The organism is Caulobacter sp. CCUG 60055 (assembly GCF_022750545.1).
Lineage (GTDB): Bacteria > Pseudomonadota > Alphaproteobacteria > Caulobacterales > Caulobacteraceae > PUIC01.
Window position 1 is genome coordinate 273,581 of sequence record NZ_PUIC01000005.1, and the last position, 56,379, is coordinate 329,959.

At 71.3% G+C, this 56,379-nt stretch carries 51 protein-coding genes (1 of these 51 running past the window's edge); 32 read left to right on the forward strand and 19 right to left on the reverse strand.

The window, feature by feature from the left end; all coding sequences use genetic code 11:
- The coding region (locus C5708_RS10190) for a hypothetical protein (RefSeq protein ID WP_242920628.1) at positions 1-267 on the reverse strand (267 nt) is incomplete at its 3' end.
- A gap of 151 nt (positions 268-418) precedes the next feature.
- Here C5708_RS10190 and C5708_RS10195 point away from each other — a divergent pair.
- The 7 genes from C5708_RS10195 to C5708_RS10225 all read left to right on the forward strand — a co-directional run bounded on the left by C5708_RS10195 (position 419) and on the right by C5708_RS10225 (position 8,283).
- The gene (locus tag C5708_RS10195; protein WP_242920630.1) at positions 419-1,420 is read left to right on the forward strand and encodes a D-cysteine desulfhydrase; all 1,002 of its coding nucleotides are present in this window, start codon (positions 419-421) and stop codon (positions 1,418-1,420) included.
- Positions 1,417-2,127 (forward strand): amino acid racemase, encoded by a 711-nt coding sequence (locus C5708_RS10200; RefSeq protein WP_242920632.1) that lies wholly within the window; start codon positions 1,417-1,419, stop codon positions 2,125-2,127. The genes C5708_RS10195 and C5708_RS10200 overlap by 4 nt, the downstream gene beginning before the upstream one ends.
- A gap of 36 nt (positions 2,128-2,163) precedes the next feature.
- Complete coding sequence (locus C5708_RS10205) at positions 2,164-3,837, forward strand: amidohydrolase (RefSeq protein ID WP_242920634.1); 1,674 nt, start codon at positions 2,164-2,166, stop codon at positions 3,835-3,837.
- Between the two features lie 299 nt (positions 3,838-4,136).
- Positions 4,137-6,683 (forward strand): helicase-related protein, encoded by a 2,547-nt coding sequence (locus tag C5708_RS10210; protein WP_242920636.1) that lies wholly within the window; start codon positions 4,137-4,139, stop codon positions 6,681-6,683.
- Positions 6,680-6,973, forward strand: coding sequence for an RNA-binding S4 domain-containing protein (locus C5708_RS10215; RefSeq protein ID WP_242920638.1), 294 nt, complete (start codon positions 6,680-6,682; stop codon positions 6,971-6,973). Before C5708_RS10210 ends, C5708_RS10215 begins: the two co-directional genes overlap by 4 nt.
- 148 nt (positions 6,974-7,121) lie before the next feature.
- Positions 7,122-7,463: a ferredoxin FdxA gene (fdxA, locus tag C5708_RS10220; protein ID WP_242920640.1), complete on the forward strand. Its 342-nt coding sequence runs from the start codon at positions 7,122-7,124 to the stop codon at positions 7,461-7,463.
- Between the two features lie 316 nt (positions 7,464-7,779).
- Positions 7,780-8,283 carry a CarD family transcriptional regulator gene (locus C5708_RS10225; RefSeq protein ID WP_242920642.1) on the forward strand — a complete coding sequence of 168 codons (504 nt, stop codon included), beginning with the start codon at positions 7,780-7,782 and terminating at the stop codon, positions 8,281-8,283.
- Positions 8,284-8,361: 78 nt separating this feature from the next.
- Here the strand turns inward: C5708_RS10225 and C5708_RS10230 are convergent, their stop codons facing one another.
- The 4 genes from C5708_RS10230 to C5708_RS10245 form a co-directional block, all read right to left on the reverse strand.
- A complete protein-coding gene (locus C5708_RS10230) occupies positions 8,362-10,515 on the reverse strand; it encodes a discoidin domain-containing protein (protein ID WP_242920644.1) in 2,154 nt (717 codons plus the stop codon).
- Positions 10,516-10,571: 56 nt separating this feature from the next.
- Positions 10,572-11,297 (reverse strand): thermonuclease family protein, encoded by a 726-nt coding sequence (locus C5708_RS10235; protein WP_242920646.1) that lies wholly within the window; start codon positions 11,295-11,297, stop codon positions 10,572-10,574.
- Positions 11,298-11,341: 44 nt separating this feature from the next.
- Positions 11,342-12,625 carry a C4-dicarboxylate transporter DctA gene (gene dctA / locus C5708_RS10240; RefSeq protein WP_242920654.1) on the reverse strand — a complete coding sequence of 428 codons (1,284 nt, stop codon included), beginning with the start codon at positions 12,623-12,625 and terminating at the stop codon, positions 11,342-11,344.
- Positions 12,626-12,708: 83 nt separating this feature from the next.
- Complete coding sequence (locus C5708_RS10245; RefSeq protein ID WP_242920656.1) at positions 12,709-13,344, reverse strand: Ku protein; 636 nt, start codon at positions 13,342-13,344, stop codon at positions 12,709-12,711.
- Between the two features lie 141 nt (positions 13,345-13,485).
- Between C5708_RS10245 and C5708_RS10250 the strand changes: the two genes are divergently transcribed.
- The 3 genes from C5708_RS10250 to C5708_RS10260 all read left to right on the forward strand — a co-directional run bounded on the left by C5708_RS10250 (position 13,486) and on the right by C5708_RS10260 (position 17,844).
- Complete coding sequence (locus tag C5708_RS10250; RefSeq protein ID WP_242920658.1) at positions 13,486-14,544, forward strand: glycosyltransferase family 4 protein; 1,059 nt, start codon at positions 13,486-13,488, stop codon at positions 14,542-14,544.
- Between the two features lie 48 nt (positions 14,545-14,592).
- Entirely contained in the window at positions 14,593-16,752 is a 2,160-nt protein-coding gene (locus C5708_RS10255; RefSeq protein WP_242920660.1) for an amylo-alpha-1,6-glucosidase, read from the forward strand.
- Between the two features lie 69 nt (positions 16,753-16,821).
- Positions 16,822-17,844, forward strand: a complete 1,023-nt coding sequence (locus C5708_RS10260; protein ID WP_242920662.1) for an adenosine deaminase — start codon at positions 16,822-16,824, stop codon at positions 17,842-17,844.
- A 14-nt stretch (positions 17,845-17,858) separates the two neighbouring features.
- Here C5708_RS10260 and C5708_RS10265 read toward each other — a convergent pair whose 3' ends face one another.
- Both C5708_RS10265 and C5708_RS10270 read right to left on the reverse strand, forming a co-directional pair.
- Positions 17,859-20,354 carry an ATP-binding protein gene (locus tag C5708_RS10265; protein ID WP_242920664.1) on the reverse strand — a complete coding sequence of 832 codons (2,496 nt, stop codon included), beginning with the start codon at positions 20,352-20,354 and terminating at the stop codon, positions 17,859-17,861.
- Between the two features lie 90 nt (positions 20,355-20,444).
- Positions 20,445-20,597 carry a hypothetical protein gene (locus C5708_RS10270; protein WP_242920665.1) on the reverse strand — a complete coding sequence of 51 codons (153 nt, stop codon included), beginning with the start codon at positions 20,595-20,597 and terminating at the stop codon, positions 20,445-20,447.
- Between C5708_RS10270 and C5708_RS10275 the strand changes: the two genes are divergently transcribed.
- Both C5708_RS10275 and C5708_RS10280 read left to right on the forward strand, forming a co-directional pair.
- A complete protein-coding gene (locus tag C5708_RS10275) occupies positions 20,596-22,683 on the forward strand; it encodes a S9 family peptidase (RefSeq protein WP_242920667.1) in 2,088 nt (695 codons plus the stop codon). The genes C5708_RS10270 and C5708_RS10275 overlap by 2 nt on opposite strands.
- Positions 22,684-22,754: 71 nt before the next feature.
- Positions 22,755-22,958, forward strand: a complete 204-nt coding sequence (locus tag C5708_RS10280; RefSeq protein WP_242920669.1) for a hypothetical protein — start codon at positions 22,755-22,757, stop codon at positions 22,956-22,958.
- 16 nt (positions 22,959-22,974) lie between these two features.
- Here C5708_RS10280 and C5708_RS10285 read toward each other — a convergent pair whose 3' ends face one another.
- Positions 22,975-24,657, reverse strand: coding sequence for a bifunctional lysylphosphatidylglycerol flippase/synthetase MprF (locus tag C5708_RS10285; protein ID WP_242920671.1), 1,683 nt, complete (start codon positions 24,655-24,657; stop codon positions 22,975-22,977).
- Between the two features lie 177 nt (positions 24,658-24,834).
- Here C5708_RS10285 and C5708_RS10290 point away from each other — a divergent pair, with 177 nt between their 5' ends.
- From C5708_RS10290 to C5708_RS10315, 6 genes are all read left to right on the forward strand, one after another.
- On the forward strand, positions 24,835-26,028 hold the full coding sequence (locus C5708_RS10290; protein ID WP_242920673.1) for an acyl-CoA dehydrogenase family protein: 1,194 nt from the start codon (positions 24,835-24,837) through the stop codon (positions 26,026-26,028).
- A gap of 8 nt (positions 26,029-26,036) precedes the next feature.
- Entirely contained in the window at positions 26,037-26,654 is a 618-nt protein-coding gene (locus C5708_RS10295) for a 2-hydroxychromene-2-carboxylate isomerase (RefSeq protein ID WP_242920675.1), read from the forward strand.
- Positions 26,654-27,790, forward strand: a complete 1,137-nt coding sequence (locus tag C5708_RS10300; protein ID WP_242920677.1) for an acyl-CoA dehydrogenase family protein — start codon at positions 26,654-26,656, stop codon at positions 27,788-27,790. Before C5708_RS10295 ends, C5708_RS10300 begins: the two co-directional genes overlap by 1 nt.
- Before the next feature lie 107 nt (positions 27,791-27,897).
- On the forward strand, positions 27,898-28,857 hold the full coding sequence (locus tag C5708_RS10305) for an SH3 domain-containing protein (protein WP_242920679.1): 960 nt from the start codon (positions 27,898-27,900) through the stop codon (positions 28,855-28,857).
- 141 nt (positions 28,858-28,998) lie between these two features.
- Positions 28,999-29,721: an autoinducer binding domain-containing protein gene (locus tag C5708_RS10310; protein ID WP_242920681.1), complete on the forward strand. Its 723-nt coding sequence runs from the start codon at positions 28,999-29,001 to the stop codon at positions 29,719-29,721.
- Positions 29,722-29,797: 76 nt separating this feature from the next.
- Complete coding sequence (locus C5708_RS10315) at positions 29,798-30,886, forward strand: SDR family oxidoreductase (RefSeq protein ID WP_242920688.1); 1,089 nt, start codon at positions 29,798-29,800, stop codon at positions 30,884-30,886.
- 6 nt (positions 30,887-30,892) lie between these two features.
- Here the strand turns inward: C5708_RS10315 and C5708_RS10320 are convergent, their stop codons facing one another.
- On the reverse strand, positions 30,893-31,483 hold the full coding sequence (locus C5708_RS10320) for an ATP-binding protein (protein ID WP_242920690.1): 591 nt from the start codon (positions 31,481-31,483) through the stop codon (positions 30,893-30,895).
- A 220-nt stretch (positions 31,484-31,703) separates the two neighbouring features.
- On the opposite strand from C5708_RS10320, the gene C5708_RS10325 reads away from it, so the two are divergent.
- The 8 genes from C5708_RS10325 to C5708_RS10360 all read left to right on the forward strand — a co-directional run bounded on the left by C5708_RS10325 (position 31,704) and on the right by C5708_RS10360 (position 42,462).
- The gene (locus tag C5708_RS10325) at positions 31,704-32,474 is read left to right on the forward strand and encodes an enoyl-CoA hydratase (protein ID WP_242920692.1); all 771 of its coding nucleotides are present in this window, start codon (positions 31,704-31,706) and stop codon (positions 32,472-32,474) included.
- A 112-nt stretch (positions 32,475-32,586) separates the two neighbouring features.
- Positions 32,587-33,336: a trehalose-phosphatase gene (gene otsB, locus C5708_RS10330; RefSeq protein ID WP_242920701.1), complete on the forward strand. Its 750-nt coding sequence runs from the start codon at positions 32,587-32,589 to the stop codon at positions 33,334-33,336.
- On the forward strand, positions 33,333-35,138 hold the full coding sequence (locus C5708_RS10335) for a glycoside hydrolase family 15 protein (protein ID WP_242920703.1): 1,806 nt from the start codon (positions 33,333-33,335) through the stop codon (positions 35,136-35,138). Before otsB ends, C5708_RS10335 begins: the two co-directional genes overlap by 4 nt.
- Positions 35,135-36,544: an alpha,alpha-trehalose-phosphate synthase (UDP-forming) gene (gene otsA, locus C5708_RS10340; RefSeq protein ID WP_242920705.1), complete on the forward strand. Its 1,410-nt coding sequence runs from the start codon at positions 35,135-35,137 to the stop codon at positions 36,542-36,544. Before C5708_RS10335 ends, otsA begins: the two co-directional genes overlap by 4 nt.
- Before the next feature lie 60 nt (positions 36,545-36,604).
- Complete coding sequence (nhaA, locus tag C5708_RS10345) at positions 36,605-37,789, forward strand: Na+/H+ antiporter NhaA (protein ID WP_242920707.1); 1,185 nt, start codon at positions 36,605-36,607, stop codon at positions 37,787-37,789.
- A gap of 171 nt (positions 37,790-37,960) precedes the next feature.
- Complete coding sequence (locus C5708_RS10350) at positions 37,961-40,462, forward strand: TonB-dependent receptor (protein WP_242920709.1); 2,502 nt, start codon at positions 37,961-37,963, stop codon at positions 40,460-40,462.
- 123 nt (positions 40,463-40,585) lie between these two features.
- Positions 40,586-41,287 (forward strand): AraC family transcriptional regulator, encoded by a 702-nt coding sequence (locus C5708_RS10355; protein WP_242920710.1) that lies wholly within the window; start codon positions 40,586-40,588, stop codon positions 41,285-41,287.
- A 20-nt stretch (positions 41,288-41,307) separates the two neighbouring features.
- Positions 41,308-42,462 (forward strand): hypothetical protein, encoded by a 1,155-nt coding sequence (locus C5708_RS10360; RefSeq protein ID WP_242920711.1) that lies wholly within the window; start codon positions 41,308-41,310, stop codon positions 42,460-42,462.
- Here C5708_RS10360 and C5708_RS10365 read toward each other — a convergent pair.
- The 5 genes from C5708_RS10365 to C5708_RS10385 all read right to left on the reverse strand — a co-directional run bounded on the left by C5708_RS10365 (position 42,443) and on the right by C5708_RS10385 (position 48,903).
- A complete protein-coding gene (locus C5708_RS10365; protein WP_242920712.1) occupies positions 42,443-43,372 on the reverse strand; it encodes an alpha/beta hydrolase in 930 nt (309 codons plus the stop codon). The two genes, C5708_RS10360 and C5708_RS10365, sit on opposite strands and share 20 nt — an antisense overlap.
- Positions 43,373-43,385: 13 nt before the next feature.
- A complete protein-coding gene (locus tag C5708_RS10370; protein WP_242920713.1) occupies positions 43,386-45,254 on the reverse strand; it encodes an AMP-binding protein in 1,869 nt (622 codons plus the stop codon).
- Between the two features lie 117 nt (positions 45,255-45,371).
- Positions 45,372-46,940, reverse strand: coding sequence for a long-chain-fatty-acid--CoA ligase (locus C5708_RS10375; protein ID WP_242920714.1), 1,569 nt, complete (start codon positions 46,938-46,940; stop codon positions 45,372-45,374).
- 103 nt (positions 46,941-47,043) lie between these two features.
- Entirely contained in the window at positions 47,044-48,483 is a 1,440-nt protein-coding gene (locus C5708_RS10380; protein WP_242920715.1) for an aldehyde dehydrogenase family protein, read from the reverse strand.
- Positions 48,484-48,597: 114 nt separating this feature from the next.
- Positions 48,598-48,903: a helix-turn-helix domain-containing protein gene (locus C5708_RS10385; RefSeq protein WP_242920716.1), complete on the reverse strand. Its 306-nt coding sequence runs from the start codon at positions 48,901-48,903 to the stop codon at positions 48,598-48,600.
- 156 nt (positions 48,904-49,059) lie between these two features.
- Between C5708_RS10385 and C5708_RS10390 the strand changes: the two genes are divergently transcribed.
- The gene (locus C5708_RS10390) at positions 49,060-49,761 is read left to right on the forward strand and encodes a glutathione S-transferase family protein (RefSeq protein ID WP_242920717.1); all 702 of its coding nucleotides are present in this window, start codon (positions 49,060-49,062) and stop codon (positions 49,759-49,761) included.
- Between the two features lie 12 nt (positions 49,762-49,773).
- Here the strand turns inward: C5708_RS10390 and C5708_RS10395 are convergent, their stop codons facing one another.
- Complete coding sequence (locus C5708_RS10395) at positions 49,774-51,024, reverse strand: TIGR03862 family flavoprotein (protein WP_242920718.1); 1,251 nt, start codon at positions 51,022-51,024, stop codon at positions 49,774-49,776.
- A gap of 171 nt (positions 51,025-51,195) precedes the next feature.
- On the opposite strand from C5708_RS10395, the gene C5708_RS10400 reads away from it, so the two are divergent.
- Positions 51,196-51,645 carry a DUF3617 family protein gene (locus tag C5708_RS10400; RefSeq protein WP_242920719.1) on the forward strand — a complete coding sequence of 150 codons (450 nt, stop codon included), beginning with the start codon at positions 51,196-51,198 and terminating at the stop codon, positions 51,643-51,645.
- A gap of 12 nt (positions 51,646-51,657) precedes the next feature.
- Here C5708_RS10400 and C5708_RS10405 read toward each other — a convergent pair whose 3' ends face one another.
- The 3 genes from C5708_RS10405 to C5708_RS10415 are packed head-to-tail and all read right to left on the reverse strand — an operon-like array spanning position 51,658 to position 53,424.
- Positions 51,658-52,128, reverse strand: a complete 471-nt coding sequence (locus tag C5708_RS10405; RefSeq protein WP_242920720.1) for an NUDIX domain-containing protein — start codon at positions 52,126-52,128, stop codon at positions 51,658-51,660.
- Between the two features lie 46 nt (positions 52,129-52,174).
- Entirely contained in the window at positions 52,175-52,918 is a 744-nt protein-coding gene (locus tag C5708_RS10410) for a class I SAM-dependent methyltransferase (protein WP_242921091.1), read from the reverse strand.
- A 41-nt stretch (positions 52,919-52,959) separates the two neighbouring features.
- A complete protein-coding gene (locus C5708_RS10415) occupies positions 52,960-53,424 on the reverse strand; it encodes a hypothetical protein (protein WP_242920721.1) in 465 nt (154 codons plus the stop codon).
- 283 nt (positions 53,425-53,707) lie between these two features.
- Here C5708_RS10415 and C5708_RS10420 point away from each other — a divergent pair, with 283 nt between their 5' ends.
- The 4 genes from C5708_RS10420 to C5708_RS10435 all read left to right on the forward strand — a co-directional run bounded on the left by C5708_RS10420 (position 53,708) and on the right by C5708_RS10435 (position 55,793).
- The gene (locus C5708_RS10420) at positions 53,708-54,469 is read left to right on the forward strand and encodes an SDR family oxidoreductase (protein WP_242920722.1); all 762 of its coding nucleotides are present in this window, start codon (positions 53,708-53,710) and stop codon (positions 54,467-54,469) included.
- Positions 54,470-54,540: 71 nt separating this feature from the next.
- Positions 54,541-54,888 carry a dihydroneopterin aldolase gene (gene folB, locus C5708_RS10425; RefSeq protein ID WP_242921093.1) on the forward strand — a complete coding sequence of 116 codons (348 nt, stop codon included), beginning with the start codon at positions 54,541-54,543 and terminating at the stop codon, positions 54,886-54,888.
- 108 nt (positions 54,889-54,996) lie between these two features.
- Positions 54,997-55,374: a DUF4870 domain-containing protein gene (locus C5708_RS10430; protein ID WP_242920723.1), complete on the forward strand. Its 378-nt coding sequence runs from the start codon at positions 54,997-54,999 to the stop codon at positions 55,372-55,374.
- Between the two features lie 11 nt (positions 55,375-55,385).
- Positions 55,386-55,793, forward strand: a complete 408-nt coding sequence (locus C5708_RS10435; protein ID WP_242920724.1) for a hypothetical protein — start codon at positions 55,386-55,388, stop codon at positions 55,791-55,793.
- Positions 55,794-55,871: 78 nt separating this feature from the next.
- Here C5708_RS10435 and C5708_RS10440 read toward each other — a convergent pair whose 3' ends face one another.
- Positions 55,872-56,379, reverse strand: partial view of a branched-chain amino acid aminotransferase gene (locus C5708_RS10440; RefSeq protein WP_242920725.1) — the 3' portion only. It continues 383 nt past the right edge of the window; the window shows 508 of its 891 coding nt (coding positions 384-891); its start codon lies beyond the right edge, outside the window; its stop codon occupies positions 55,872-55,874.

The window sequence follows — 56,379 nt, forward strand, 5'->3', positions numbered from 1 at the left end:
CGCCGCCAGGCCGACGCCGCCCGGCGCGCCCAGGCCGACCAGCAGCGCGCCCAGCAGATGCAGGCCCAGCATCAAGCCGACCAGCAGCGCTTCCAACAGGCCCAGGCGCAACGGCAGGCCGAGCAGCAGCAGCGCGCCCAGCAAGCCCAGGCCCAGCGGCAGGCCGAACAGCAGCAACGCGCCCAGCAGGCCCAGGCTCAGGCTCAGGCCGAACAGGCCCGGCAGCAGGCCGAGGCCGCCAAGCGCGCCCAGGCCAAGGCCGCGCACGACCCGGCGCAGGATCGCAAGGACGCCAAGGACCAATCGTCGAAGAACTGAGACTGGACGGTTCCCGGCGGCCGCGGCGCCGTTATAACTCGCTCCTGGCCGCTCGCTGTCCGGCCGCGTCTTGGGCCGGCTGCGGCCGGCAGGAGCTTCGATGAACCTCGCCCGCTTTCCGCGCCGCCGCTACACGCCCGCGCCCACGCCGATCGAACGCCTCGAACGCCTGAGCCGCCATCTCGGCGGCCCGGACATCTACATCAAGCGGGACGACCAGACCGGCCTGACCGGCGGCGGCAACAAGACCCGCAAGCTGGAGTTCCTGGTCGCCGACGCCCTGGCCAAGGGCTGCGACACCCTGATCACCGTCGGCGCGGTGCAATCGAACCACTGCCGCCTGACCCTGGCCGCCGCCGTGCGCGAGGGGCTGAAGTGCCGGCTGGTCCTGGAACAGCGCGTGCCGGGCAGTTATCGGCGCGACGCCAGCGGCAACAACTTCCTGTTCGACCTGCTCGGCGTCGAGGCGGTGACGGTGGTCGAGGCGGGGACAGATCTCGACGCGGCCATGCGCGCGCTCGCCGCCGACCTGGAGCGCGAGGGTCGGCGCGGCTACGTCATCCCCGGCGGCGGCTCCAACCCCCTGGGCGCGCTCGGCTACGTCGCCTGCGCCGAGGAGCTGCTGGCCCAGACCTTCGACCTGGGGCTCGATCTCGACCACGTGGTCTGCGCCAGCGGCAGCGGCGGCACCCATGCGGGCCTGCTGGCCGGCCTCGTCGGCGCCAACGCCGGCCTGCCCTTGACCGGGATCAACGTCCGCCGCCCGCGCGCCGAGCAGGAAGCCAACATCCGCGCCCTGACCGAGAGCACCCTGGCCCTGCTCGGCGTCCGCGCGCCCCTGGCCGACGACGCCGTGATCGCCCTCGACGAGTGGGTGGGCCCCGGCTACTCGCTGCCCACCGACGAGATGGTCGAGGCCGTGCGCCTGCTGGCCCGGCTGGAGGGCGTGCTGCTCGACCCGGTCTATACCGGCAAGGCGTTCGCCGGCCTGATCGGCCTGATCCGGCGCGGCGCCTTCAAGGCCGGCGAGACGGTGCTGTTCGTGCACACCGGCGGCTCGCCCGCGCTCTACGCCTACCAGCCCGTGCTGCAGACGCCGTGAGCCGCGTCGTCGGCGTCATAGGCGGCATGGGCCCGGCGGCGACGCTGGACTTCTACGCCAAGCTGATCGCCGCCACCCCGGCGACGCGCGAGCAGGACCACCTGCGCGTGCTGATCGACAGCAACCCCGGCGTGCCCGACCGCAACCTGGCCCTGGCCGGCGGCGCGCCTTCGCCAGAAGCGGCGCCGGGGCCGGTGCTGGCCGACATGGCCCGGGGCCTGGAGCGCGCCGGCGCCGACCTGCTGGTGATGGCGTGCAACACCGCCCACGCCTTCGAGGCCGACATCCGCCGGGCGGTGGCCATCCCCTTCGTCAGCATCATCACCGAAACCGCCGACGCCGTGCGGCGCGAGCATCCGACAGCCCGGCGCGTCGGCCTGCTGGCGGCGGCGGGCTGCCTTGAGGCGGGACTGTACCAGCGGGCCCTGGCCGAGCGCGGCGCCGAGCCGGTGGTCGCCGAGGGGGCGCTGCGCGAGCGGTTCATGACCCTGCTCTACCGCGTCAAGCTCGGCGAGGTCGGCCAGGGCGCCCGCGACGAGATGCGCGCCATCGCGGAGGCCTTGATCGACCAGGGCGCCGAGGTGATGGTGGCCGCCTGCACCGAGGTTCCCCTGGTCATCGGCCAGGAAGACCTGCCCGTCCCGCTGATCGATTCGAGCGCCGTCCTCGCCCGGCGCGCGGTCGCCCTGGCCCTCGCCGCCGACTGACGGCGGGATCGGCCGCCCCCGCAAGGAGTCTCGCCCATGGCCGACGCCGCCCTTCATCGCCGTCGCTTCCTGCTCGCGGCGGCGGCCGTCGGCGCGGCGCCGGCCGTCGCCAGAGCCGCCGAGCCGGGCCTGCTGCTGCATGGCGGCCCGATCTACACCGGCCGCGACGACGCCCCGCGCGCCGAGGCGGTGCTGACGCGCGGCAAGCGCATCGTCTTCGTCGGCGCGCTGTCGGAGGCCCGGGCGCTGGCCGCCGGCGCCCGCGAGATCGACCTGAAGGGCGCGGCCGCCTATCCCGGCTTCGTCGACGCCCACGCCCACATGACCGAGATCGGGCTGCAGTCCTTCGTCCTCGACCTGACCGGGACGACCTCGGTCGCCGACCTGCAGGCGCGCCTGCGCGCCTACGCCCAGGCCAATCCGGGCCCAGGGTCGATCTTCGGGCGCGGCTGGATCGAGACCCACTGGCCCGACAAGCGCTTCCCCAATCGCGACGACCTCGACGCCGTCGTTCCCGACCGGCCGGTGCTGCTCGGCCGCTCGGACGGCCATGCCGGCGTGGCCAACAGCCAGGGCCTGGTCCTGGCGGGGATCGCGCCGGCGACGCCCGATCCGGACGGCGGGCAGATTCTGCGCGACGGCTCCGGCCGCCCCAATGGCATGCTGGTCGACCACGCCTGGGGCGAGGCCGAGCATCGGCTGCCCGACGCGCCGACGGCCGTCCGCCGCGAGGCGCTGCGGCGGGCCGACCGCCTCTACCTGTCGCGAGGCTGGACCGGCCTGCACCATATGAGCGTGTCGGCTGAAGACCTCGGCCTGCTGCGGGGCTTGGCCGGCGACCGGGGGATCGCGCTGCGCGTCGACAACTTCATGGCGCCGGAGGCCGCCGACGACGTGCTGGCCAGGGGGCCGTCCGCCGACCCCACCGGCCTCGTCCGGGTGCGGGGCGTCAAGATGTACATGGACGGCGCCCTGGGCTCGCGCGGCGCGGCGCTGCTGGCCCCCTACGCCGACTCGCCCGGCTCGACCGGCCTGCTGCTCTCCGATCCGGCGCGGATGGCCCCGATCCTCGACCGCGCCTGGAAAAGCGGCGCCCAGGTCGCCACCCACGCCATCGGCGACCGGGGCAATCGCCTGGTCCTCGACGGCTATCAGGCGGCGTTCGCCCGCGCCGGCGGCGAGGGCCGCCGCGCCCGCTGGCGGGTCGAGCACGCCCAGATCCTGGCGCCGGCCGACATCCCCCGTTTCGCCAGGCTGGGCGTCATCGCCTCGATGCAGCCCTCCCACGCCATCGGCGACCTCTATTTCGCCGGCCAGCGCCTGGGCCCGGACCGGCTCAAGGGGGCTTACGCCTGGAAGAGCCTGCTCGATTCGGGCGCGGTGGTGTGCGCCGGCAGCGACGCGCCGGTCGAGAAGGGCGATCCGCTGATCGAGTTCTACGCCGCGACCTGGCGTCACGCCCTCGACGGCTTCGCCGGCCCCGACTGGGGCCTGGGCCAGGCGGTCAGCCGCCAGCGGGCCCTGGCCATGCTGACCAGGGCGCCGGCCTATGCGGTCGGCCGCGAGCATGAGCTGGGCGTGCTGGAAGCGGGCAAGCTGGCCGACCTGACGGTGTTCTCGACCGACATCATGACCGCGCCGCCGGCCGACATCCTCAAGGCCAGGGCGGTGTTGACGGTGGTGGACGGGGCGGTCGCCTACGAGGCGTGAGGCCGTTGCGAGACCGATCCTCTTTTGATTGTGTTTTTCTATTTTAGATTGCATTATGACGGTGCGGAACGCGTCGCCGCTCGTCGCCCCAGCATAATCGACGATACGGCGCGTTCGACGGGCGGCTTGGCCGGTCGACCATAGGAAAAGCCCCGGGAAGATCCTTGCGATCCGTCCCGTCCAGGTTCGACGCCACTTGCGCCGCCCGGGCGCCGCGTCTGGCTCCCCCCGCCAGGCGCGGCGCCTTTCCCGCCGTTCGCACGCTTGCGCGGCGGTCCCGATTCTCCCACCTTGAGGATATGAGTGACCGCCCGACCGGCGCGGCCCCGTCGCGACTGACCGCGGTCCTGGGGCCGACCAACACCGGCAAGACGCATCTGGCCGTCGAGCGGATGCTGGGCCATGCGTCCGGCATGATCGGGCTGCCGCTGCGGCTGCTGGCCCGCGAGATCTACGACCGCATCGTCAAGCTGCGCGGCGCGCGCTCGGTGGCCTTGATCACTGGCGAGGAGAAGATCGTCCCGCCCCGGCCGGCCTATTTCGTCTGCACGGTCGAGGCCATGCCGCTGGGGCGCGAGGTCGATTTCCTGGCCGTCGACGAAATCCAGCTGTGCGGCGACCCCGAGCGCGGCCACGTCTTCACCCACCGCCTGCTGCACGCTCGCGGCAAGGCCGAGACCATGTTCCTGGGGGCCGGGACCATGGCCCCGCTGGTGCGCCGCCTGCTGCCCGAGGCCGAGATCGTCACCCGCGAACGCTTCTCGCGCCTGAGCTACGACGGACCCAAGAAGTTGACCCGCCTGCCGCGCCGCTCGGCCGTGGTCGCCTTCAGCGCCGACGCCGTCTACGCCATCGCCGAACTGATCCGCCGCCAGCGCGGCGGCGCGGCCGTGGTCATGGGCGGGCTGTCGCCGCGCACGCGCAACGCCCAGGTCGCGCTCTACCAGTCGGGCGAGGTCGACTTCCTGGTGGCCACCGACGCCATCGGCATGGGCCTGAACATGGATGTCGACCATGTCGCCTTCGCCGGGCTGCGCAAGTACGATGGCCGCCGCACCCGCTGGCTGCACGCCCCCGAGATCGGCCAGATCGCCGGCCGGGCCGGCCGCTATCGGCGCGACGGCACCTTCGGCGTCACCGGCGAGTGCCCCGAGATCGACCCCGACCTCGTCGAGGCCGTCGAGCACCACGCCTTCGAGCCCGTGCCGGCCGCCGAGTGGCGCAACGCCCGGCTCGACTTCGATTCCCTGCCCTTCCTGCTGCGCTCGCTGGCCGCGCCGCCGCCCTATGGCGGGTTGAACCTGGCCAAGGAGGCGGTGGACGAGATCACCCTTCGCCAGCTGGCCCGCGACGAGGACGTCGCCCGCCGCGCCCGCGACCGCGCCAACCTGATCCGCCTGTGGGACGTCTGTCAGACGCCGGATTTCCGCAAGGTGTCGCTGGAGGAGCACGTCCGGCTGGTCGGCGACCTGTTCGCCCACCTGACGGGCGCGCGGCGCCGCGTGCCGGACGACTGGATCGACGGCCAGTTCAAGGCGCTGGACCGGCTGGACGGCGACATCGACGCCCTGTCGGGCCGCTTGGCCAACGTTCGGACCCTGGCCTATGTCGCCAACCGTCCCGACTGGCTGCGCGACCCGCCCCACTGGCAGGAGGCGACGCGGGCCCTGGAGGACCGCCTGTCCGACACCCTGCACGAGCGCCTGATGCAACGGTTCATCGACCGCCGCACCAGCGCCCTGATGCGCGGCCTGCGGGTGCGCGAGGAACTCGACGCCGGGGTCGCGGCCGACGGCCAGGTGACGGTCGAGGGCCATGTGGTCGGCCGCCTGACCGGCGTGAACTTCGAGCCCGCCAAGGGCGCTTCGGTGCTGGAGGACAAGGCCCTGCGCGCGGCGGCCCAGACCGCCGTCGGCCCGGAGATCGCCAAGCGGCTGGGCCGCCTGGCCGCCGAACCCGACGCGGCCTTCGCCCTGACGCCGGACGGCATGGCGCTGTGGCGGGGCGACGCGGCCGGGGTGCTGGCGTCCGGCGAGCCGTTCAATCCGCGCGTGCGGCTGCTCGGCGAGCTGGGTCCGCCGCCGGCGCGCGAGCGGGCCGCCAAGCGTCTGGAGGCGTTCGTGGCGGCCGAGGCCGCCCGCCGCCTGGCGCCGCTGCGCAAGCTGGAGCGGGCCGCCGCCGAGGGCAAGGTGCGCGGGCTGGCGCGCGGGATCGCCTGGCGGCTGTTCGAGGCCGGCGGCGTCATCGACCGGCGCGCGGTCGAGGCCGAGGTGCGCGCCCTCAGCCAGGCCGAGCGCCGCGTGCTCAAGAGCCTGGGCGTGCGCTTCGGGGCCTTCAGCCTGTTCCAGCCGCGCCTGCTGACCGCCGAGGCCCTGGCCTTCGCCGCCCCGTTCGCCGGCCTGGCCGCGCCGGGATGGTCGCCGCCGTCCGACCGCCTCGTCGCCCTGCCCGACCCCGCCCCGACCGATCGCGCCCTGGCGTGGCGAGGCCTGAGGGCCGTCGGCCGGCTGGCCGCCCCGGTCGAGACCCTGGAGCGGCTGGACGTCCTGCTGCGGGCCGCGCCCCGGCAAGGCGGCGGCGCCCTGCTCGGCGAACAGGCCGCCGTCGAGCTGGGCTGGAGCCCGGAGCAACTGGCCCAGGTGCTGCGCGCGCTCGGCTTCGCCCCGGCGGTCCGCGCCCGTCCCGGCGAGCCGACGGCGTGGCGGCGGCGCCAACCCGCGGCCGCGCCGGAGACCACGGCGGCGGCGGCCTCGCCCTTCGCCGCCCTCGCAGCCCTGAAGCCGCAGCCCGCCGAGCCCCGCGCCCGCCGGCCACGGCGACGCCGGCGCGCCGGAGGCGGCGCGTGAGCGGCGAGGACGCCTGCCGCGTCGACGTCTGGCTATGGCGCGCCCGTTTCTTCAAGACGCGGTCGCTGGCGGCGCGGATGGTCGAGGAGGGCCGCGTGCGCCTGAGCCGGGCCGGCCAGGAGACGCGGCTGGACAAGCCCAGCCGCACGGTGCGTCCCGGCGACGGCCTGGTGTTCGCCGTCGACGGCCGCCTCACCGCCGTGCGCGTCGAGGGCCTGGGCGAGCGGCGCGGCCCGGCGGCGGAAGCCCAGGCGCTCTATTCGCCGCTCGACGCCGGACCGGTCGGTTGAGCTGAGCGAGCGGAGGCGATCCCGCCGTCCGCATGCAGATTTCCTGCGGCCGGCCGCGCACAACGTGCATTGACAACGGCGGCCGCGGACTCAAAAAGTCGCCCGCCCGCGCCCCAAGCGCAGGCTGATACGGACGCCGCGAGTTCTGATGACCTATATCGTCACCGACCCCTGCATCAAATGTAAGTACATGGACTGCGTCGAAGTCTGTCCGGTGGACTGCTTCTACGAAGGCGAGAACTTCCTGGCGATCAATCCCGACGAGTGCATCGACTGCGGCGTGTGCGAGCCGGAATGCCCGGTCGACGCCATCAAGCCGGACACCGAGGACGATCCCGACGGCAAGTGGCTGCGGGTCAATTCCGAATACTCGCGCGTCTGGCCGAACATCACCGTCAAGGGCGAACCGCCGGCCGACCGCGACGATTGGGAGCGCGTCGCCGACAAGTTCGAGAAGCATTTCAGCGAAAAGCCGGGCAAGGGCTCTTGACCCGGCGCGTCCGTCCCCCCGGCGGCGGCGGGCGCAACCCTTTCATCTGACTCATTTTTGTGATACCGTCACAGACGACGTGGCGATAGCGCCTGCGCGCCCGCCCAACGTCGTGTCGAAAACAGCCGTCCCTAACCGGCGCGCGCCTGATCGAAGGCGAAGGGTGTCTTAGAGAACATTTCCCAATTCGATTTCGCCGCCCCGCCTTCGCGGGAGTGAGGACATTTTTGTCTCAGGCCGAGTCGAAAGCGTGCAGCGTGATGGTGCGGCGTACCGCTTCCCGGCCGGAAGCGGAAGACTGAAAAGAGGACTATCGATGAGCAAGACCGGTCACGAGTTTTCCGTCGGGGATCACGTCGTTTACCCTGCCCACGGCGTAGGCAACGTGGTGGGGATCGAGACCCAGGAAGTGGCCGGCATCACGCTCGAAGTCTATGTCATCACCTTCGACCACGAGAAAATGACCCTGCGGGTCCCGACCAAGAAGGCCAAGACCGCGGGCCTGCGCCCGCTGGCGGCCAACGACGTCGTCACCCAGGCCCTGACCACCCTGAAGGGCCGCGCCCGGGTGAAGCGCACCATGTGGTCGCGCCGCGCCCAGGAATACGAAGCCAAGATCAATTCGGGCGACCTGATCTCGATCGCCGAGGTGGTCCGCGACCTGCACCGCGCCGACAACCAGCCGGAGCAGTCCTATTCCGAGCGCCAGCTCTATGAATCGGCCCTGGACCGCATGGCCCGCGAAGTCGCCGCCATCGAGCGCATCGACCGCGACGCCGCCATCGGCATCCTGACCAAGTCGCTGCAGAAGGCCGCCTGACGGCGGACCAACGCTCCGACGACGAGTTCGAAGACGCCTCCCGCCTCGCGGGAGGCGTTTTTCGTTGGAGCCGCGCCCCTATCCGCCCGGCGCCGCCGGGCCGGCTCCCCGCACGATGGTCAAGGAATAGGCCGGAAGGTCGAGCGCCGCGCCGCCCTTGAGGGTTCGATGCTCCGGCGGCAGCGAACGCGCCGGCCGGCTCTGTGGACCGGCGTCCTTCCAGGCGTACTGCGCGCCCGAATACTGGAACACCTCCAGCGGCCCGGTCAGCCCGCCGAGCGGGCCGGCCGCGCCCTTGAAGTCGATGCGGACCGGATGGGCGCGGTCCTTGTCGCGGTTGACGATCATCAGCGCCCAGCGCCCGTCCGGCCGATGCGCGGCGTAGGCCGTGACCAGGACCTGCCCCTTGGCGTCGCGCAGGTTCGAGGCGGCGGGATACAGGGCGTGCACGCCGTCGCCGGGCTGGGCCCATTCGCCGGTCATCATCCGCGCGCCGTAATAGGCCGGCATCTTCCACTTGGCCTGGCCGTTCTCGTCGGCCTGCCACAGCATCATGTTGCCATAGCCGGCGCAGGGCTGGTGCTGGTTGATCGGCACGTTCGGCGTGTAGCCGAACAGGTAGGTCGCGTCCCCGCCGAGCGTCATGAACTGGCCGACGATGTCGGCGTTGAGCAGGGCGCTGGGCAGCTCGGACATCGCCCGCCCGGAATAGGCCGAGAAGCCGTACTCGGCGATGATCCAGGGGATGTCGCGCGGCACGCCGTCGTCGTCCAGGCGCTTGAACAGGTCGGCCATCAGCGTGGTCTGGCGGATCAGCTTCTGGTCGATGCGCCCGCAGATGTCGTCGAACGGATAGTGCTCGAACGAGAAGAAGTTGAAGTCGCCCAGCCGCCCGCGATCCTTGAGGAACCTGACGAAGCGCCGGGTCCACGAGCGGTCGTCCTCGCGCTCCATCCACACGTCGGCGAAGCCGCTCTGGAAGCTGGGCCCGCCCAGCTTGATCGCCGGGTCGACGGCGTGGACGGCGTCGGCCACCTGCAGGTAGATCTCGGCGTAGTCCTCGGGCGAGCCGTACTGGCCGTCGGGCTCCTCGCCGATCTCGACCTGTTCGACCTTGTAGCCGCGCCGCTTGAGGAAGCGGATCTCGGCGGCGGCGTTCTCGGGCGTGTCGTAGAAGGCCGGAACCGGCGTCAGCATCGGCAGGCCGCTGGTCAGGCCGCCCCGGAAGATGCGGTCGAGGCCGGCCTGTTCGAGGTCGAGGTCCTTGTCGACCGCCCGGTGCCAGGGATCGGTCGAGGAGACGTGCATGACGCTCTGCGTCTCTTTCGACTTGCCGTGGCGGACGACGTCGCGCAGCCGCCCGGCCGGGTCGAGGGTCCCGAACGCCACCTCGCGCACGGCGTAGCCCAGGCCGTCGCGGACGTCGGTCGAGCCGGCCGGCGCCGTGCCCGAAGCCTTGCGCAGCATCAGGCGCAGGAAGCGGGTCTTCACCGGCTGGGGCGAAAGCTTCAGCGTGACGTCGCCGCCGGTCGCGCCCCGCACCGCGCCGGCGGGGAAGGTCGCCCAGCGGCCGGCCGGGTCGTAGTCGTCGCTCCCCACCCAGTACTGCACGTCGTAATCGACGGCGTAGGGATCGGCCCACTGGATGCGGGCGGCGTCGACCGGCTTCTCGCCGCCCAGGTCGACGATGGCCCATTGCGGCCGGGCCGGCGCATGGGTGTAGCGGCTGTCGAGATAGGGATTAGTCTTCCAGAACGTCTCGGGATCGCCGTCGTCGAGGCGCGAATAGCCGAGGTTGTTGGCCTGGTCGATGGTGTTGCCGCGGCGGGGCAGGTTGTAGCCGTGCGAGATCAGCACCGGCTTGGCCGGATCGTCGCTGGAGGTCCAGTAGCCCTGGGCGCGGGCCGGGTCGCTCCAGGTCCCCTCCTCGTTCCAGTGCCAGGCCTCGTTGCCCAGTTCGGTGCGCAGCCGGTAGGTCAGCTTGCGCAGGCCGCCCTCGCGCATGGCCGCGATGTTGTGCGGGGTCAGCACCAGATCGACGTCGTCGCGCCCCATGCCGTCGACGCCGCCGCCGAAGGCTTCGTCCGGCCGGAAGGTGTTGGCCGGCTTGCCGGCGGACAGGTCGACGACGATGCGCCCTGGGGCGGCGGGCTTGCCGGCGGGCGCGGCGGCGGCGGGCGAAAGCGCGGCGGCCAGACACAGGACGGAACAGGCGAAACGGAAGGCGGTCATGTTCAGGGCTTTAGCGGGCCGCGCGGCCGCAGCCTATCCGCGGAACGTGAAATCGCTCAGGATTCGCGCAGCAGCTCCACCGCCTCGGGGTGGTCTAGGCGCATGACCTCGCCCGAGACCACGCCGCGCGCCCGCACCAGCCGCCCGGCCAGGGCCTCCGGCGCCTTGCCCGCATGCCGGAAGTCGCCCAGGGCGCGGGCCGGCGCCTCGACGGCGAAGCCGCGCCCGTCGGCGGAGAAGTCCAGATAGATACGGCCATAGGCCGACCCGCCCCGCCGCACGCGCCCTTCGACGATGCGGAAGCCGCTGGTGGCCGGGCCGACCTCCTCGGGCAGCAGCACCGCCCCCGCCCGGGCCCACAGGCCGCGGCGGGCGGCGCGGGCCCGGGCCTCGGCCGCCAGCATGGCCGTGGCCAGGGCGCGGTTGTCGGCGTGGGTGCGCACCAGCACCAGCCCCTGCTCGAGCAGGGCCTGCTGCACCCACACCCGGCCCTCGCGCACCCGCAGCTGGGCGACGGCGCGGCCGTAGCCGTCGCGGTTGGCGCCGCCATAGAGCAGATCGATCTCGCGACCCGAGGTCAGCCGGTCGAGGGCCGCGCGCGCCGCCGCCTCCCAGGCGCCGTCCCATCCCGGAGGATCGACGCCGGCCAGCCGCACCACCAGGCCGGAAGCCAGCACCACCACGCCGCCCGAACGCGCCTCGACCACCCGGCCGCGCTCGCCGGCGGCGAGCTGGTCGAGGGCCGGCTCGCGGCCGCAGGCGGCCAGCGCCGCCGTCAGCACGAGGCCGGCGGCGGCCCGCCCCAGGGCCCTGCGGTCCGGCCGGCTCAGGCGCGGCCCTCGCCGAGGACTTCGCCCGCCGACGGCCCGCGCGCCAACTCGCCGCGCAGGCGGTCCATGTCCAGTTGCCCCTCCCAGCGCGCCACCGCCAAGGTGGCGACGCCGTTGCCGACCACGTTGGTCAGGGCCCTGCACTCGCTCATGAAGCGGTCGACCCCGACCAGCAGCGCCAGGGACTGGATCGGGATGTCGGGCGCCACCGTCAGGGTCGCGGCCAGGGTGATGAACCCCGCCCCGGTGACGCCGCTGGCCCCCTTGGAGGTCAGCATGGCCACCACCAGGATGGTCGCCTCCTGCTGCCAGGTCAGGTGCACGCCGGTGGCCTGGGCCAGGAACAGGGTGGCCAGCGTCATGTAGATGTTGGTGCCGTCGAGGTTGAAGCTGTAGCCGGTGGGGATCACCAGCCCGACCACCGACTTCGGCGCGCCCAGCCGCTCCAGCTTCTCCATCATCTGCGGCAGCACCGCCTCGGACGAGCTGGCCCCCAGCACGATCAGCAGCTCCTCGCGCACATAGGCGAGGTAGCGGAAGATCGAGAAGCCGACGACGCGGGCGATGACGCCGAGCACCACCACCACGAACAGGATCGCCGTCAGGTAGAAGGTGGCGATCAGCGCGCCGAGCTGGACCAGCGAGCCGACGCCGTACTTGCCGATGGTGAAGGCCATCGCCCCGAAGGCCCCCACCGGCGCGGCGCGCACGACGATGTGGATGATCGAGAAGAACACCCGCACGGTCTTGTCCAGGGCGGCGGCGACCGCGTGGCCGAACTCGCCCAGGCGGGCGCAGGCGAAGCCGGTGAGGATGGCCAGCAGCAGCACCTGCAGCAGGTTGCCCTCGACGAAGGCGCTGACGAAGGTCTCGGGGATGATCCCCAGCAGGTGGTCGACCACGGAATCGGCATGGGCCTTGGCGGCGTAGCCGGCGGCGATCTTGGGGTCGAGCTGGGTCGGGTCGATGTTGAAGCCCCGTCCCGGCTGCACCACCTCGGCGACGACCAGGCCGATCAGCAGGGCCAGGGTCGAGACCGCCTCGAAATAGATCAGCGTCTTGGCGCCCAGCCGCCCGAAGGTCTTCAGATCGCTCATATGAGCGACGCCGGCGGCGATGGTGCAGAAGATCACCGGCGCGATCAGCATCTTGATCAGGCGGATGAAGCCGTCGCCCAGCGGCTTCATCGCCACCCCGGCCTGCGGCCACAGCGCGCCCAGGACCACGCCGACCAGGATGGCCAGCAGCACCTGCACATAGAGGATCTTCAGAAACCGCACCGCATGCTCCCCGCCCAAGACCGGCGGAGGCTAGCCTCCTTCGCCTCGCGGGGAAATCGCCGCCGCGCCGATGAGGCGGTTGGTCACGGCCGACGGCCGGGAACGACCTTGCCCCGCGGCGGCGGCTTGGGCGGCGGGGCCGCACGGGCGCGGGCCGCCGCCGGGGCGCGCCAACCCTGGCGCAGATCGCCCCGCAGGGCCTCCATCGGGTCGCGCGCCGCCTCGTCGCGCAAGGACCAGGCCACCATGCCGGCGCCGCGCGGCTCGATGGCCAGCAGGCGTTCGCGCCGGCGCAGCACCACCCGGCCAAGGGCGACCACCCCGGCCCGGGACATGGCCTCGCGGATCACCGCATAGGCCTCGACGGCCGTCCTGCCGTCGGGGGCCAGATAGCCGGGCTCGCTCCAGCGGAGCCGGTCGACGGCGTCCTCCTCGACGAAACGGTCGATCTCGATGGTCCGCCCGCTCTCCAGGGCCCGCCTGCCGATCTCGCCCGGGGCAGCGACGAGATAGCGGCCATTCTCGAACCCGAGGCCCTCGACAAGGTCGGCGAGGCCCGCTTCCGGATCGGCGGCCGCCGCGTGGACGAGGCCGCCGGCGGTCTGGAACGGCCGGTTGAAACCCGTCCCGCCGATCTGGTCGGCGGCGGCGTAGAGCACGACAGGACAACTCAACAGCGACAGTTTCAAATGCCCCTGCCAGGTCGGGCGCGGCGCCATGTTCGGCCTCTCGGATGGGGGAACGGCGCTCCTACAACGCGCCGCGCGGCCGGGCGTTCATTTCTCCGTTCCGTTGGAACTCCGAGCGTCGCCGACGACTTATCCGCACACGCCCCCGATTCGTCCGCGCGAAGGCCGATCATGAAGATCGCCCAGGTTCCCCCGCTCTACGAGGCGGTCCCCCCAAGGCTCTATGGCGGCACCGAGCGGGTGGTCGCCCATCTCTGCGACGCCCTGGTCGACCTGGGGCACGAAGTCAGCCTGTTCTCCAGCGCCGACGCCGCCACGCGGGCGCGCCTGGTCCCGGTGCGCGACCAGGCCATCCGGCTCGATCCGGCCCCGTTCAAGTCGGACCTCGCCGCCCACATGGCCATGCTGGCCGAGGTGCGCCGGCGCGCCGGCGAGTTCGACGTCATCCACTTCCACACCGACATGGTCCATTTCCCGTTCTTCGAGGACATGGCCGGCCGCACCCTCACCACCCTGCACGGGCGGCTGGACCTGAAGGACCTGCCCGAGGTCTATCGCCGCTGGCGCGGCTTTCCGCTGGTCTCGATCTCGGACGCCCAGCGCGGCCCGCTGTCGTTCGCCCGCTGGGCCGGCACGGTGCATCACGGCTTTCCCGCCGACCTCTATCGGTTCAGCCCGCAGCATCGGGGCTACCTGGCCTTCCTCGGCCGCATCTCGCCGGAGAAGGGCCCTGACCGCGCCATCGCCATCGCCCGCCGCCTCGGCCTGCCGCTGCGGATCGCCGCCAAGGTCGACCAGGCCGACGTCGGCTACTTCAAGGAGGTGGTCGAACCGCTGCTCGCCCATCCCCTCGTCGAGTTCGTCGGCGAGATCGGCGACGCCGAGAAGTCCGATTTCCTGGGCGGGGCGGCGGCCCTGCTGTTCCCCATCGACTGGCCCGAGCCGTTCGGGCTGGTGATGATCGAGGCCATGGCCTGCGGCGCGCCGGTGATCGCCTTCGATCGCGGCTCGACCCGCGAGATCGTCGAGCACGGCGCCACCGGCTTCATCGTCCGCGACGAGGACGAGGCGGTCGAGGCCGGCCGCCGCATTTCCGACCTCAGCCGGCGCGATGTTCGTCGACGCTTCGAACTGCGCTTTTCGGCCACGGCGATGGCGCGGCGCTATCTTGACCTGTACGCCGGCCTGCAGGACCGCCCGCCGGCGGGCCTCACCGCCGCGTCGGCCTGAGCGCGCGTCGCCTCCCCGGGGGCGTCGCGCCAGAACGAGGACGCGCGCATGGACGATCTGGCCCCGTCGCCGCAAGCCGAGGCCGAGACCGGCGAAACCGCCGAGCCGCGGGTTCCGCACCGCCTGTTCGCCCTCAAGGACGCCGACACCTTCCTGGTGGCCGACGCCTATGGCGACGTACTGGGCGCGGCCGACGGGCTGTTCCGCGACGACACCCGGGTGCTGTCGCGGTTTCGGCTGCTGGTCGGCGGGGCGTCGCCTTCGCTGCTCAGTTCGGCCGTCTCGCAGGACAACGTCTACTTCACCTCGAACACCACCAACCGCCCCCTGCCGTTCACCGGCGGCCGGGCGACCCCGCACGGCGTCATCCACCTGGAGCGCAAGCGCTTCCTGTGGGACGGCCGCCTCTACGAGCGGATCTGCTGCACCAACTACGGCCGCGACGAGGTGATGGCCCCGGTCTCGATCGAGTACGGCGCCGACTTCCGCGACATGTTCGAGGTGCGCGGCCAGCACCGCCCGAAGCGGGGGCGCGTCTTTCCGCCCGAGATCGACGGGCGGCGGACGGTGTTCCGCTACGAGGGGCTGGACGGGGTCGTCCGCGCCAGCGTCATCGCCTTCTCCGATCCGCCGGGCCGGATGAGCGGCGCGCGCGCCGACTTCCTGTTCCATCTGCCGCCCGAGCAGACCGTCGAGTTCTATGTCGAGGTCGGAGAGCGCGAGGACGAGACGCCGACCCGCGCGCGCTTCCGCGCCGCCGCCGCCCGCTCGCGGCTGGTCATGCGTCGCAAGATCCGCCAGGGCGCGCGCCTGAAGAGCTCGGGCCGGCTGTTCAACGAATGGATGGACCGTTCGCGCTCGGATCTCGCTCTGCTGACCACCAACCTGGCGACCGGCCCCTATCCCTACGCCGGCATCCCGTGGTTCTCGACCACCTTCGGCCGCGACGCCGTCATCACCGCCTGGCAGGCGCTGTGGCTGGAGCCGGCCCTGGCCAGGGGCGTGCTGGCCTTCCTGGCCGACAACCAGGCGACGGAGGTTTCGGCCTTTCGCGATTCCGCCCCCGGCAAGATCCTGCACGAGGCCCGCAGGGGCGAGATGACCACCCTCGGCGAGCTGCCCTTCGGCCGCTACTACGGCGGCGTCGACACCACGCCGCTGTTCGTGGCCCTGGCCGGCGCCTACGCCGAGCGGACCGGCGACATGGCCTTCATCGACCGGCTGTGGCCGGCCCTGGAGGCGGCGGCCGGGTGGATGGACGCCTTCGGCGATTCCAACGGCGACGGCCTGATCGACTACGCCCGCGGCGCCGACACCGGCCTGTCCAACCAGGGCTGGAAGGACAGCGAGGATTCGGTGTTCCACAAGGACGGCCGTTTTCCCGAGGGGCCGATCGCCCTGGTCGAGGTGCAGGGCTACGCCTTCGCCGCCTATCGCGCCCTGGCCGGGCTGGCCGGCCGGCGCGGCGGGCAGGCGGCCGCCGAGCGCTGGCTGCGCCGCGCCGAGCAGGTGCGCGAGGCGGTCGAGCGGCGCTTCTGGATGGAGGAAGACGGCTTCTACGGCATCGCGATCGACGGACGCGGGCGGCTGTGCCGGGTGCGCGCCTCCAATCCCGGACACCTGCTGTTCGCCGGCCTGCCGTCGGCCGAGCGGGCGCGGGCGGTCGGCCGAGCCCTGCTGTCCACCGGCTTCAGCTCGGGCTGGGGCATGCGCACCCTGGCCGTGGGCGAGGCGCGCTTCAACCCGATGTCGTACCACAACGGCTCGGTCTGGCCGCACGACACCGCCATCTGCGCCGCGGGCATGGCCCGCTACGGCGAGCGGGACGGCGTGGTGCGCATGCTGTCGGCGCTGTTCGAGACGGCGGTGCATTTCGAGATGCGCCTGCCCGAGCTGTTCTGCGGCTTTCCCCGTCAGCCGGGCGAGCCGCCAGTGGCCTATCCGGTGGCCTGCATCCCGCAGGCCTGGGCGGCGGGGGCGGTGTTCATGGTGCTGCAGGCCTGCCTGGGCGTCACCATCGACGCCTGGCGGCGCGAGGTGCGCGTCGACCATCCCCGCCTGCCCATCGGCGTCGACCACCTGGCGATCGAGGGGCTGACGGTGGCGGGCGCCCGCGTCGATCTGGTGTTCGAACACGTCGGCGATCAGGTCATCGTCATGCCCGGCCGCGCCTCCGATCCCGACATCGCCATCGTCACCCGTCGCTGAACCCGGCCGCCGCTTGACGCTCAAGGGCGAAAGGCGGGAGATGCCGGCACGACCCCCGCTGGAGCGCCCATGGACCTCGACGCCTTCGTCACCGGCCTGCCCAAGGCCGAACTGCACCTGCACATCGAGGGCAGCCTGGAGCCCGAGCTGATGTTCGCCCTGGCGCGGCGCAACAAGGTCGCCCTGCCCTACGCCTCGGTCGAAGACATCCGGGCCGCCTACCGCTTCTCGAACCTGCAGGACTTCCTCGACATCTACTACGCCGGCGCCGGCGTGCTGCGGACCGAGGAGGACTTCCATGATCTGGGAGCGGCCTATTTCCGCCGGCTGGCCGCCGACGGCGGGCGGCACGCCGAGATCTTCTTCGACCCGCAGACCCACGCCGACCGGGGCGTGCCGTTCCCGACGGTCGCCGACGGGCTGCTGGCGGCCATGGCGGCGGCCGAGCGCGAGCTGGGCGTCACCTCGCGGCTGATCCTGTGCTTCCTGCGCCACCTGTCCGAAGACGAGGCCTTCAGGACCCTGGCCGAGGCCGAGCCCTACCTCGACCGCATCGCCGGGGTCGGGCTGGATTCCTCGGAGGTCGGCCATCCGCCGGGCAAGTTCGCCCGGGTGTTCCAGGCCGCCGGCGAGCGCGGGCTGAAACGCGTCGCCCACGCCGGCGAGGAAGGCCCGCCCGCCTATGTCTGGGAGGCGTTGGACGGCCTTCGCGTCGACCGCATCGACCACGGCAACCGGGCCCTGGAGGACGAGGCGCTGGTGGCGCGGCTGGTCCGCGACCAGATCACCCTGACGGTGTGCCCGCTGTCGAACCTGAAGCTGTGCGTGGTCGAGGACATGGCCGCCCATCCGATGCGGCGGATGCTCGACCTCGGCCTGCGCGCCACGGTCAATTCCGACGACCCGGCCTATTTCGGCGGCTACGTGAAGGACAACTACCTGGCCGTCGCCTCGGCCCTGGAGCTCACCGCCGACGATCTGGTCACGCTGGCCCGCAACAGCTTCAAGGGCTCGTTCCTGCCGCCGGCCGAGATCGACCGCCGCCTGGCCGAGATCGACCGCTACGTCGCCGGAGCCGTGGTGACGCTCTAAAGCCCCGCGCCGGGCTAGGCCGCCGCCTCGACCTTGGCCTGGCGCAGCGCCAGGGCCTGGCCGATGGCGGCCAGCAGGGCGTCGGGCCGCACCGGCTTGGACAGGTGCAGGTCGGCGCCGGCCTCCAGGCTGGCCTTGACGTGCTCGTCCAGGGCGTTGGCGGTCAGCATGATCACCGGCACCGGCGGCGCGCCCTCGACGCATTCGCGGATGCGCAGCTTGATGGTGGCGGTCAGCCCGTCCATCTCGGGCATCTGCATGTCCATCAGCACCACGTCGAACGGCTGGTCGGCGAGAGCGTCCAGGGCCTGGGCGCCGTTGTCGACCACCGTCAGGTCGAGCCCGGCCGCCTCCAGGATCAGGCGCACGACCTTCTGGTTGGTGGGATGGTCCTCGGCCAGCAGCACGCGCACGCCCTCGGCGGGCGGCTCGGCCGGCGGCGCCTCGGGCGCGGCCTTGGCGACGACGCCGCCGACCCGCTCCAGCGGCAGGCGCAGGGTGAAGGTCGACCCCTTGCGCGGCTCAGACTCCACCGCGATCGTTCCGCCCATCAGCTCGGTCAGCGACCGGCAGATGGCCAGGCCCAGGCCGGTGCCGCCGAACCGGCGGGTGATCGAGGCGTCGGCCTGCTCGAACCGTTCGAACAGCCGCACGCCCGCCGCGTCGTCGAAGCCGATGCCAGTGTCGCGCACGGTGAAGCAAAGGCCCTCGGGCGTGGCGGCTATGGTCATGTCGACCTCGCCGGCCTCGGTGAACTTGACCGCGTTGGACAGCAGGTTCGAGAGGATCTGGGTGATCCGCACCGGATCGCCGCGATAGACGCCGAACGCCGAGACGTCGACCGACCAGCGCAAGGTCAGGCCCTTGGCCTCGGCGGCGGCGCGATGCAGGGCGGCGATGCGCGCCGACAGGGCCTGGGGCTGGAACTCGCTGATCTCCAGGCCCATGCGCCCGGCCTCGATCTTGGAGAAGTCGAGGATGTCGGTCAGCACCTGCTCCAGCAGCCGGCCGGACGAGACGATCAGTTCGGCCAGCTCGCGGGTGCGCTTGGTCTTCTGCTCGCGCGCCAGGGTCTCGGACACGGCGACGACGCCATTCAGCGGCGTGCGCAGCTCGTGGCTCATATTGGCCAGGAACCGCGACTTCTCGTGGTTGGCCGCCTCGAGCTGGGCGGTGCGTTCGCGCACGCGCTGCTCCAGGCTGGCCAGGACCTCGTCGGCGCGCTCGCGCTCGGTGCGCAGCGCCCGCGCCAGGGCGCCGACCTCGTCGGCGCGGGCCTCCAGGTCCTCGACGCCGCGCCCGCCGATCCGCGCCGCCTCGGTGGAGGCGGCCAGCCGGCTGAGCGGCCTGATGATGGTTCCGCGGGCCACCGCCACGATCAGGGCCGACTGGGCGAGGGCGGCCAGCAGGCCGATCATCAGGATCCACGCCGCCGAGCGCAGGGCCGAGACCATGATGGCCGACTTGGGCGAGGCGATCAGGAAATACCAGTCCGGACCGGTCAGGAAGCCGTAGGCGACGATCTGCTTGCCGTCGGGGCTGACGACCACCCCATGGTGCTTGCCGTCGGCGCGAATGGTCTCGATCAGCGACTTCAGCCGCAGACTGCGCTCGTAGGCGGCGACGGTCCCGGGCGAGGCGACGCCGGGCCGGGCGAAACCGGGATAGGCGATCAGGTCGCCATGGTTGCTGACGATCAGGTTCGAGGTCCCCGGCGTCGCGTCGCCGACAGCGCGCATGAAGTAGCCGGTCAGCTGGATCGAAGAGCCGAAGCCGCCGACCAGGGCCCCGTCGATGTCGACGGGGGTGACGCAGGCGGTGGCCAGCCGCTCGCCGGTCTTGTCCTGGACCAGGCGCTGCAGCGAGGTGCAGCGGGTGGTGCGGGCGGGATTGGCGCGCGGGTTGAGGATATGGACCATCTCCTCCTGGCCGATGTCGAGGTCTGCCGGCGCGTCGTGCCGGTAGAACATCAGCCGGTCCGGCCGGTCGGGGCCGAACATCACCAGGCGGGTGTGAGGCGTGTAGAAATAGAAGTTGTCGTACTGCGGCCGGAAACCCTCGCCGAAGTGCGAGACCACCTGATAGGCGGCGACCAGCGCCCGCCGCTCCAGCGGCGGCACGCGGCGGCCGTCCGAGATGAAGCCCCCGATCCCGTAGACATAGTCGCCGGCCGCGTCCCGCCCGCCGTCGAAGGACTGCGGCCGCGTGCGACGGGTGCCGTCCTTCTGCAGCGGGAAATACAGATCGAACAGCCGGTCGGCCTCGGGCTGGGACATCGCCCTGACGCGGACCTTCAGCGCCTCGGACGCGGCCTGATGCAGGCCGGTCAGGTCGGAGAACCGACGGTCCTCCTTGTTGCTGCGCTCGGCCACGTAGTCGGACAGATAGCCGACCTGACGGCGTTCCAGCTCGCGCTGGAACGTCAGGAAGGCGGCGACCGACGCCAGGACGCTCACCGCCACGGTCATGACGCCGACGCTGAGCAGGAACCGACGGGCGAGTGAGTTCATGGTTCGTGGCAAGACGAAAATTCGCTGTCTCTCTGGCTAACGCGGCCACCCTTTAGTTTTGGTGTAGACCCTAGCCCATGCGGCGCGCGGTCACGGGCCGTCGGCGGGGGCGGGGCCGAGCCGCCGCCAGTTGCCGCCACGCCCCATCACCCGGTAAGAGGAAGCCAGCCTGGGCGTCGTCTGCGGCGCCCGCCAGAACATCCGCGCGCCGGTCGGGGCCGGGCGCGCTTCGGAGCGCTCCATGATCAAACGCCTGCTCGCCGCCGCCGCGCCCGCCGCGCTGGCCCTCGCCGTCATCGCCCCGGCCGCGCACGCCGCCGACGGCGCCGCCCAGGGCCGGGGTTTCACCGCCCGGGACATGGTCAATCTCGACCGCGTCAGCGACCCGCGCGTCTCGCCCGACGGCCGCTACGTCCTCTACGACCTGCGCACCACCGACTACGCCGCCAACAAGGCCGCCCACGCCATCTGGCTCGTCGACCTCGCCGCCAAGGGCGCCCAGCCCCGACGCCTGGCGGCCTCGGACGGCGGCGCGTCCAGCGCCCGCTGGTCGGCGGACGGCAAGGCGATCTACTTCGTCTCGTCGCGCGGCGGATCGGACCAAGTGTGGAAGACCGACCTCGCCGGCGCCAAGGCCGAGCAGGCGACCAAGCTGCCGGCCGACGTCGGCGCCTTCAAGCTGTCGCCGGACGGCAAGTCCCTGGTGGTGGCCATGGCCGTCCATCCGGATACGGAAAGCGCCGCCGCCCCGGCCAAGGCCGCCGACCAGGCCAAGGCCACGGGCGTCCTCTACGACAAGCTGTTCGTGCGCCACTGGGACGCCTGGGCCGACGGAACCCGCAACCACCTGTTCTCGCTCGCCCTCGACGGCCAGGGCCTGGCCCTGGGCAAGGCCACGCCGCTGATGGCCGGCTTCGACGGCGACGCCCCGTCCAAGCCCTATGGCGACGACGCCGAGTTCGGCTTCTCCAACGACGGCAAGGCGGTGTGGTTCGCCGCCCGCCTGGCCGGCCGCACCGAGCCGTGGAGCACCAATTTCGACATCTATGGCGCGCCGGTCGACGGCTCCAAGGCGCCGCGCAACCTGACCGCCAAGAACCCGGCCTGGGACACCGGCCTGGTCATGTCGCCGGACGGCAAGACCGTGGCCTACCGCGCCATGAAGCGCCCCGGCTTCGAGGCCGACCGCTTCCACATCATCCTGCGCGACGAAGCCACCGACGCCGAACGCGAGCTGGCCGCGGGCTGGGACCGCTCGGCCGACGACCTGAAATGGTCGCCGGACGGCAAGTCGCTCTATGTCGTCGCCGGCGACGTCGGCCAGACCCGGCTGTTCTCGATCGACGTCAAGAGCGGCAAGGTCACGCCGTTGACCGGCGAGGGCCACGTCTCGGCCTTCGACGTCTCGCCCAAGGGCCTGGTCTACGTCTCCGACAATCTGACCGCCCCGGCGCAGCTGTTCACCCTGCCGCTGGCCGGCGGCAAGCCGGTCCAGGTCACCAACGTCAACGCCGACAAGCTGGCCGGCGTGGCCATGGGCGCGCCCGAGCAGTTCAGCTTCCCCGGCTGGAACGGCGAGACCGTGCACGGCTACGTGGTCAAGCCGGCCGACTATGTCGCCGGCAAGAAGTACCCGGTCGCCTTCCTGATCCACGGCGGCCCGCAGGGCAGCTTCGGCAACCTCTTCCACTATCGCTGGAACGCCCAGACCTACGCCGGCGCCGGCTACGCCGTGGTGATGATCGATTTCCACGGCTCGACCGGCTACGGCCAGGCCTTCACCGACGCCATCAGCACCCATTGGGGCGACCGGCCGCTGGAGGACCTGCAGAAGGGCTGGGCCTTCGCCCTGTCCAAGTACGACTTCCTGGACGGCGACCGGGCCTGCGCCCTGGGCGGCTCCTACGGCGGCTTCATGGTCAACTGGATCGCCGGAAACTGGAACGGCCCGTGGAAGTGCCTGGTCAATCACGACGGCGTCTTCGACAACCGCATGATGGGCTATTCCACCGAGGAGCTGTGGTTCTCGGAATGGGAGAACGGCGGCGCGGCCTTCGCCAACCCGCAGGGCTACGAGCGGTTCAACCCGGTCAACCACGTCGCCGACTGGACCAAGCCGATGCTGGTCATCCACGGCCAGAAGGACTTCCGCATCCCGGTCGAGCAGGGCCTGGGCGCCTTCACCGCCCTGCAGCGCAAGGGCGTGCCCAGCGAGCTGCTGTATTTCGCCGACGAGAACCACTGGGTGCTCAAGCCGCAGAACTCGGTGCAGTGGCACGACTCGGTGCTGGGCTGGCTGAACAAGTGGACGGCCAAGCCGGGGGCCTGACCCTGATCCTCCCCTCCCCCGTTTCGCCTCGCCGTGCGGGGGAGGACGCCAGGTCGGAGACCGCTTAGTTCATGGACTGGACCGTCACGCTGATCGCCGCCGCCGCCGCGGCCGGCTTCTGCGCCCTCTGCGGATGGCGCGGCGCCCGGCCGCCCGACGTCCACCGGGGCCCGCGCATGGTGCCCTGGCGCCTGCTGATGGTCAGCTCGGCGGTGGTGGTGCTGGTCATGCTGGTGCACCTGGCCAACCTGGCCGGCGTCAACACCGGGCGCTGAGGCCGCCGTCCGGGCCTCAGGCCGGCTGCGGAGCGGCCTGCGGCGCGGCGGCCTCGCCGTTCTTCTTGGGCCGCTTGGTCAGGCCCGACACGCCGCCCGAGGACAGCAGGCCGACGTCGGCCAGCAGGATCGGGATCGCCCATTTGTGCGGAGCGGCGATGTAGCGCGGCTGCCAGACCGGGTCGTACTTGTCCTTGTAGCGGCGCACGCCCTGGAAATTGTAGATGTCCTCGCCGCGCTCGAACAACAGCCGGCCGACCCGGGACATGATCGGCGCCAGCGGCCGGTCTTCCAGCCCCGCCAGCGGGGCCATGCCGAACTCGAACGCCACATAGCCCTGCTCACGCCCCCAGGCGATCAGCTCGACGAACAGGAAGTCCATGATGTTCTTCGGCGCCTCGTCCGAATAGCGCATCAGGTCCATCGAGAAGGCGGTGCGGTCCGCCGTCGGCCACAGGGTGGCGAAGGCGACGACGGCGCCGTCCACCCGCACCAGGGCGCAGGGGAACTCGCCGACATAGCGGCGCTCGAAGCCGCCCATCGAGAACTTCTTGTCGCCGCCGGAATGGTGCGAGAGCCAGGTGTCGGAGATGCGCTCCAGCTCGTCCATCAAGGCGGCGACCTCGCCGGCCGGCAACACCTCGAAGGAGGCGCCGCTCTCGCCGGCCTTGCGCCAGTTGCGGCGCAGCACCTCGCGCTTGCGGCCTTGCAGCGAGAACGCCTCCAGCGGCACGGCGGCCGACTCGCCGGTCTTCTGGATCGAAAAGCCCAGCTCGACCACGTCGGGCAGCAGCTCCGGCCCGATGGCGTAGACGGCCGGGCGCGCGGCGTGGGCGTCGGCCAGCTCGCGGAAGCGCCAGAGCAGCTCCATGCGCTCGTCGCGCTTGCCGACCGGCGGCCCCAGCGCGATCCACGAGCGGCCGCGCACGCCGAACATCAGAAAGCTGTCCCCCGACTGCGAGAACAGGAACCGCTTGTCGCCGAGCAGGGCCAGGTTGGCGCCCGGCTCGGCCCCCTGGGCGGCCGCCAGGATGGCGCGCACCCGCGCGAAGTCGAAGTCCTGGTCGCCGACCACCGGCGGCGTCGCCGCCGTGGCGAACAGCCGCCAGATGCCGAACACCAGCAACAGGATCGCCGCCCCGGCCGAGGAGCGTATCGCCCGCTCGGCGTCGGCGTCCGACAGGGTGCGCCAGAAGGCCTGGTCGGCGTAGTCGGAATGCTGGAACGACCAAAGACCGAGCAGGCCCGCGCCGACGACGGCGGCCAGGGCCGACAGCATCCAGCCGGGGGTGATCTCCATCCGCGTCAGCCGCGCGCTGCGCGTGAACGCTTCGTGCAACGGGAACAGCAGCGCCAGCAGCAGCGACAGGATCACCGTCTCTTCCCAGTTGAACCCCTTGAACAGGGCCAGGACGGCGGCGAGGGCCAGCACCACCTGGGTCGCCACCCAGGCCGCGTCGAGCCGGGCCCGCAAGCCGAAGGCCAGCAGCAGCAGCACCAGGCCGAGGATGCTCGACACGAAGTGGCTGACCTCGATGATGATGGCCGGCGCGACGCGCATCAGCATGGCGAACCGCACCGGCACCGACGGCGTCGCCCCGGAGGCCAGCAGCATCATGCCGGCGGCCAGGACCAGTATGGCCGACGCGGTCGGCGCGACCGCGAGGATCGCCGGCTTCAGTTCTCGATAGAGACGCATTCGAATCCTGTAGGCGTCCAACCCGGACGCAATCATAGCGCGACTGGCGCGGCCTTTTCATGGCCCCGGACGAGCGCCCCCGCCCCGGCGCCGAACATTCGTTTGAATCGCCTTGCCCTGCCGGACGGCGACGCTAAGGTGACCATAACAATCCAAAACGATTTTTGGGAGCGCCCGATGGCCGATCTGGAAGCCTTCCGCAACGAGGCGCGCTCGTGGCTGGAAGCCAACTACCCGCCCTCGCTCAAGACGCCGATGACCGAGGACGAGGCGCCGTGGGGCGGCCGCAAGGCCGTCTACAAGAACCCCGACATCAAGCTGTGGATGGACCGCATGGCCTCGCGCGGGTGGACCGCCCCGACCTGGCCCAAGGAATACGGCGGCGGCGGCCTGACCGGCGAGGAGGCCAAGGTGCTGGAGCAGGAGCTGCGCCGCATCAAGGCCCGCCCGGCCCTGATGTCGTTCGGCGTCTGGATGCTGGGCCCGGTGCTGCTCGAATACGCCAACGAGGCGCAGAAGAAGGAATACCTGCCCAAGATCGTCCGCGGCGAGATCCGCTGGTGCCAGGGCTATTCCGAACCGGGCGCGGGCTCGGACCTCGCCGGCCTGCAGACCAAGTGCGAGGACAAGGGCGACCACTACCTGATCAACGGCCAGAAGATCTGGACCTCCTACGCCGATCAGGCCGACTGGATCTTCTGCCTGGTGCGCACCGACACCAGCAAGAAGCACGAGGGCATCAGCTTCGTGCTGTTCGACATGACCACCCCCGGCGTCGAAGCGCGGCCGATCAAGCTGATCTCGGGCTCCTCGCCGTTCTGCGAGACCTTCTTCACCGACGTGAAGGTGCCGAAGGCTCAGCTGGTGGGCGCGCTGAACAAGGGCTGGGACATCGCCAAGCGGCTGTTGCAGTACGAGCGCCAGAACATCTCGGCCGGCGGCTTCGGCGGAACCGGCGGCGGCCTGGAGATCGAGGACATCGCCAAGAAGTACGTCGGGACCGACGCGGACGGCCGCCTGGCCGACCACGACCTGCGCGCGCGCCTCGCGGCCCACAGGATGGAGGCCAAGGCCTTCGCCCTGACCGTCCGCCGCGTCGAGCAGGAGCTGCGCGCCGGCAAGGGCCTGTCGCCGGCCACCTCGATCATCAAGTACGCCGCCGCCAAGCTGAACCAGGACCGTTCGGAACTGGTGGTCGAGGCCATAGGCTTGCAGGGACTGGGCTGGTCGGGCGAAGGCTTCAGCCCGCGCGAAATCGGCGAGACCCGCGCCTGGCTGCGCTCGAAGGGCAACTCGATCGAGGGCGGCACCAGCGAGGTCAACCTCAACGTCGTCGCCAAGCGCGTGCTCGGCCTCCTGGACCATCAGTAGACCCGGCCATGCTCGAATTCTGGTACGAGTTCGCCTCGACCTATTCCTACCCGACGGCGATGCGCATCGACGACGCGGCGGCGGCGGCGGGGGTTACGGTGCGCTGGCGGCCGTTCCTGCTGGGGCCGCTGTTCCGCGACCAGCAGGGGCTGGACGACAGCCCGTTCAACGCCGCCCCGGTCAAGGGCCGCTACATGTGGCGCGACCTGGAGCGGGTCTGCGGCGAGGCCGGCCTGGCCTTCCATCGCCCCACCGCCTTTCCCCGCGACAGCCTGCTGCCGGCCCGCGTCGCCCTGGCCGGCGACGGCCAGGACTGGACGCGCGCCTTCGCCCGCTCGGTCTACGAAGCCAACTTCGTCCACGACCAGGACATCGCCTCGCCCGAGACGCTGGCCCCGCTGATCGCGGCGGCCGGCGGCGATCCGGCGACGGCCCTGGGCGCCGCGCGCGGCGAGCCGGTCAAGGCCGCCCTGCGCGCCAATGTCGAGGAGGCCGCCGCCCACGGGGTGTTCGGCAGCCCGAGCTTCATCACCCAGGACGGCGAGCTGTTCTGGGGCAACGACCGGCTGGAGCAGGCCCTGGAATGGGCCGCCCGCCGCCACGACGTCCAGGGAGAGTACGCCTGATGGCCATCCTGACCGAAGAACAGACCATGCTGCGCGACGCCGCCCGCGACTGGGTCCAGGCGCGATCGCCGGTCGGCGCCTTCCGCAAGCTGCGCGATTCGGGCGATGGCGCGGGCTACGACCCGGCGCTCTGGCGCGAGATGGGCGAGATGGGCTGGACCGGGGTGATCGTGCCCGAGGCCCACGGCGGCTCCGAATTCGGTTATCTGGGCCTGGGCCTGGTGCTGGAGGAGACCGGCAGGACGCTGACCGCCTCGCCGCTGCTGTCCACCGCCCTGACGGCGGCCTCGGCGCTGCTGATCGGCGGCTCGGAGGCCCAGAAGGAGGAATGGCTGTCGCAGATCGCCGCCGGCGCGATCGTCGCCGCCCTGGCGGTCGACGAGCATGCGCACCACGCCCCGGAGAAGACCGCCCTGACGGCGGTGAAGTCCGGGCGCGGCTGGACCCTGAACGGCGGCAAGGCGTTCGTGCCGGAAGGCGGCGCGGCCGACCTGATCGTGGTCGCCGCCCGCACCGCCGGCCAGCCGGGCGACGCCGACGGCCTGACCCTGTTCCTGGTCCAGGGCGACGCCGACGGCCTGACGCGCACGGCGCTGAAGACCGCCGACAGCCGCGGCTACGCCAACCTGACCTTCAAGGACGTGACCGTCGCCGAGACCGCCGTCCTGGGCGAGGCGGGCGGCGGCTGGCCGATCCTGGAAGAGACCCTGGACCGCGCCCGCGCCGGCCTCGCCGCCGAGATGCTGGGGACGGCCGCCCAGGCCTTCGACGTCACGCTGGACTATCTGAAGACCCGCACCCAGTTCGGCCAGGCCATCGGGACCTTCCAGGCCCTGCAGCATCGCGCCGCCAAGCTGTACACCGAGCTGGAGCTGACCCGCTCCTGCGTCGAGGCGGCGCTGGAGGCCATCGACAACGGCTCCGCCGACGCCGGGGCCCTGGCCTCTCTGGCCAAGGCCAAGGCCGGCGAGACCCTGCACCTGGCGTCGAATGAGATGGTCCAGATGCACGGCGGCGTCGGCATGACCGACGCCCACGACGCCGGCCTCTATCTGAAGCGGGCCCGGGCCGCCGAGGCGATCTACGGAGGCGCGTCCTATCACCGCGACCGCTACGCCCGGCTGCTCGGCTTCTGAAAATGGGGCGTCAGGCGCGATTGAGCGCCTCGGAAGCCGCCGCCGCAAGTTGAACCCCGATCCGAGCCCCTGTAGAGTAAGACGCTAGGGGTCACTGGGGTTTATCCATGAAGAAAATTGTTTCCGCCCTCGCCTGCGGCGCGGTGTTCGTCAGCCTGCTCTCGACGCCGGCCTACGCCCAGTACGGCATGGACAAGAAGGGCCCGAAGAACGCGGCCACGCCGGAACTGCCGCACTGCGACCGGCCCCTGGGCACGGCGGCGGTGCAGGAGCCGCAGAACCGCTGGTGGCTGCAGTACAACCTGTCCAGCCCCGAGGCGCTGCTGAAGCTGTTCGCCGCCCGCTCGGGCTGCCTGCGCATCGTCGACCGCAACGGCGGCCTGGCCATGCGCCAGACCGAATCCGCCCTGGGCCAGACCGGCGACCTGCGTCGCGGATCGAACGTCGGCCGGGGCCAGGTGGCGGCCGCCGACTACTTCCTGATCCCCGACATCGCCAATTCGAACTCCAATTCGGGCGGCAACGCCATCGGCGCCATCGCCGGCAGCCTGCTGCCCGGCGGCTTCGGCGCCCTGGCCGGCGGCCTGCGCACCAAGAAGTCGGAAGCGCACACGCTGATCACCCTGGTCGACGCGCGCACCACCGAGCAGCTCTACGTGGCCGAGGGCGTGTCGCAGAAGACCGACATCGGCTTCGGCGGCGGCGGCGGCCTCGGCGGCACCACCGGCTTCGGAGCCCTGGCCGGCGGCGGCTATTCCGACACCGACATCGGCAAGGTGATCTCGGGCGCCTACTTCAACGCCTATATCGACCTGGTCAACTACATCCGCTCCAGCCACGCGCCGGCGGCGGGAACCGCCTCGGCCAACGCCGGCTCGCAGGCCTACACCGTCAAGTCGAACCAGGTCCTGCGCTCCACGCCCTCGACCCAGGGCAAGGCGGTGCTGACCTTCCACGCCGGCGACATGGCCTATCCCACCGGTCAGAAGAACGGCATCTGGTGGCAGGTCGACGACGAGAACGGCAACCGCGGCTGGATCTCCTCGGCCTTCCTGACGCCGCGCTGATCGGCGAACGGCCGGGCGGCGCACCGCCCCCGGCCGTCTTCGCTCGCCTCGGGCCACCACCCATGCGGGAATAGGGCTGGACATCCCGCGTTCCGAGCGGGCATTGTCGAGGGCCTGTGTTTCCTCGATTTGCGGCGCATCGTGCCTTCCGACCTAGCCGCCCTGGTTCGCTTCATCGAACGCGCGCCCAGATGTGAACCTCTTGAAGCGCTGAACGAAGAGTTCGCCCTGCTGGTCGAACGCTTCGGCGTCAGGTGGTTCAACTATGTCCACGTCGCCGACCTGATGTCGCCGCCGGCGCCGCGAACCCTGTTCGGCCGGCCGGACAGCTTCTGGAGCGACCACTACAACGCCAAGCGCTACTTCGAGGTCGATCCCTGCGTGCCCAGGGCCCTGGCCGGCGGCGGCGACTTCACCTGGACCGAGGCCCGGCGCGGCGCGGAAGACCCCCGCGTCGCCCGCATGTTCGACGAGGCGCGCGAGGCCGGCCCGGCCGAGGGGCTGATCATCCCGATCCGCGAGGCCACCGGCGCGGTGACCGCCATGCGGCTGATGACGGTGGCGCCGGACTTCACGCCCACCACCCGCTCGATCCTGCACATCGCCACCCACGCCTATGTCGGCCGCGGCCGGCGCCTGATGAGCGCCGACGCGCCGCCGCGCGACTGCCCGCTCTCGCCGCGCGAGATCGAGTGCCTGACCTGGGCCAGCCAGGGCAAGACGGCGTGGGAGACCGGCCGCATCCTCGACCTGTCGGCCGCGACGGTGCAGAAGCACATGGACAACGCCAAGCTGAAGCTGGGCGTCAACAGCCGCATGCTGGCCGTGCTGGAGGCGCTCAAGCACGGCTGGCTGGCCGGCTGAGGACGAACGCCGCGACCGCAGGAACCTGGCCTTGCGCGCCGCCGTTCCTAAATGAGGTCGCCAACGGAGCCGCGTAATGAAGCTGAAACTGAAGCCGCTGAACGAACAGGTCGTCGTCATCACCGGGGCGACCTCGGGGATCGGCCTGTCGACGGCCCGCGCGGCGGCCCAGCGCGGCGCCCGGCTGCTGCTGGTCGCGCGCAACGCCGAGGCGCTGAAGGCCGTGTGCGACGACCTGACCGCCAAGGGCGCCAAGGCCGACTACTGCGTCGCCGACGTCGGCGACCAGAGCCAGGTCCGCGCCGTGGTGCAGACCGCCCTCGACCGCTTCGGCGGCTTCGACGCCTGGGTCAACAACGCCGGGGTGTCGATCTTCGGCCATATCACCGACACCCCGGTCGAGGACCAGCGCCGGCTGATGGAGACCAACTATTGGGGCGTGGTCTACGGCTCGCTGGCGGCGGTCGAGCATTTCAAGACCCGCGACGGCGGCGGCGCCCTGATCAACATCGGTTCGGTGCTGGGCGACCTGGCGGTGCCGCTGAAGGGGCCCTATTGCGCCTCCAAGCACGCGGTCAGGGCGTTCACCAACGCCCTGCGCCTGGAGATGATCGAGCAGAAGGCCCCGGTGTCGGTGACGCTGATCAAGCCCTCGGCGGTCGATACGCCCTACAAGGACCACGCCCGCAACCTGACCGGCGCGCCGGTGCGCAACCCGCCGCCGGTCTACGCCACGCCGCTGGTGGCCCAGGCGGTGCTGTACGCCGCCGAGCACCGCACGCGCGAGATCACCATCGGCGCCGGCGGCCGGCTGGTCGCGGCCCTGGCCGGGCTGGCGCCGTTCGCGGCCGACCCCCTGCTGGCCTGGTTCACGCCGATGCTCAATCGCGACAAGGCCGGACGGCGGCGGGTCGTGGGCGACAACCTGCATCAGCCCGGCGGCGACCTGCGCGAGCGGTCGTTCTACAAGGACGTGCGCGAGACCAGCCTCTACACCGCCGCCCAGATGCGGCCCAAGGCCGTCCTCGCCCTGGCGGTCCTGGCCGGCGCGGCGGCGGGGCTGGCCTTCGCCCTGGGGCGGCGGCGAGGCCCTGCGCCAGCCGTCGCCAAAGCCCGGGCGCAGCCGGACGCTTCGCCGGCCAGGGCCGTCAGGGCCAGGGCCTGAGCCCGGTCAGTTCAGCGGGAAATTCAGGCGCGCGCGCACGCCGGCGTGGCTGTCGGTGACCATCTCGCCGCGCAGCTGCTCGGCGAGGCCGGAGACCAGCCAAAGACCGAGCTTGGAGGTGTGGGCGGCCTCGCCGTCATAGCCCGCGCCATCGTCGCTCACCGCCAGCTCGGCGGCGTCACGGCCGGCGCCGCGCAGCTTGACGGTGATGCAGCCGGGGCGGCCGTCGGCGAAGGCGTGGACGATGGCGTTGGACACCAGTTCGTTGACGATCACCGCCAGGGCCGAGGCGGAATTCTCGCGCACCACCACCGGCTCGGCCTCGATCTCGATGCGCACCGGCCGCCTGCCGATCCGGCGGCGCCAGACGGGGGCCATCTCGGTCAGGAAAGCGGAGAAGTCGCCGGCCTCGGCGGCGCCGATGCGGTGATGAAGCACGCCCAGGGCGCCGGTGGCCTCGAGCAGCCAGCCCACCTGGCGCCGCGCCTCGGCGTCCTGGGTCCTTGAAAGCCGCATGCGCCCAAGCGTGGTCAGCAACTGCAGGACGTTGCTCAGACGATGGCGCAGCTCGGCGGAGACCTCGGCCTCGTTATGCATGCACACCTCGATCAGCCCCGTCGAAGCAACGTAGCAACGCCGCCCTTGTTCTGCGTCGCGACCATCCGCCGCGCGTCAGGATCGCGCTTCCTGCGCGTCCCCCGAATTGGGGGCTTTGTTTCAACTTTGCAATCACGCGCCCCTGCGACCTATTGGCTCGGCATCGGCGGCGACTGCATGCGCCCTATGATAGAAAACGAAGACACCCCGCGGAGACCACATGCTGAACGTCGAAAAAACCGACACGGTCGCCGTCGTCACCTTGAACCGGCCCGAAGCCATGAACGCCCTGTCGCGAGGGCTGCGGACGGCCCTGCGCCAGTCGCTGCTGGACCTTGCCGCCGACGACGGCGTGCGCGTCATCGTCCTGACCGGCGCCGGCCGCGCCTTCTGCGCCGGCCTCGACCTCAAGGAGCTGGGCCAGGCCGAGGGCGAGCTGGGCTCGGCGGTCGGCGCCGACCCAAGCGCCAATCCGGTGGCCGCGATGGACACCTGCCCCAAGCCGATCATCGGCGCGATCAACGGCGCGGCGATCACCGGCGGCTTCGAACTGGCCCTGGCCTGCGACGTGCTGATCGCCTCGACGGCGGCGCGGTTCGCCGACACCCACGCCCGGGTCGGCATCATGCCCGGCTGGGGCCTGTCGCAGAAACTGTCGCGGCTGATCGGGCCGTACCGGGCCAAGGAGCTGTCGCTGACCGGCAATTTCCTCGACGCGGCGACGGCCGAGCGCTGGGGCCTGGTCAACCGCGTGGTCGAGGCGGACGCCCTGATGCCGGCCTGCCTGCGGCTCGCCCGCGACATGGCCTCGGTTCCGGCCGAACCCCAGCGTGACTACAAGGCCCTGATCGAGGCCGGCTACGCCCTGCCGTTCGGCGAGGCCATGGCCTGCGAGGCGGAGGTTTCGGCGCGGCTCAATCCCGGCGTCAGCGCCCAGTCGGTGGCCGCCCGGCGCGCGGCGGTGATGGAGCGCGGACGCGGCCAGACCTGAGGCCGGCGGCCCCCGCGAGGGAACTTCCCTGTCCGGCCGGGCGTTTCCGATACGCCCGGCCCTCGGTTTCCCGAGAGCCGGCGCCTGACGTTAGCATCATATCGGGAGCGGCATGACCGACACCGAAACGGCCGAAAGGCTGGCTGCGCCGCCGCGCCTGGACCTTGGCCTGACGGCCCTGTTTCTCGACCTCGACGGCGCCGTCGCGCCCATCGCGCCGACGCCCGACGCCGTGAAGCCGGACGCCCGGCGCAACGGCCTGCTGGCGGCCCTGCGCGAGCGGGCCGGCGGCCGCCTGGCGGTGATCAGCGGCCGCCCCATCGCCGACGTCGACCGCATCCTCGAAGGGGCGGTGACGGCGGCGGCCGGCGTCCACGGCCTGGAGCGGCGCCGCCAGGACGGCGCGGTGATCCGCGCCCCCGCCCATCCCGGCGTCGCCGTCGCCAAGGCCGCCTTCGAGGCCCTGGCCGGCGCCGATCCGGGCCTGCTGGTCGAGGACAAGGGGCTGAGCGTGGCGCTGCACTATCGCCGCTCGCCAGACTGCGCCGACGCGGTGCAGGAGACCGCCCGGCGCATCGCCGCCCAGGAACGGCTGACCCTGCAGGCCGGCGACATGGTGGTCGAGCTGCGCACGCCCGGCGCCGACAAGGGCGACGCCCTGCGGGTGTTCATGGCCGAGCGGCCGTTCGCCGGCCACGCGCCGGTCTTCGTCGGCGACGACCTGACCGACGAGGACGCCTTCGCCGCCGCCCGCGACCTGGGCGGCTTCGGCGTGCTGGTCGGCCCCGGCCGGCCGACGGCCGCCCGCTTCCGCCTGCCCGACGTGGAGGCGGTGCTGGCCTGGCTGGAGGCGGCGGCGTGAACGGCGGCCCGCACGATCTCGACCTGTTCCCGATCGGCAACTGCGCGGCCAGCGCGCTGATCGACCGCCAGGGCCGCTTCGTCTGGGCCTGCGCCCCCCGCGTCGACGCCGACCCGGTGTTCTCCAACCTGCTGTCCAGCCGCGATCCGGCCGATGCCAAGGCCATAGGCTTGTGGGCGATCGAGATCGACGACCTCGCAGAGGTGCGCCAGAGCTACCTGCGCAACACGGCCGTGCTGCGCACCGAGCTGATCGACGCCGCCGGCGCGGCGATCGAGATCATCGACTTCTGCCCGCGCTATCGCCAGTTCGGACGCATCTACCGCCCGACCGCCTTCGTCCGCATCGTACGCCCCCTGAGCGGGACGACGGCGGCGCGCGTCCGGCTGAAGCCGGCGGCCGACTGGGGCGCGCGCGAGGCCGAGAGCACCTCCGGCTCCAACCACGTCCGCTTCCTGTGCTCGGACGTCACCTTGCGCCTGACCACCAACTGCCCGGTCAGCCACGTGGTCTCTGGCCGCACCTTTCGCCTGGAGAAGGAGCTGGGCTTCTTCCTCGGCCCGGACGAGGGCTTCGACGCCGAGCTGCTGTCGACCCTCAAGCGCATGCGCGACGAGACGGTGACCGCCTGGCGCGAATGGGTCCGAACCCTGACGGTGCCGCTGGAATGGCAGGAAGCGGTGATCCGCGCGGCCATCGCGCTGAAACTCTGCGCCTACGAGGAGACCGGCGCCGTGGTCGCGGCCCTGACCACCTCGATCCCCGAGGCCCCGAACAGCGGCCGCAACTGGGACTATCGCTATTGCTGGCTGCGCGACGCCTATTACGTCGTCCAAGCCCTGAACCGCCTGGGCGCGGCCGACATGCTGGAGAACTATCTCGGCTATCTGCGCAACCTCGTCGGGCAGGCGGGCGGCGGCCATATCCAGCCGGTCTACGGCGTCGGCCTGGAGCTTGGCCTCGGCGAGCGCACCGTCGACGCCCTGCCCGGCTTTCGCGGCATGGGACCGGTGCGGTCCGGCAACCAGGCCTATGAGCACCACCAGCACGACGTCTACGGCCAGATCATCCTGTCTGCCGCCCACGCCTTCTTCGACGAGCGGCTGCTGCGGCCGGGCTCGATCGAGGACTTCCATGCCCTGGAGAAGGTCGGCGACCGCGCCTTCGCCCTGCACGACCAGCCCGACGCCGGTCTGTGGGAGTTCCGCACCCGGGCGGCGGTGCACACCTATTCCTCGGTGATGTGCTGGGCGGCCTGCGACCGGCTGGGCAACGTCGCCGAGGCCCTCGGCCTGACCGACCGCGCCGCCTTCTGGAAGGCGCGCGCCGAGATCGTCCGCGCGCGGATCGAGAAGGACGCCTGGAACGCCGAGCATGGCCGCTTCGCCGCCAGCTTCGGCGGCGACGAGCTGGACGCCAGCCTGCTGCAACTGGTCGACCTGCGGTTCCTGTCGCCCGACGACCCGCGCCACCAGGCCACGTTCCAGGCCGTCGAGCGCGACCTGAAGCGCGGCCCCTATCTGATGCGCTACGTCATTCCCGACGATTTCGGCGCGCCGGAGACGGCGTTCAACTTCTGCACCTTCTGGCTCATCGAGGCCCTGCACCTGTCCGGGCGGAGCGACGAGGCCCGCGCGCTGTTCGAGGAGATGCTGTCGCACCGCACCGCCGCCGGCCTGTTGTCCGAGGACATCTCGCTCAGCGACGGCGCCCTGTGGGGCAACTATCCCCAGACCTATTCGCTGGTCGGGCTGATCAACTGCGCCGCCCTGCTCAGCCGGCCGTGGAGCTCGGTGCGATGAGCCGGCTGATCGTGGTCTCCAATCGGGTGACGCCGCCCTCGCCCAAGGGCTCGGCGACCCAGGGCGGCCTAGCCATGGCCCTGGCGGCGGCGCTGCGGGAATATTCCGGCGTGTGGTTCGGCTGGAGCGGCGAGACCACGCCCGAGTTCACCGGCCACCTGTCGATGAAGCGGGCCGAGGGCGTCACCGTCGCCACGGTCGACCTCGAAGAGGTCGACGTGCAGGAATACTACAACGGCTACGCCAACAAGACGCTGTGGCCGCTGTTCCACTACCGCATCGACCTGACCGCCTACGACCGCTCGTTCGGCCAGGGCTACGACCGCGTCAACCGCCGTTTCGCCGAGACCGTCCGCCCGCTGATCGAGAAGGACGACCTGGTCTGGATCCACGACTACCACCTGATCCCGATGGCGCGGGAGCTGCGCCGGCTGGGGGTAGACAATCCCATCGGCTTCTTCCTGCACATCCCCTGGCCGGCGCGCCAACTGGTGGCGACGCTGCCCCGGCACCGCCAGCTGGCCGAGGCGCTGTTCGCCTACGACCTGATCGGCTTCCAGACCGAGGAGTGGCTCGACGCCTTCCGCGACTACGTCTCGCACGAGGTCGGCGGCGAAGTCCTGCCCGACGGCCGGCTGTCGGCGTTCGGCCGGACGGTTCGGGCCGGCGCCTTCCCCATCGGCATCGACGCCGAGGACTTCGCCCGCGCCACGCGGTCGGCGGCGGCGGCGCGCACCTATGACCGCATCGCCGCCTCCGGCGCCTTCCGCGCCATGATCGTCGGCGTCGACCGTCTGGACTACTCCAAGGGCCTGGAGGAGCGGTTGCAGGGCTTCGAGCGGCTGCTGGCCGACAATCCGGCGCTGCGCCGCGAGGTCTTCATGCTGCAGATCGCCCCGCCCACCCGCGATCAGGTCGACGCCTACCAGGACATCCGCGCCCGGCTCGACGCCCTGGCCGGCCATATCAACGGCGCCTACGCCGACATGGACTGGACGCCGGTGCGCTACGTCAACCGCAACTATCGGCGCGACGAGCTGGCCGGCATCTACCGCGCCGCCAAGGTCGGGCTGGTCACGCCGCTGCGCGACGGCATGAACCTGGTGGCCAAGGAGTTCGTCGCCGCCCAGGACCCGGCCGATCCCGGCGTGCTGGTGCTGTCGCGGTTCGCCGGGGCGGCCACCCAGATGAAGGACGCCCTGATCATCAACCCGTTCTCGCCGGAAGAGACCGCCGAGGCCCTGAAGCGGGCCCTGTCGATGGACCGGGCCGAGCGCAAGCGGCGGTGGGAGATCCTGCAGCACGGCGTCGCGACCCACGACGTCGCCGCCTGGCGCGACGCCTTCGTTCAGGCGCTGGAGGCGGTGCGCCGCCCCGTTCCGCGCGGCGCGGCCCAGACCGCCTGAGGCGGCGGCTTTCACGCCGATTTCAGTCCCGCGCCGCCGGCGCCATGCTATTCAGGCCCGATGGCGTCCCGTCCGACTCTCGATTTCCTGAAGACCGAAGCCGGCGCCGGCGCCTTCCTGGGCGTCGCCGCGCTGCTGGCGCTGCTGTGGGCGAACTCGCCCTGGGCGGCCCGCTACTTCGCCTTCATCAACGCCGACCTGACCATCCATATCGGCGCTTTCGACCACACCAAGTCCGTCCTCAAATGGACCAAGGACGGCTTGATGGCGGTGTTCTTCTTCGTCGTCGGCCTGGAGATCAAGTACGAGATCCTCAAGGGCGAGTTGTCCAATCCGCGCAAGCTGGCCCTGCCGGTGCTGGCGGCGGTCGGCGGGATGGTCGCGCCCGCCCTGGTTTATCTGGCCTTCAACCTCGGGCCGAACGGCCAACCCGGCGGTTGGCCGACGCCCGCCGCCACCGACATCGCCTTCGCCCTGGCGGCGCTGGCCGCGATCGGGCCGCGCCTGCCGGCCTCGCTGCGGGTGTTCCTGCTGACCCTGGCCATCGCCGACGACCTGGGCGCGGTGGCCCTGATCGCCGTGCTGTTCACCGCCAAGGTGCAGGTCTGGGCCCTGGCCGCCGCCGGCGGCGTGCTGGCGGCGATGGCGCTGATGTCGTTCTGGCGTTCGGCGCCGCTGTTCCTCTACGCCGTCGGCTTCGCGGCGGTGTGGGCGCTGGCGCTGGAATCGGGGGTCAACACCTCGCTGGCGGGCGTCGCCGCCGCCCTGACCGTGCCGATCGCCGCCCCGCGCCCCGGCCGCGAGAGCGCCCTGAAGCGGGCGATGAGCGGCCTGCACCCCTATGTCGCCTACGGCATCCTGCCGTTCTTCGCCTTCGTCGCGGCCGGCTTCTCGTTCAAGGGGTTGTCGCTGGGCCAGCTGTTCGCGCCGGTTCCCCTGGGCATCATGGCCGGGCTGCTGATCGGCAAGCAGGTCGGGGTCCTGGCCCTGTCGGCCCTGGCGGTGAGCCTTGGCCTGGCGCGCCGGCCCTCGGGCGCGACCTGGCTCGACCTCTACGGCGCGGCGCTGCTGTGCGGCGTCGGGTTCACCATGAGCCTGTTCATCGGCGCCCTGGCCTTCGATCCGCGCGACCCGCTGATCCAGACGCAGGTGCGCCTGGGCGTCATCGCCGGATCGGCGGCGTCCGCCCTGGCCGGCATGGCCGTCCTGGCCTGGAGCGCGCGCCGCAGGCCGGTCGAGGCCTGAGGCCCCGCCAAAAGCTGTCGCTTTTCCGTCACAGCGTCCAGTTTTCGTCATCGAACGCGGTTTGACGGCTTTGCGCCCTTCCGAACGGCCGTTTAGCGTTGCGCAACGACCCCGAATACGGGGCGCATTGCAACAAGGCGGCGCGCGCGCCGCGCTACACCGGGGTAGGAAATGAGGTTCTCCCAATACGTCAAGGCGACGGCTTCCGTCGCCGTGCTCGCCGTCGTGACCGGCGCCGCCGTCGCGGCCGAGGCCCAGGAGGCGCCGCGCACCGTCGACGAGATCGTCGTCACCGCCCAGAAGCGCGAGCAGAACCTGCAGGACGTCCCGATCGTGGTCACGGCCCTGCCGCAGAAGCTGCTGCAGGACACCGGCGTCAAGGACATCAAGGACCTGACGATCCTGACCCCCGGCCTCACCGTCACCTCGACCACCTCCGAGGCCTCGACCACCGCCCGCATCCGCGGCGTCGGCACCGTCGGCGACAACCCCGGCCTGGAATCCTCGGTCGGCGTGGTGATCGACGGCGTCTATCGCCCCCGCAACGGCGTCAGCTTCGGCGACCTCGGCGAGATGCAGCGCATCGAGGTGCTGAAGGGCCCGCAAGGCACGCTGTTCGGCAAGAACACCTCGGCCGGCGTCATCAGCATCATCACCAAAGAGCCGGAGTTCACCTTCGGCGGCAACGCCGAGCTGACGGCCGGCAACTACGGCGCCGTCGGCGGCTCGGTGTCGGTCACCGGCCCCATCGTCCAGGACGTCGCCGCCGGCCGGCTCTATTTCGCCGCCCGCAAGCGCGACGGCTTCAACGACGTGGTCAACGGCAAGGGCCCCAGCACCACCACCGAGGACGCCGACCAGAACTTCTGGACGATTCGCGGCCAGGTGCTGTTCACGCCTTCGTCCGACGTCAGCATCAAGTTCATCGCCGACTACACCAAGCGCGACGAGAACTGCTGCGCCGCCGTGCAGATCCGCACCGGACCGACCGCCGCGATCATCAACGCCCTGGCCGCGCCATCGACGGGCCTGTCGATCTATCCGAACCCTTCGGCGCGCAAAGCCTATTCCAACCGCGCGGTCGGCTCTCAGGTCGAGGACGGCGGCGTGTCGGCCGAGGCCAATGTCGACCTGCCGTTCGGCAAGCTGACCTCGGTCACCGCCGTGCGCCGGTGGGAGACCAAGAACGGCCAGGACTCCGACTTCACCACCGCCGACATCACCTACCGCCAGAACGACGGCACCAACTATTCGCGCTTCACCACCATCAGCCAGGAACTGCGCCTGGCCGGCCAGGTGGGCAAGGTCGACTGGCTGGTCGGCGGCTTCTTCGCCGGCGAGCAGCTGAGCAACGGCGCCAACTTCCTCTACGGCTCGGACTACGAGAAGTACCTGAGCATGCTGCTGTCCGGCGGCAACCCCAACTTCGTCGCCGGCCTCAACGGCCGCGCGCCGGGCACCAGCTTCGCGGCGGGTCAGGGCCTCTATGACCACTACACCCAGGAGAGCAAGACCTACGCCCTCTTCACCAACGACACCTGGCACATCACCGAAAAGCTCGACCTGACCGTAGGCCTGCGCTGGACCTCCGAGGACAAGTCGCTCAACACCTCGCAGAGCACCAGCGACGGCGGCATAGGCTGCGCCACCGCCATCGCGCGGCAGGCCGCGGGGGCGTGGACCGCCCTGGGCATCCCGCTGGCCGCCCAGCCGACCATCCTCGGCAACATGTGCCTGCCCTGGGCCAACCCGCTGTTCAACGGCCGCGCCAATTCGCAAAGCCTGTCGAGCAGCGAATGGTCGGGCACGGCCAAGGTCGCCTACCGGTGGTCGCCGGAGGTGATGACCTACGCCTCCTACGCCCGCGGCTACAAGGGCGCCGGCTTCAACCTCGACCGCACCCAGTCGTCCAACGGCCTGCAGAGCGGCCTGCCGGGCATCATGCCGATCTACGACACCTCGTTCCCGGCCGAGTTCGTCGACAGCTACGAGCTGGGCGCCAAGACCACCCTGCTCGACCGCTCGCTGCTGCTGAACGCGGCGCTGTTCTACCAGAAGTTCACCGACTTCCAGCTGAACACCTTCCTCGGCACCTCGTTCGCCGTGCGCTCGATCCCCGAGGTCGAGTCCAAGGGCGTCGACATCGACCTGCTGTGGTTCACCCCGGTCCAGGGCCTGAGCGTCCAGGGCGGCCTGACCTACGCCGACACCACCTACGGCGACCAGAAGATCCCCAACGATCCGACCAACGCCCTGGCCCTGCTGCCCGGCTCGCGCCTGTCGTTCGCGCCGGAATGGTCGGGTTCGGCCTCGGTCACCTACGAGACGCCGGTCAGCGACATGCTGAAGGCCCGCTTCAACATCGGCGCCAAGTACACCTCGGACTACAATACCGGGTCGGACCTGTTCCCGCCGAAGATGCAGAAGGCCTTCACCCTGTTCAACGCCCGCGCCGGCCTCAGCACCAAGGACGACCGCTGGACCGTCGAGGTCTGGGCCCAGAACCTGTTCGACCAGGAATACAAGCAGGTGGTGTTCAACGGGCCGCTGCAAGGCTCGTCGGGCCTCGACGCCACCCACACGACCTACGACCCGACCCGCGACACCATCACCTACGACGCCTTCCTCGGCGCGCCGCGCACCTACGGCGTGACCCTGCGGGCCAAGTTCTAAGAGCTAAAAGAGGGGACGGGGCCGCACGCCGGCCCCGACTGGGCGGCCTGGAGCGATCCGGGCCGCTCTTTTCTTGCCCGGGTTTAACTGGCGGCGGCCGTGGCGGGCGCGCAGAGTGCGGCCATGACCTGCGTCGCCGATCGCCAGCAGCTGCCGTCCGGCGCGAGCCTGCCCCGCCACCGCCACGGCGAGGCCTATGTCGCCCTGGTGCTGGAGGGCGGCTACGAGGAGGCCGGCGTGCTCGGCCGCGTCCGCGTCGAGCCGGGCCAGGCGGTGCTGCACGGCGCCTTCGAGGGGCATCGCAACCGCATCGGCGCCCGAGGGGCGCGCGTGCTCAACCTGACCCTGCCGGCCGGCCTCGACCTGGCGACCGGCCTCGGCGCGGTCCGCGACGCCGACGCGGCCGCCCGGACCGCCGAGCGCGATCCGGCCGCCGCCCTCGCCATCCTGCTCGACGGCCTGGTCCGGCTGGCGCCGCGTCCGGCCGACTGGCTCGACGAACTGGCCGGGGCGATCGCCGCCGAGCCCGCCCTGCGCCTGGGCGGGTGGGGCCGCAACCGGGGACTGTCGCCCGCCGCCCTGTCGCGCGCCTTCGCCGGCGCCTATGGCGAAACCCCGATCCGCTTTCGCCTGGAGACGCGGGCCCGGCGGGCCTGGCGGGCCATCGTCGACGGTCGGGCGCCCCTGGCCGACATCGCCGCCGAGGCCGGCTTCGCCGACCAGGCCCATATGGGCCGGGCCGTGAAGGCGCTGACCGGCCGCACCCCCGGCGCCTGGAGAGCCGAGGCCGGACGGCCTGCAAATGGATTCAAGACCGCCGCCTGAACCGGCGCGATGCTGGCGGCATGAACAGACGCCAGATCCTCGCCTCCGCCGCCGTGGCCCTCTGCGCCGCAGCGCTCGCCCCCGCCGCCAGCCTGGCCGCCGCCGTGCGCACCCGATGGCGGCTGGGCGGATCGGAGGGTTTCGACGCCCTGTGCTTCCTTGGGCCGCTGTCGGGCAAGCCGTTCTACGCGCGCTTCTACGAACAGGAGCTGGCCGCCTTCAAGCCCAGGCTGTCCCAGCCGGCGACGGACGCCTTGATGAGCCTGCACGCCGAGGCGGACAAGGCCGGCGCCCTGCTCGGGCCGGGCCTTTGCACCATCCTGTCGGGCGGGCCGACCGCCAGCCTCGACGACCTGATCGCCTCGACCCGCGCCGCCGAGACCGTGCTGCTGCCGCCCTACAAGGGCGGGGCCTATTGGGACGAGGCCGACTGGACGCGGTTCACGGCCGGGCGTGAGCGGCTGCTCACGGTTTTCGAGGCCCTCAAGGCCGCGGACTTCGCCGGCTTCCGGCATGGCCTCGTCGACGCCGCCCTGGCCAGGCGCGCGCCGGCGCTGCAAGCCCGCCTGGCCGGCGCCGACGTGGCGGCCGAACAGGAGCGCCTGCTCGGCCGGCGGATCGATCCGCAGGTCGAGGTGGTGTTGCTATGGTTCTCCAAGCCGCACGGCGTCCGCGTCCAGGGCGGGCGCTTCCTGTGCCACGTCGACTATCCCGACGACGCCATCATCCGCATCGCCGGCCACGAGGGGATGCATCCGCCGTTCGACATGAAGGGCCCGGCGGCCCAGGCCGCCTATCTGGTGCTGGAGAAGGACGCGCTCCTCACCCGCATCATCGCCGAACACGACCACGCCTTCGGTTACAACACGCTGGAGGGCCTGCTCAACGAGGACACCGTCCAGGCGCTGGACCAGATCGTCGGCGAACACCTGGGCGTGGCCAAGCCGCCGGCCGAACGCTGGGCCAGGTCGGACGACGGCATGCACGTGCTGGCCGCCGGCCTCTACGGCCTGCTCAAGGCCGACGGCTACGACCGCACGGGCGGGAACATCGCCGACTGGATCAGGGCGGCGGCCAAGGGCGGCCGGCTGGGCCCCGCCAGCCTGCACGCCGCGGCGGCCAGGGTGCTGGGCCTGCCCGCCGACCAGCTGTGGCCTAGGCCAAGGCCCGCTTGAGCCGGGCGGCGGTGTCCTCGATCGCGGGGATCACCGCCGGCGCCACGCCGGCCATGATATAGAAGTCGTGGACGAAGGCCGGGTGCTCGACATGGTCCGCCGCCACGCCGGCCTTAGCCAGACGCTCGGCGTAGATGCGTCCCTCGTCCTTGAGCGGGTCGAAGCCGGCCGTGACCACCAGGGCCGCCGGCAGCCCCGACAGGTCCGCGACATGGGCCGGCTCGGCGCGACGGGCGTCGGGGTGGCCGGCAACGGCGAAGTTGTCGCCGAACCACTTCATCACCTCGGCGGTCAGCACATAGCCGGTGGCCAGCGCCGCGCGCGAGGGCGTGTTCTGGTCCATGGCGGTGGCCGGATAGAGCAGCAGTTGGAAAGCCAGCCTGCGCCCAGGATCGTCGCGCATCTCCAGGGAGATGCAGGCCGACAGGTTGCCGCCGGCGGAATCGCCGCCGACCGCGATCCGCGCCGGGTCGAAGCCGATCTCGGCGGCATGGTCGAAGGCCCAGCGCACGGCGGCCAGGCCGTCGTCATGGGCGGCCGGGAACGGATGCTCGGGCGCCAGGCGATAGTCGACCGACAGCACCCGCACGCCCGAGGCCGCGCTCAACCGGCGCAGGAAGTCGTCGTGAGTATCGAGGTCGCCGATGACGAAGCCGCCGCCATGGAAATAGACGATCCCCGGCCCGACCGCCGCCGCGCCCTTGGGCGTATAGAGCCGCGCCTTCAGCGGCCCGGCGGCGCCGGCGACCTGGAGATCGCGAACGTCGAGGTCGCGCGGCGCGCCGGCGTCGATGCCCACGCGCTGCATGCGGTAGCCGGCCCGGACCATCTCGACCGGGACCAGGGCGACCGGCGGGGTCTCCACCGCCGCGAGGGCGTCGAGCATGGCGCGAAAATGCTGATCGAGCATGGGATGAAGTCCCCTACAGGCTGAAGACGCCGTCGGCGGCGGAATTGGCGTAGAGCGCGGCGACCAGGCCGGAGCGGCGCTCCAGGGTGGCGCGCTGGTTGACGTAGCCCTTGTCGGTGATCTCGCCGGCGTCGATCGACGGCGGCTCGGTCATGATCGTGAAGCGGCCGACGCGGCGCGACGAGCCGCCCGCATCGGCGTTGAAGGCGGCCAGGCGGTCCTTGAGGATGACCGCCAGCTTCTCCAGCGGCGAACCCGGCCCCGGATCGGCGGCCAGGGCCTGCAGCCCGGCCATCGACGGCCAGAACAGCGCGCCGATGAACGGCTTGTCCTGACCGGCGATCACCGCGTCGTGGACATAGGGACTGCAGGCGGCGACCAGGTCGGGCCTCAGGGTGCCGACCGAGACCCAGGTGCCGCTGTCGAGCTTGAAGTCCTCGGTCACGCGGCCGTCGAACACCAGGCCCTGGGCCGGGTCGGCCTCGTCGACGAAGCGGGCGGCGTCGCCCAGCTTGTAGAAGCCTTCCTCGTCGAAGGCCTCGGCGGTCTTCTTGGGATCGTTGTGATAGCCGCTGGTGACGGTCGGCCCCTTGACCCGCACCTCCAGCTTGGTCCCGTTCGGCACCAGCTTGAGGGTGATCCCCGGCAGCGGCAGCCCGACCAGCCCGACCCGCTCGGTGGCCCAGTGGGTGACGGTGACGCCTTGCGTCTCGGTGGCGCCGTACATGGTGGCCAGCGGGATGCGCCAGCCGGTCTCGGCCACGGCCAGGGCCTGGATGCGGTCGTAGACGTCGTTGGACAGGGTCGCGCCGCCATAGGCCATATAGCGCAGGTTCCTGAAGAACGAGCGGCGCAGCACCGGGTCGCGCTCCATGGCCTCGGCCAGCATGCCGAAGGCGATCGGGGCCGAGCCGAACACGATCGGCGAGACCTCGTAGAGGTTCTTGATCGTGGTTTCGAACATGCCGGGCAACGGCTTGCCCTCGTCGAGATAGACCGTGCCGCCGTTCCACAGCACGGCGTTGAAGCCGATGTTGCCGGCCGAGATGTGGCTCCACGGCATCCATTCCAGGCTCTGCGGAACCAGGTCCGGATCGGGCTCCTCGTCGCGCAGGCCGTCCTGGCCGGCGATGACGCCCGCCATCATGCCGAAGGTCTGGGGCACGCCCTTGGGCATGCCGGTCGAGCCGGAGGTGAACAGGTACTTGGCCACCGTGGCGTGGTCCAAGGTCTCGCGCGCCGCCTCGACCGCCGCCGTCGGCTCGGCGCCGGCCGCCTCGGCGTAGGGGATGGCTCCCTCGCCCGCCCCGTCGACGGTGACGAAGATCAGGCCGGGGTCGAGGGCGCGCAGGGTGTCGAACGCCCGGGCGAAGGCCGCGCCGCTCTGGGCGAACACCACCTTGGGCCTGACCACCTTGAAGCAGTGCCTAAGCTTGGCGTGGTCGGTGGAGATCAAGCTGTAGGCCGGGCTGATCGGCGCCGCCGGCACGCCGGCCGTATAGGCGCCCAGGGTCATCACCGCGTGCTCGATCGAGTTGGCCGACAGGATCATCACGCTGTCGGCGGCGGTCAGGCCGTGGTCCAGCAGCCACTGGGCCACGCCGTCGGCCGCGCGCTTGGCCGCGCCGTAGGTGACGCCGCTCCAGGGGCCGTGGCCGGGCGCGCGCTGGTGCATGTAGGGGCGGTCGGGATGGGCGGCGGCGCGCTCGGCCAGCAGGTGCGGGATGGAGCGCGGACCGCATCCGGGCGCATGGCGCGAACGGATCAGGATCGAGCCGTCGGCCCGGCGCTCGACATCCACCGACGCTCCCTTCATCGGCAGGGGCTTGAACGGCGGCAAGGCTTCGGTGGCGGGCGCGGCGGCGCCGTCCGCTGGGCTCATCCTGGCGTCTCCCGGTAGGTTATCATTGTTTTGTTGAGACAGTAGCCGATGGGCCGGCGACGTCAAACGCCCGTTCGCCACGCCGCCCCGAGGGACGCCCCGCATAGGGCCCCATCTCTACCCGACCATGCGCCCCTTGCCTTCCCAATAGGGCGCGCGCAGCTCGCGGCGCAGCACCTTGCCCGAGGGATTGCGCGGCAGCACGGCGACGAAATCGACCGACTTCGGCGTCTTGTAGCCGGCGATCCGCTCGCGACAGTGGGCGATGATCGCGCCGGGGTCGGCGACCGCGCCGGGCTTGAGCACCACCACCGCCTTGACCGCCTCGCCCCAGCGTTCGTCGGGCACGCCGATGACGGCGGCGTCGGCCACGTCCGGGTGGCCGAACAGGGCGTTCTCGACCTCGGCCGGATAGACGTTCTCGCCGCCGGTGACGATCATATCCTTCACCCGGTCGTGGATGTAGAAATAGCCGTCGCCGTCGACATAGCCGGCGTCGCCGGACTTGAACCATCCCTCGGCGTCGATGGCCTCGCGGGTGGCGTCGGGGCGGTTCCAATAGCCCTTCATCACCCCCCTGGAGCGGATCTGCAGCTCGCCGACCTCGAACGGCGCGGCGATCTCGCCGCCCGGCTTGACCACCCGCATCTCGAAGCCGGGCCAGGGCTTGCCGCAGGCGCGCAGCTTGCCGCGCGCGGGATCGTGGTCGAGCGGCGGCAGATAGGCGCCGCCGCCGATGGTCTCGGTCAGGCCGTAGAGCTGGGTGAAGGTGCAGCCGAACAGCGCGGCGGCGCGGATCAGCACGTCCTCGGCGATGGGCGAGGCGCCGTAGAAGATCCGTTTCAGCGAGGAGAAGTCGGCCTCGCCGGCGCCGGGGAACTGCAACAGCATGTTGATCAGGGCCGGAACCAGGAAGACGTGGTTGACCCTCTGGCCCTGCAGCGTCTCCAGCAGCGCGCGCGGTTCGACCTCGCGCATCACCACCAGCCGGCAGCCCTGCAGCAGGGCGAGGACGCCGGTGTTGGCCCCGGCGACGTGGAACAGCGGCGCGACGTCCATGACCACGTCGCCCGGATCGTAGCGTCCCCAGTCGGCGGCGATGGCGCACTCGAACAGGGCCGCGTAGTTGCCGTTGGTCAGCTGCACGCCCTTGGGCAGGCCGGTGGTGCCGGAGGTGTAGAGCTGGATGACGTCGTCGTCCTCCAGCGCCGGCAGCTTCGGATCGCGGTCCGGATGGGCGCCGATCCAGTCGCGGAACGCCGGCCAGCGGGCGTGGCCGGGCTCGAACTGGACCAGGCGATGCAGCTCGACCTCGCCCAGCATGGTGTCGACCACGTCGGCGTAGTCGGCGCCGCAGACCAGCACCTGGGCGCCGGCGTCCTTGAGGATGAAGGCGATCTCGGGCGGGGCCAGCCGCCAGTTGACCGGCGTCAGGCAGGCCCGCGCCTTGGCGCAGCCCAGCCACAGCACGAAGAAGTCGTCATTGCCCTTGGCCAGCACCCCGACGCGGTCGCCGGGCTTCACCCCCGCGTCGATCAGGGCGTTGGCGCATCGCGAGGCCAGCCGGTCCAGCTCCGCATAGGTGGTCTCGCGCCCCTCGAACCACAGGGCGACGGCGTCGGGGCGCGCGCCGTCCTGCACGCGCGAGATGTCCGCCACGAACCGCGCCGGCGTCGCATCCGCCATGGTCTTCCTCCGGTGTCTCTTCCCATCGCGCCCGGTGTTCCGGGTCGCCTGCGCCAAGAAAGCGAAAGGCCCGGCGAAGTCTCCTTCGCCGGGCCTCGTCAGCCTATTCCGCGGCCTGCTGGGCGCCGTAGCCCAGGACCGCCTTCACCTCCAGGAACTCGTGGAAGGCGAGGTCGCCCCACTCGCGGCCGTTGCCGCTCATCTTGAAGCCGCCGAACGGCGCCATCAGGTCGGGCGCGGCCCCGTTGAGGTTGACCTGGCCGGCGCGCAGGCGGCGGGCCACTTGGCGCACCGCCTCCTGGTCGGTCCCCGAGACGTAGGCGGCCAGGCCGTATTCGGTGTCGTTGCCGATATCCACCGCCTGGTCGACGCTGTCATAGCCGAGGATCGACACCACCGGCCCGAAGATCTCCTCCTTGGCGATGGTCATCTCGTTGGTGACGTTGGCGAAGACGGTCGGCTTCACATAGTAGCCCTTGTCCAGGCCCTCCGGCCGGCCGACGCCGCCGGCGACCAGGGTCGCGCCCTCGTCGATGCCCTTCTGGATCAGGCCCTGGATCTTGTTCCACTGGGTCTCGGAGACCACCGGGCCCAGCTTGGAATTGCCGTTCGGATCGCCGACCGTGTGCGCCTCGGCGGCCGCCCGGGCGATGGCGATGACCTGGTCCATCTTCTTTTCCGGCACCAGCATCCGGGTCGGGGCGTTGCACGACTGGCCCGAGTTCATCATCACCGACGAGACGCCGCCCGCGACGGCCTTCTCGAAGTCGGCGTCCTCCAGGATGATGTTCGGCGACTTGCCGCCCAGCTCCTGGTGCACGCGCTTGACGGTCGGGGCGGCGGCCTTGGCCACCTCGACGCCGGCGCGGGTCGAGCCGGTGAACGAGACCATGTCCACTTCCGGGTGCGAGCTGATCGCCGCGCCGACGCCGGGGCCGTCGCCGTTGACCAGGTTGAACACGCCCGCCGGCACGCCGGCCGCGTGCAGGATCTCGGTCCAGATGTAGCCGCTGAACGGCGCGATCTCGGACGGCTTCAGCACCATGGTGCAGCCGGTGGCGATGGCCGGGGCCACCTTGCAGGCGATCTGGTTGACCGGCCAGTTCCACGGGGTGATGAAGCCGCAGACGCCGATCGGCTCCTTGACCAGCCGGGTGGTGCCGCGCTCTTCCTCGAACTTGTAGTTCTTGAGCACGCCGATGGCGGTCTGCACATGGGCCAGGCCCATGGCCGCCTGGGCCCGCTGGGCCAGCCAGGACGGAGCGCCCATTTCCTCGGTGATGGCCTTGGCCATGTCCTCGTAGCGCTTCTGGTACTCGACGACGATGCGCTCCAGCACGTCGATGCGCTCTTCGCGGCTGGTCAGCGACCAGGTGGCGAAGGCCTTGCGCGCGGCCTTGGCCGCGACGTCGACATCGGCCGCCGAGCCGATGGAGATGCGGCCCGCGACCGTCTCGTCGGCCGGGTTGATGACGTCCAGCGTCTTGGGCTGGATCGGGTCCACCCACTCGCCGTCGATGTAGAACTTCAGATAGTCGCGCATGCGCTTCTCCTCGCCTTCCCTCGGGCCATGGAGGCTGGGACCAGCCGGCCTTCTCGGGGACATATTAGTGATCGTCGTTCAGGGTGGAAGGGGGCTGGCGTTCAAACATGCGTATCAATCGTGCGCGAGGCTCTCCGTTTCGACGAGGACCGGCCGCAGCCCCTCCCACCATTGTCCCAGGGCCTCGAAGATCGGGATCAGCTCCCGCCCCTGTTCGGTCAGCTCGTAGTCGACCCGCGCCACGGCGCCGGGATAGACCGTGCGCGAAATGACCCCGGCCGCCTCCAGTTCGCGCAGTTCGAGGGTCAGCATGCGCGGCGAGATCTTCGGATTGTCCCGTCGCAAGTCGCCGAAACGTTTCGGCCCTTCGATCAGGTAATAGAGAACAAGAGTCCGCCAGCGCCCGCTAAGAAGACGCATGGACTCGTGAATGTTGCATCTGGAGACTGCGTCTTTCAAACCGTCACCTGGTATAAAAAATGTGAGCACGCACATTTTTGTGCGTAATTTACACGATATGGAGGCGAGACCATATCAACGCCAGCCGCGGCCCTCACACCAATAGCTGGAATCGACATGGAACCTCTGCTCTTCTACGGCGTCCCGCACGGATGCTCCTTCGGCGCGATCGTCGCCCTCGAATGGTCGGGCTGCCCTTACCGCCTCTGCCGGGTCGAGATGCCCGTCCAGACGCGCGGGGCGTTGTTCTCGCGCATCAATCCCAAAGGCAAGACCCCGGCCCTGCTGACCGAGACCGGGACCCTGTTGAGCGAAAGCTCGGCCATCCTGCACCACCTGGCCGCGGGCGACCCGGCGAGGCGGCTGGTCGGCGACCAGGGCTCGCCGGCCTTCGATCGCGTCAACCAGGCCCTGGCCTTCCTCAACGCCGGTTTCGTGCCGATGTTCACCCCGCTGTGGGCGGCCCGCTACATGGCCGAGGACGACCCGGCGCGTCCGGTCCTGACCGCGTTCGGCCGGGAACACGTCGGCAAGGCCCTGGACCAGATCGAGGCCATGCTGGAGGGCCGCGCCTGGCTGGGCGGCGACGCCCGCTCCATCGCCGACGCCTACTTCACCGGCGTCATCCGCTGGGTCGAGCACCTCGACGCCGCCCGCCTCGCCGACCGTCCGCGCGTTCAGGCCCTGGCGCACCGGCTGGAGGACGATCCGGCGGTGCGCTTCGCCCACGCCATCGAGGCGGGGGAGGATGCCGTCGGCGCCGGCGGTTTCCTGGGGCGCGTGACGCTGGAAGACGTCGTCGGGCGGCTGGCCGCCTGATCGCGCAAGCGGTCAGGACGGGGCGTCCGGCTCCAGGCCGAGCCGGCGCAGGACGCCCCGCGCCGCCGCGACGCCGGTGGCGAAGCAGGCCTGTAAGAGGTAGCCGCCCGTCGGCGCCTCCCAGTCCAGCATCTCGCCGGCGACGAACACGCCCGGCGCGGCCTTGAGCATCAGGGCCTCGTCCACGGCGCCCAGCGTCACGCCGCCGGCGCTGGATATGGCCCGATCCAGGCCCCGCGCGGCGGTCAGCCGCACGGGCGCGGCCTTGATCAGCCGGGCCAGGGCGGCGGGGTCGGCCGGCGGGGTGCCGCCGGCCGCCTCGCGCAGCAGGTTCGCGGCGACCGGGGAAAGGCCGGCGACGCGGCGCAGGTGGTTGGCCAGGCTCTGTCCGCCGCGCGGCCGCGCCAGGCGCTCGGCCAGCCGGGCCTCGGCGAGGTCGGGGCGCAGGTCGATGGTCAGCACCGCCTCGCCGTCCCGCGCGATCGCGTCGCGCAGCGCCGCCGACAGGGCGTAGATCGCGCCGCCCTCCAGGCCGTAGGCGGCGACCGTCGCCTCGCCCCGCACCGCGCGCCCGGCGAAGCTCAGCGCCACCGTCTTCAGGGGCTGGCCGGCGAAACGCTCGCGGAACAGCGGGGTCCAGGCCGCCTCGAAGCCGCAGTTGGCGGGGCGGAACGGCGCGAGCGGAACGCCTTGGGCCGCCAGCAGCGCCCCCCAGCTCCCGTCCGCCCCCAGCCTCGGCCAGCTGGCGCCGCCCAGGGCCAGCACCGTCGCGTCCGCCGCCTCGGGCGCGACCGCGCCGTCGGCGTCGCGAAACAACGGCCGGCCCGCCGCGTCCCAGCCCAGCCATTGCGACCGCGCCTTCAAGGCCACGCCCGCCGCCTCCAGCCGGGCCAGCCAGGCCCGCAACAGCGGCGAGGCCTTCAGCGCCTTGGGGAACACCCGACCGCTCGACCCGACGAACACCGGCTGGCCCAGCCCCTCGGCCCAGGCGGTCAGGGCCGCCGGGGGAAAGGCCGCCAGATAGGGCCTCAGCCGGCCGGCGGCCTCGCCGTAGCGCCCGGCGAAAGCCTCGAACGGTTCGGAATGGGTGAGGTTCAGCCCGCCGCGCCCCGCCATCAGCAGTCGGCGCCCGAAGGTCGGCATGCGCTCGTGAACCACCACGCAGACGCCCGCCGCGGCCAGGGTCTCGGCCGCGATCAGCCCGGCCGGACCGCCGCCGACGACGGCGACGCGGGGCGGGACGGCGGGGCGGGAAGGCGACATCGAAAGCTCGTCTGCGGCGCGCGGACCAGCCGCCGGGAGACCCGGACTTACGCCATCGCGGCGGCGGCGTCGCCTGCCGCGGACGACGACGTCGTCGAACCTTGGCGCGACAGGCCGGCCGGCCTCGCCTAAGAGATGCGTCTTACGCCCTGACGATTCCCGAGGACGTCGATGAAGCCTTCGTTCGCCGCCCCCCTGGCGTTGACCGCCGTCCTGATCGCCGCCCTCGCGGCCGGCTGCGCCGTCGCCCAGTCGTCGTCGATCGCTCCCGGCCGCTGGACGCATCGCAGCGACTACACCTTGAACAACCAGACCGTCCCGCCGGCGGGCGGCGGCGAATGCCTCAGCGCCGCCGCCGCCAAGGACCTGCGCGCGACCATCGCCGCCCGGCTGCAACGGGACGTGGTCGCCTGCAAGATCACGCAGTGGAGCCAGACCGGCGGGACGCTCAACGTCGGCGTCGCCTGCGACAACGGCCAGGGCGCCGCCACGGGCCTGGTGTCGGGACCCGTCTCGGCCGACAGCTACGAGCTCAAGGGCGTGCTGAAGGGCCGCAACGAGGTCGCCGGCCCCTTCACCATCGGCGTGCGCTGGTCCGGCAAGCGCGTCGGCGCCTGCTAAGGCGGGCCGGGGTCACCACAACGGGTCAGCCTCGGCGCCGCCCAGCGCCTCCTCGATCCGCCGCCGGGTCGAGGCGGTGACGCCTTCGGGCAGGGCGTCGGGGGCGAACCAGTCCAGGGCGTGGATCTCGCCGCGCGAGGTCGCCTCGCACGGCTCCCAGGCCTCGACCCGGTAGATCAGCACGTGGTCGCCGGGGTGGCGCAGGTCGTTGGAATGGAACGAGACCAGGCGCGGGCGGGCGGTGAGCCGCACCCCGGCCTCCTCGACCAGCTCCCTGGCCAGGGACTGCTCGGCGATCTCGCCGCGCTCGACGCCGCCGCCGGGCATGTACCAGCCGGGCAGATAGGTGTGCTCGATCAGCAGCACCCGCCCCTGGCTGTCGGTGACCAGCCCGCGCACGCCCAGCGTCATGCCCCGCGTCAGGCGGAAGGCCGCATGGACGAAAGGACGGGTGAAGGGTTCGATTCGGCGGCGCCACGGCATGGTCGCCAGACTAGAAGCAAACCGGAGCGAGGCGAAGGTCCCGGGCCTAAGGCTCGGCCCGCGCGACGGTGATGATTTCGGGGCTGTCCGCCACGAACGGGCCGCCCTGGAAATCTCCGAACCGTTCCTCCACCGCCAGTCCAGCGCCCCGCAGCAGGCGATCCACGCCGTCCCCGTCCAGGAACCGGAGCGTGCTGCGGCTGACCAACGGCAGCGCCGGATGGTCGCCTGTAAAGGTGTGGATGAAGGAGACGGCGTCGCCGTCGAACCCGGCCACGATCCGCGTCGTGATCGTGACGTCTTCGCCTTCAGGCCCTCGCACCGACACCGCATTTTCGGGCCGCCAACGTTCCCAGGCGCGCGCCGCCGGATTTCGCGTCTCGAACGCAAAGCGGCCGCCGGGCGCCAGCATCTGGCGCACGGCGGCGGCGAACGCCTTGAGCTCCTCGTCCGCGACGATGGCTTGAAAGGCGTGGCCGGTCATGACGATGAGGTCGAACGGACGCGCCCAACGCGTCGTGGCGAGATCGCCCAGCACCCATTCGACGTCCTGGCGCCGCCGCGCCCGTTCCAACATGCCGGTCGCGGGATCGAGACCACAGAGTCGGCCGCGATGCCCTCGTCGACGGGCATCCGCGAGCAGCACGCCCGTGCCGCAGCCGACGTCCAGCACCGACTCGGCGGACATGATGCGCGGCAGGTAGAAATCGTAGTCGTCTCGCTCGGATCTTGGGTGCCAAGCGTCGTAGAGCGCGGCGAGATAGGTGTCGGCGAAAAGATGATCGACCATGTTCACCTGGCTGACGGACGTTCCACCAAAGTCCGCCCCCCTTAGGCGACGGGCTGTATCCACATCGGCTTCACCCAATCAGGACCGCACCATCGATCCTGCATCCGTTCAAAGCCTTCACCTCGAAGGTCTTCCCGGAGATAGAGACGCCGTCCCAGAACGACAAAGACGGTATCGAAGCCCGAGGACATAGGTTGCCCGTTAAATGCTTTGGCTGGAGGAAAGCCCGAGTAACCGCAGATGATATCTTCGTTACTCGCCCGACGCCGCACCATGAAGTGCAATTCTCGCGACGCCTTCAGCGGACCGTACACGTTTTGCCCGGCCTCATCCCTTCCAACATAGAAGCAGCACGCTTCAGAGCCTGCGCGCGCATTCAATATTTCCAGGATTTCCTCATTGAGCAGCGTCGCGGAAGCGCCCCTTTCATGTGCGAACCCGCCGACCTTTCGATCACAGGCGGCGAACAATAGCACCCCCGCGACTAGAACGGCCGCTCGCTTCAAGGCCCCCTCCCGATATTGAGCATAGAAAGGTCTGATAACATGCCGGCGGGCGGCGATTCTCGGAACGATCTCGGCGGTCTGTCAACGGGCGTCGGCCGGGGCGGCGACCTGGCCGCCCTTGCGGTTCCCGGCCGGCGCCGCTAAAGCCCGGATGACCGTTTTGCCTTGTCGGAGTCCGCGCCATGTCCGCGATCCTGATGATCGTCGCCTTCCTCGCCGTGATCGTGGCGCTGAACATCATCGAATTCGGCCGCGCCGACTAAGCGCGAGACGACTGCGCGCCATGGCCGGGACGTCTCGCGGCGCGGCGCTGGTCACCGGCGCGGGCCGCCGCATCGGCCGCGCCCTGGCCCTGGAGGCCGCCGCCTGCGGCTATGACGTGGCCGTCCACGGCCGCGCCCCTTCCGACGACGCCGACGCCGTGGTCGCCGAGATCCGCGCGACCGGCCGCCGCGCCGCGGCGTTCTGCGCCGACCTGGCCGACGCGGCCGCCCTGCCGGCCCTGGTCGCCGAGGCCGGCGCGGCGCTTGGGCCGCTGGCCCTGCTGGTCAACAGCGCATCGCTGTTCGAGGACGACCGGCTCGACACCCTCACCCCCGCCTCGTTCGACGCCCACGCCGCCGTCAACCTGCGCGCGCCGGTGCTGTTGATCCAGGCCTTCGCCGCCGCCCTGCCGCCGGGACGCGAGGGCCTGGTGGTCAACATCATCGACCAGCGGGTGTGGAAGCCGACCCCGCAGTTCTTCAGCTACGGCCTGGCCAAGGCCGGCCTGTGGGACGCCACGCGCATGGCCGCCCAGGCGCTGGCCCCGCGCATCCGCGTCAACGCCATCGGGCCAGGCCCGGTCCTGCCCTCGGTCCACCAGCGCCCCGGCGAGTTCGAGGCCGAGGCGCGCGGCGTGCCGCTCGGCCGGCCGGTCGATCCCGCCGAGATCGCCGCCGCGCTGCGCTATCTGGTTGACGCGAGGTCCGTCACTGGCCAGATGATCGCCGTCGACGGCGGCCAGCACCTGGGCTGGAAGACGCCGGACATCGTCGCACCCTGAAGCCCGTGGCCCAGTCCTTCCCCATCTCCGCCCCCGATGACGCCATCGACGCCACGCCCGCGCGGGTGGTGATGATGAAGGTGTTCGTCCGAGCCCTTCAGCTGGACGTCGAGATCGGCGTCTACGAGCACGAGTACGGCCGTCGCCAGCCGCTGGTGGTCGATGTCGAGCTGGACGTCGCCACCCATGACTGCGAGCACATCGCCGACACGGTCAATTACGAGACCGTCGTCGCCAAGGCCCGCGCGGTGGCCGCCGCCGGCCACCTCAAGCTGGTGGAGACCTTCGCCGAGCGGCTGGCCCAGGCCTGTTTCGACGACCCCCGCGTCACCCGCGCGCGGGTGCGCGTCGAAAAGCCCGAAGCCCTGGCCCCCGCCGCCCTGGCGGCCGGCGTCGAGATCATCGCCGTCCGCGGCTGACAAAAGCTTCATCGTAAAACCGCCGACGGACGATTGCGCCTGCGGGTTTTTGAGACGACCATTCCGAACCTCAGGAACCGGCCCGCCTCGGGCCGCAGAGAGGACCGCATGGCCGACGCCGCCCCCGAAGCCCCTCAGCCGCAGCCCGTCGCCCCGGCCGACGACAAGACGATGCCCATCGTCGTCTACGCCCTCTATCTGGCGACCTGCCTGACCTTCGGGCTGGCCTCGGTGGTCGGCCTCGTGCTGGCCTACGTCAACAAGGAGGCCGCCCCCGACTGGATCAAGAGCCACTACGTCTTCCAGATCCGCACGTTCTGGATCTGGCTGATCGCCAGCTTCGTCGGCGGCGTGCTGACGGTGATCGGCGTCGGCGTGCTGATCCTGCTGGCGGCGGGCGTCTGGTTCGCGGTCCGCTCGATCGTCGGCCTGGTCAAGCTGATCAACGGCGAGGCCTATCCGAACCCGCAGTCCTGGTTCATCTGAGGAGCCCGCCCATGAGCGCCGCAGACGCCGAACCCGCCCCCGCCAGGGGCTCCGAGGACCGCCTCGCCCCAGCCATCGTCTATGGCCTCTACCTGCTCGGCCTGACCCACGGCCTGACCATCGTCATCGGCCTGGTGGTCGCCTATGCGACGCGGGGCGGGGCGGGCCCCCGCGCCGCCAGCCACCTGACCTTCCTGATCCGCACCTTCTGGCTGTCCATCGCCTGGTTCGTGATCGGCGCGGCGCTGACCGTGGTCGGCGCGATCTTCACCCTGGTGCTGGTCGGCATCCCCGTGCTCTGGCTGGGGCTGACGATCTGCGGCCTGATCTGGCTCTGGATGCTGATCCGCTGCGTGGTCGGCGCGATCGTCCTGGCGCAGGGCGACGCCCATCCGCGGCCCTACACCTGGTGGTTCTAGGCCGCTCGGCGCCGGGCGAGAAAAAAGGCCCTCCCCTTGCGGGGAGGGCCTCGTCGTTTCAGGCTGGGGCTGGGCGGCTCAGGCCACCGCCGCCAGTTCGCGCCGCACCAGCTTGGCGTAGTCGTCCATCAGGGTGAGCGAGATGTGGCCGGGCTTGTAGACGTGGGGGCCGATCTCGGCCACCGGCGTCACCTCGGCGGCGGTGCCGACGATGAACACTTCCGAGAAGGTCGGCAGCTCGTCGCCCGGAATGTGGCGCTGGACCACCTCGAAGCCCCGCTTGCGGGCCAGGCCGATCACCGTGCGGCGGGTGATGCCGTCCAGGAAGCAGTCCGGCTCGGGCGTGTGGATGACCCCGTCGCGCACCAGGAACATGTTGGCGCCCGTCGCCTCGGCCACATAGCCGCGCCAGTCGAGCATCAGCGCGTCGGCGTAGCCCTCCTTTTCGGCGGCGTGCTTGGAGATGGTGCAGATCATATAGAGTCCGGCGGCCTTGGACGCGGTCGGCGCGGTCTCCGGCGACGGCCGCTTGTACTTGGCGAAGGTCAGGCGGATGCCCTTGGCCTTCTCTTCGGGCTTGAAGTAG

Excerpts from the sequence above, each read along its gene's own strand:
- C5708_RS10405 (WP_242920720.1), bottom strand. The coding sequence starts at position 52,128 with ATGCCGTGGCGCCGCCGAATCGAACCCTTCACCCGTCCTTTCGTCCAT.
- C5708_RS10400 (WP_242920719.1), top strand. The coding sequence starts at position 51,196 with ATGAAGCCTTCGTTCGCCGCCCCCCTGGCGTTGACCGCCGTCCTGATC.
- C5708_RS10365 (WP_242920712.1), bottom strand. The coding sequence starts at position 43,372 with ATGCTCGATCAGCATTTTCGCGCCATGCTCGACGCCCTCGCGGCGGTG.
- C5708_RS10360 (WP_242920711.1), top strand. The coding sequence starts at position 41,308 with ATGAACAGACGCCAGATCCTCGCCTCCGCCGCCGTGGCCCTCTGCGCC.
- C5708_RS10375 (WP_242920714.1), bottom strand. The coding sequence starts at position 46,940 with ATGGCGGATGCGACGCCGGCGCGGTTCGTGGCGGACATCTCGCGCGTG.
- C5708_RS10225 (WP_242920642.1), top strand. The coding sequence starts at position 7,780 with ATGAGCAAGACCGGTCACGAGTTTTCCGTCGGGGATCACGTCGTTTAC.
- C5708_RS10205 (WP_242920634.1), top strand. The coding sequence starts at position 2,164 with ATGGCCGACGCCGCCCTTCATCGCCGTCGCTTCCTGCTCGCGGCGGCG.
- C5708_RS10435 (WP_242920724.1), top strand. The coding sequence starts at position 55,386 with ATGAGCGCCGCAGACGCCGAACCCGCCCCCGCCAGGGGCTCCGAGGAC.
- C5708_RS10370 (WP_242920713.1), bottom strand. The coding sequence starts at position 45,254 with ATGAGCCCAGCGGACGGCGCCGCCGCGCCCGCCACCGAAGCCTTGCCG.
- C5708_RS10385 (WP_242920716.1), bottom strand. The coding sequence starts at position 48,903 with ATGCGTCTTCTTAGCGGGCGCTGGCGGACTCTTGTTCTCTATTACCTG.
- C5708_RS10230 (WP_242920644.1), bottom strand. The coding sequence starts at position 10,515 with ATGACCGCCTTCCGTTTCGCCTGTTCCGTCCTGTGTCTGGCCGCCGCG.
- C5708_RS10285 (WP_242920671.1), bottom strand. The coding sequence starts at position 24,657 with ATGCGTCTCTATCGAGAACTGAAGCCGGCGATCCTCGCGGTCGCGCCG.
- C5708_RS10395 (WP_242920718.1), bottom strand. The coding sequence starts at position 51,024 with ATGTCGCCTTCCCGCCCCGCCGTCCCGCCCCGCGTCGCCGTCGTCGGC.
- C5708_RS10300 (WP_242920677.1), top strand. The coding sequence starts at position 26,654 with ATGGCCATCCTGACCGAAGAACAGACCATGCTGCGCGACGCCGCCCGC.
- C5708_RS10295 (WP_242920675.1), top strand. The coding sequence starts at position 26,037 with ATGCTCGAATTCTGGTACGAGTTCGCCTCGACCTATTCCTACCCGACG.
- C5708_RS10275 (WP_242920667.1), top strand. The coding sequence starts at position 20,596 with ATGATCAAACGCCTGCTCGCCGCCGCCGCGCCCGCCGCGCTGGCCCTC.
- C5708_RS10255 (WP_242920660.1), top strand. The coding sequence starts at position 14,593 with ATGGACGATCTGGCCCCGTCGCCGCAAGCCGAGGCCGAGACCGGCGAA.
- C5708_RS10420 (WP_242920722.1), top strand. The coding sequence starts at position 53,708 with ATGGCCGGGACGTCTCGCGGCGCGGCGCTGGTCACCGGCGCGGGCCGC.
- C5708_RS10270 (WP_242920665.1), bottom strand. The coding sequence starts at position 20,597 with ATGGAGCGCTCCGAAGCGCGCCCGGCCCCGACCGGCGCGCGGATGTTC.
- C5708_RS10210 (WP_242920636.1), top strand. The coding sequence starts at position 4,137 with ATGAGTGACCGCCCGACCGGCGCGGCCCCGTCGCGACTGACCGCGGTC.
- C5708_RS10265 (WP_242920664.1), bottom strand. The coding sequence starts at position 20,354 with ATGAACTCACTCGCCCGTCGGTTCCTGCTCAGCGTCGGCGTCATGACC.
- C5708_RS10260 (WP_242920662.1), top strand. The coding sequence starts at position 16,822 with ATGGACCTCGACGCCTTCGTCACCGGCCTGCCCAAGGCCGAACTGCAC.
- C5708_RS10430 (WP_242920723.1), top strand. The coding sequence starts at position 54,997 with ATGGCCGACGCCGCCCCCGAAGCCCCTCAGCCGCAGCCCGTCGCCCCG.
- C5708_RS10290 (WP_242920673.1), top strand. The coding sequence starts at position 24,835 with ATGGCCGATCTGGAAGCCTTCCGCAACGAGGCGCGCTCGTGGCTGGAA.
- C5708_RS10195 (WP_242920630.1), top strand. The coding sequence starts at position 419 with ATGAACCTCGCCCGCTTTCCGCGCCGCCGCTACACGCCCGCGCCCACG.
- C5708_RS10325 (WP_242920692.1), top strand. The coding sequence starts at position 31,704 with ATGCTGAACGTCGAAAAAACCGACACGGTCGCCGTCGTCACCTTGAAC.
- C5708_RS10350 (WP_242920709.1), top strand. The coding sequence starts at position 37,961 with ATGAGGTTCTCCCAATACGTCAAGGCGACGGCTTCCGTCGCCGTGCTC.
- otsA (WP_242920705.1), top strand. The coding sequence starts at position 35,135 with ATGAGCCGGCTGATCGTGGTCTCCAATCGGGTGACGCCGCCCTCGCCC.
- C5708_RS10245 (WP_242920656.1), bottom strand. The coding sequence starts at position 13,344 with ATGGCGCCGCGCCCGACCTGGCAGGGGCATTTGAAACTGTCGCTGTTG.
- C5708_RS10250 (WP_242920658.1), top strand. The coding sequence starts at position 13,486 with ATGAAGATCGCCCAGGTTCCCCCGCTCTACGAGGCGGTCCCCCCAAGG.
- C5708_RS10355 (WP_242920710.1), top strand. The coding sequence starts at position 40,586 with ATGACCTGCGTCGCCGATCGCCAGCAGCTGCCGTCCGGCGCGAGCCTG.
- C5708_RS10315 (WP_242920688.1), top strand. The coding sequence starts at position 29,798 with ATGAAGCTGAAACTGAAGCCGCTGAACGAACAGGTCGTCGTCATCACC.
- C5708_RS10390 (WP_242920717.1), top strand. The coding sequence starts at position 49,060 with ATGGAACCTCTGCTCTTCTACGGCGTCCCGCACGGATGCTCCTTCGGC.
- nhaA (WP_242920707.1), top strand. The coding sequence starts at position 36,605 with ATGGCGTCCCGTCCGACTCTCGATTTCCTGAAGACCGAAGCCGGCGCC.
- C5708_RS10280 (WP_242920669.1), top strand. The coding sequence starts at position 22,755 with ATGGACTGGACCGTCACGCTGATCGCCGCCGCCGCCGCGGCCGGCTTC.
- C5708_RS10320 (WP_242920690.1), bottom strand. The coding sequence starts at position 31,483 with ATGCATAACGAGGCCGAGGTCTCCGCCGAGCTGCGCCATCGTCTGAGC.
- fdxA (WP_242920640.1), top strand. The coding sequence starts at position 7,122 with ATGACCTATATCGTCACCGACCCCTGCATCAAATGTAAGTACATGGAC.
- folB (WP_242921093.1), top strand. The coding sequence starts at position 54,541 with ATGATGAAGGTGTTCGTCCGAGCCCTTCAGCTGGACGTCGAGATCGGC.
- C5708_RS10305 (WP_242920679.1), top strand. The coding sequence starts at position 27,898 with ATGAAGAAAATTGTTTCCGCCCTCGCCTGCGGCGCGGTGTTCGTCAGC.
- C5708_RS10410 (WP_242921091.1), bottom strand. The coding sequence starts at position 52,918 with ATGGTCGATCATCTTTTCGCCGACACCTATCTCGCCGCGCTCTACGAC.
- otsB (WP_242920701.1), top strand. The coding sequence starts at position 32,587 with ATGACCGACACCGAAACGGCCGAAAGGCTGGCTGCGCCGCCGCGCCTG.
- C5708_RS10380 (WP_242920715.1), bottom strand. The coding sequence starts at position 48,483 with ATGCGCGACTATCTGAAGTTCTACATCGACGGCGAGTGGGTGGACCCG.